Source organism: Denitratimonas tolerans (assembly GCF_037203605.1).
Taxonomy (GTDB): Bacteria; Pseudomonadota; Gammaproteobacteria; order Xanthomonadales; family Xanthomonadaceae; genus Denitratimonas; species Denitratimonas tolerans.
This window is the reverse complement of sequence record NZ_JBBDHC010000012.1, coordinates 1-57671: the sequence shown is the minus strand read 5'-3', so window position 1 is coordinate 57671 and position 57671 is coordinate 1. Positions and strand designations below refer to the sequence as shown.

Annotated in this window: 43 protein-coding genes, 1 tRNA gene and 1 pseudogene; 27 read left to right on the top strand and 18 right to left on the bottom strand. The window is 68.0% G+C overall.

The features are described 5' to 3' along the window. Nucleotides 1-174 precede the first annotated feature (174 nt). The 6 genes from WB794_RS09205 (at nt 175) to WB794_RS09180 (ending at nt 7458) form a co-directional block, all read left to right on the top strand. A complete protein-coding gene (locus WB794_RS09205) occupies nt 175-1650 on the top strand; it encodes a leucyl aminopeptidase (RefSeq protein WP_337335561.1) in 1476 nt (491 codons plus the stop codon). Between the two features lies 1 nt (nt 1651). Continuing rightward, the gene (locus WB794_RS09200; protein ID WP_337335560.1) at nt 1652-2077 is read left to right on the top strand and encodes a DNA polymerase III subunit chi; all 426 of its coding nucleotides are present in this window, start codon (nt 1652-1654) and stop codon (nt 2075-2077) included. Nucleotides 2078-2171: 94 nt separating this feature from the next. Beyond that, nucleotides 2172-3779, top strand: coding sequence for a type I restriction-modification system subunit M (locus tag WB794_RS09195; protein WP_337335559.1), 1608 nt, complete (start codon nt 2172-2174; stop codon nt 3777-3779). After that, nucleotides 3776-4594: a KilA-N domain-containing protein gene (locus WB794_RS09190; RefSeq protein WP_337335558.1), complete on the top strand. Its 819-nt coding sequence runs from the start codon at nt 3776-3778 to the stop codon at nt 4592-4594. Before WB794_RS09195 ends, WB794_RS09190 begins: the two co-directional genes overlap by 4 nt. Before the next feature lie 96 nt (nt 4595-4690). Further along, nucleotides 4691-6004 carry a restriction endonuclease subunit S gene (locus WB794_RS09185; protein WP_337335557.1) on the top strand — a complete coding sequence of 438 codons (1314 nt, stop codon included), beginning with the start codon at nt 4691-4693 and terminating at the stop codon, nt 6002-6004. A 116-nt stretch (nt 6005-6120) separates the two neighbouring features. After that, on the top strand, nt 6121-7458 hold the full coding sequence (locus WB794_RS09180; RefSeq protein WP_337335556.1) for a hypothetical protein: 1338 nt from the start codon (nt 6121-6123) through the stop codon (nt 7456-7458). Between the two features lie 82 nt (nt 7459-7540). Here the strand turns inward: WB794_RS09180 and WB794_RS09175 are convergent, their stop codons facing one another. The 11 genes and pseudogenes from WB794_RS09175 to WB794_RS09125 form a co-directional block, all read right to left on the bottom strand. Further along, on the bottom strand, nt 7541-8110 hold the full coding sequence (locus tag WB794_RS09175; protein WP_479686624.1) for a helix-turn-helix transcriptional regulator: 570 nt from the start codon (nt 8108-8110) through the stop codon (nt 7541-7543). Between the two features lie 36 nt (nt 8111-8146). After that, the gene (locus WB794_RS09170) at nt 8147-8371 is read right to left on the bottom strand and encodes a hypothetical protein (protein ID WP_337335555.1); all 225 of its coding nucleotides are present in this window, start codon (nt 8369-8371) and stop codon (nt 8147-8149) included. Nucleotides 8372-8519: 148 nt separating this feature from the next. Beyond that, nucleotides 8520-8813, bottom strand: coding sequence for a GIY-YIG nuclease family protein (locus WB794_RS09165; protein ID WP_337335608.1), 294 nt, complete (start codon nt 8811-8813; stop codon nt 8520-8522). Between the two features lie 60 nt (nt 8814-8873). Next, nucleotides 8874-12002: a type I restriction endonuclease subunit R gene (locus tag WB794_RS09160; protein WP_337335554.1), complete on the bottom strand. Its 3129-nt coding sequence runs from the start codon at nt 12000-12002 to the stop codon at nt 8874-8876. Between the two features lie 235 nt (nt 12003-12237). After that, nucleotides 12238-13422, bottom strand: a complete 1185-nt coding sequence (locus tag WB794_RS09155; RefSeq protein ID WP_337335553.1) for a pyridoxal phosphate-dependent aminotransferase — start codon at nt 13420-13422, stop codon at nt 12238-12240. Between the two features lie 117 nt (nt 13423-13539). Then, nucleotides 13540-14073, bottom strand: a complete 534-nt coding sequence (locus WB794_RS09150) for a response regulator transcription factor (RefSeq protein WP_337335552.1) — start codon at nt 14071-14073, stop codon at nt 13540-13542. Next, a complete protein-coding gene (locus WB794_RS09145; protein ID WP_337335551.1) occupies nt 14073-15320 on the bottom strand; it encodes an ATP-binding protein in 1248 nt (415 codons plus the stop codon). Before WB794_RS09145 ends, WB794_RS09150 begins: the two co-directional genes overlap by 1 nt. A gap of 4 nt (nt 15321-15324) precedes the next feature. After that, nucleotides 15325-16132: pseudogene (locus WB794_RS09140) on the bottom strand (ABC transporter ATP-binding protein). 25 nt (nt 16133-16157) lie between these two features. Continuing rightward, on the bottom strand, nt 16158-17408 hold the full coding sequence (locus WB794_RS09135; RefSeq protein WP_337335549.1) for an efflux RND transporter periplasmic adaptor subunit: 1251 nt from the start codon (nt 17406-17408) through the stop codon (nt 16158-16160). A gap of 74 nt (nt 17409-17482) precedes the next feature. After that, a complete protein-coding gene (locus WB794_RS09130; RefSeq protein WP_337335548.1) occupies nt 17483-19912 on the bottom strand; it encodes a hypothetical protein in 2430 nt (809 codons plus the stop codon). Between the two features lie 16 nt (nt 19913-19928). Next, nucleotides 19929-20417, bottom strand: a complete 489-nt coding sequence (locus tag WB794_RS09125; protein WP_337335547.1) for a hypothetical protein — start codon at nt 20415-20417, stop codon at nt 19929-19931. 869 nt (nt 20418-21286) lie between these two features. Between WB794_RS09125 and WB794_RS09120 the strand changes: the two genes are divergently transcribed. Next, nucleotides 21287-22432 carry an NAD(P)/FAD-dependent oxidoreductase gene (locus WB794_RS09120; RefSeq protein WP_337335546.1) on the top strand — a complete coding sequence of 382 codons (1146 nt, stop codon included), beginning with the start codon at nt 21287-21289 and terminating at the stop codon, nt 22430-22432. Nucleotides 22433-22447: 15 nt separating this feature from the next. Here WB794_RS09120 and WB794_RS09115 read toward each other — a convergent pair whose 3' ends face one another. From WB794_RS09115 to WB794_RS09105, 3 genes are all read right to left on the bottom strand, one after another. Then, on the bottom strand, nt 22448-24514 hold the full coding sequence (locus tag WB794_RS09115; RefSeq protein WP_415926672.1) for a TonB-dependent copper receptor: 2067 nt from the start codon (nt 24512-24514) through the stop codon (nt 22448-22450). A gap of 104 nt (nt 24515-24618) precedes the next feature. Further along, nucleotides 24619-25575, bottom strand: coding sequence for a DMT family transporter (locus WB794_RS09110; RefSeq protein WP_337335545.1), 957 nt, complete (start codon nt 25573-25575; stop codon nt 24619-24621). 148 nt (nt 25576-25723) lie between these two features. After that, nucleotides 25724-26617, bottom strand: coding sequence for an OmpA family protein (locus WB794_RS09105; protein WP_337335544.1), 894 nt, complete (start codon nt 26615-26617; stop codon nt 25724-25726). A 171-nt stretch (nt 26618-26788) separates the two neighbouring features. On the opposite strand from WB794_RS09105, the gene WB794_RS09100 reads away from it, so the two are divergent. The 11 genes from WB794_RS09100 to WB794_RS09050 all read left to right on the top strand — a co-directional run bounded on the left by WB794_RS09100 (nt 26789) and on the right by WB794_RS09050 (nt 42926). Further along, nucleotides 26789-27103 carry a DUF2388 domain-containing protein gene (locus tag WB794_RS09100; RefSeq protein ID WP_337335543.1) on the top strand — a complete coding sequence of 105 codons (315 nt, stop codon included), beginning with the start codon at nt 26789-26791 and terminating at the stop codon, nt 27101-27103. 7 nt (nt 27104-27110) lie between these two features. Then, nucleotides 27111-28880, top strand: a complete 1770-nt coding sequence (locus tag WB794_RS09095; protein WP_337335542.1) for a DUF7844 domain-containing protein — start codon at nt 27111-27113, stop codon at nt 28878-28880. Nucleotides 28881-29183: 303 nt separating this feature from the next. After that, nucleotides 29184-32009, top strand: coding sequence for a valine--tRNA ligase (locus tag WB794_RS09090; protein ID WP_337335541.1), 2826 nt, complete (start codon nt 29184-29186; stop codon nt 32007-32009). Nucleotides 32010-32161: 152 nt separating this feature from the next. Further along, nucleotides 32162-32341, top strand: a complete 180-nt coding sequence (locus WB794_RS09085) for a hypothetical protein (protein ID WP_337335540.1) — start codon at nt 32162-32164, stop codon at nt 32339-32341. Between the two features lie 197 nt (nt 32342-32538). Further along, on the top strand, nt 32539-32814 hold the full coding sequence (locus tag WB794_RS09080) for a hypothetical protein (RefSeq protein WP_337335539.1): 276 nt from the start codon (nt 32539-32541) through the stop codon (nt 32812-32814). A gap of 43 nt (nt 32815-32857) precedes the next feature. After that, nucleotides 32858-34225 carry a thymidine phosphorylase gene (locus tag WB794_RS09075; protein ID WP_337335538.1) on the top strand — a complete coding sequence of 456 codons (1368 nt, stop codon included), beginning with the start codon at nt 32858-32860 and terminating at the stop codon, nt 34223-34225. Between the two features lie 304 nt (nt 34226-34529). Further along, entirely contained in the window at nt 34530-37562 is a 3033-nt protein-coding gene (locus tag WB794_RS09070) for a S8 family serine peptidase (protein ID WP_337335537.1), read from the top strand. Nucleotides 37563-37720: 158 nt separating this feature from the next. Then, nucleotides 37721-41149 (top strand): DEAD/DEAH box helicase, encoded by a 3429-nt coding sequence (locus WB794_RS09065; RefSeq protein WP_337335536.1) that lies wholly within the window; start codon nt 37721-37723, stop codon nt 41147-41149. Nucleotides 41150-41284: 135 nt separating this feature from the next. Then, nucleotides 41285-41479, top strand: a complete 195-nt coding sequence (locus tag WB794_RS09060) for a (2Fe-2S)-binding protein (RefSeq protein ID WP_337335535.1) — start codon at nt 41285-41287, stop codon at nt 41477-41479. Nucleotides 41480-41560: 81 nt separating this feature from the next. Beyond that, entirely contained in the window at nt 41561-42031 is a 471-nt protein-coding gene (gene bfr / locus WB794_RS09055; RefSeq protein ID WP_337335534.1) for a bacterioferritin, read from the top strand. 118 nt (nt 42032-42149) lie between these two features. Continuing rightward, nucleotides 42150-42926 carry a ferredoxin--NADP reductase gene (locus WB794_RS09050; RefSeq protein ID WP_337335533.1) on the top strand — a complete coding sequence of 259 codons (777 nt, stop codon included), beginning with the start codon at nt 42150-42152 and terminating at the stop codon, nt 42924-42926. A gap of 2 nt (nt 42927-42928) precedes the next feature. Here WB794_RS09050 and WB794_RS09045 read toward each other — a convergent pair whose 3' ends face one another. Next, on the bottom strand, nt 42929-43390 hold the full coding sequence (locus tag WB794_RS09045) for a YiiD C-terminal domain-containing protein (RefSeq protein WP_337335532.1): 462 nt from the start codon (nt 43388-43390) through the stop codon (nt 42929-42931). A 56-nt stretch (nt 43391-43446) separates the two neighbouring features. Here WB794_RS09045 and WB794_RS09040 point away from each other — a divergent pair, with 56 nt between their 5' ends. Genes WB794_RS09040 through WB794_RS09030 form a run of 3 tightly spaced genes read left to right on the top strand, consistent with a single transcriptional unit; the run spans nt 43447 to nt 46703 of the window. Further along, on the top strand, nt 43447-44217 hold the full coding sequence (locus WB794_RS09040) for a uroporphyrinogen-III synthase (protein WP_337335531.1): 771 nt from the start codon (nt 43447-43449) through the stop codon (nt 44215-44217). A 33-nt stretch (nt 44218-44250) separates the two neighbouring features. Then, a complete protein-coding gene (locus WB794_RS09035) occupies nt 44251-45417 on the top strand; it encodes a uroporphyrinogen-III C-methyltransferase (protein ID WP_337335530.1) in 1167 nt (388 codons plus the stop codon). After that, nucleotides 45414-46703 carry a heme biosynthesis HemY N-terminal domain-containing protein gene (locus WB794_RS09030; protein WP_337335529.1) on the top strand — a complete coding sequence of 430 codons (1290 nt, stop codon included), beginning with the start codon at nt 45414-45416 and terminating at the stop codon, nt 46701-46703. The genes WB794_RS09035 and WB794_RS09030 overlap by 4 nt, the downstream gene beginning before the upstream one ends. 41 nt (nt 46704-46744) lie before the next feature. Here the strand turns inward: WB794_RS09030 and WB794_RS09025 are convergent, their stop codons facing one another. Beyond that, entirely contained in the window at nt 46745-47713 is a 969-nt protein-coding gene (locus tag WB794_RS09025; RefSeq protein ID WP_337335528.1) for a pyridoxal-phosphate dependent enzyme, read from the bottom strand. A 181-nt stretch (nt 47714-47894) separates the two neighbouring features. On the opposite strand from WB794_RS09025, the gene WB794_RS09020 reads away from it, so the two are divergent. The 4 genes from WB794_RS09020 (at nt 47895) to mnmG (ending at nt 55153) form a co-directional block, all read left to right on the top strand. Continuing rightward, entirely contained in the window at nt 47895-48266 is a 372-nt protein-coding gene (locus tag WB794_RS09020) for a hypothetical protein (protein ID WP_337335527.1), read from the top strand. Between the two features lie 217 nt (nt 48267-48483). Beyond that, nucleotides 48484-51087: an aminopeptidase N gene (gene pepN / locus WB794_RS09015; RefSeq protein ID WP_337335526.1), complete on the top strand. Its 2604-nt coding sequence runs from the start codon at nt 48484-48486 to the stop codon at nt 51085-51087. A 124-nt stretch (nt 51088-51211) separates the two neighbouring features. Further along, a complete protein-coding gene (locus tag WB794_RS09010; protein WP_337335525.1) occupies nt 51212-52708 on the top strand; it encodes a hypothetical protein in 1497 nt (498 codons plus the stop codon). Between the two features lie 546 nt (nt 52709-53254). Further along, a complete protein-coding gene (gene mnmG / locus WB794_RS09005) occupies nt 53255-55153 on the top strand; it encodes a tRNA uridine-5-carboxymethylaminomethyl(34) synthesis enzyme MnmG (RefSeq protein WP_337335524.1) in 1899 nt (632 codons plus the stop codon). Nucleotides 55154-55161: 8 nt separating this feature from the next. Here mnmG and WB794_RS09000 read toward each other — a convergent pair whose 3' ends face one another. After that, entirely contained in the window at nt 55162-56097 is a 936-nt protein-coding gene (locus WB794_RS09000; protein ID WP_337335523.1) for a UbiA family prenyltransferase, read from the bottom strand. Nucleotides 56098-56234: 137 nt separating this feature from the next. On the opposite strand from WB794_RS09000, the gene WB794_RS08995 reads away from it, so the two are divergent. Together WB794_RS08995 and WB794_RS08990 are read left to right on the top strand one after the other, a co-directional pair. Further along, nucleotides 56235-56468, top strand: a complete 234-nt coding sequence (locus WB794_RS08995) for a hypothetical protein (protein ID WP_337335522.1) — start codon at nt 56235-56237, stop codon at nt 56466-56468. A gap of 195 nt (nt 56469-56663) precedes the next feature. Continuing rightward, nucleotides 56664-56740 (top strand) — tRNA-Arg (locus WB794_RS08990). Between the two features lie 353 nt (nt 56741-57093). Here the strand turns inward: WB794_RS08990 and WB794_RS08985 are convergent. Continuing rightward, nucleotides 57094-57671: IS256 family transposase (locus tag WB794_RS08985; RefSeq protein WP_337335521.1), on the bottom strand; the 578-nt coding region annotated here is incomplete at its 5' end.

Sequence of the window (57671 nt, the reverse complement as noted above, 5' to 3'; positions counted from 1 at the left end):
CGCCCGGCTCCGACGCACGAACGCCTGCCGCGCTGTTCGGCATGCTGGCGGGGTGGCTGGTGGGGTCGGGATGGGTATGCACTAGAATGCTTCGTGGTCGCGGTTGCGCCGCGACATGGTACCGGCGCCGGCAGCGTGTCGAAGTATCGCCCGTCTCCCCACAGCAGGAAAACCATGAGCCTGAACACGAGTGTGCTGCGCACCGATCCCGCGCAAATCGATACCGACGCCGTCATTGCCGCCGTTTTCGAAGACCGGGGACTTTCCCCCGCCGCCCACCAGCTCGACCAGGCCTGCGGCGGCCGCATCGCCGCCCTGCTCAAGAGTGGCGACGTTTCGGGCAAGGCGGGGCGCTGCGCGCTGCTGCTCGCGCTCGACGGCATCCGCGCCACGCGCGTGCTGCTGGTCGGCGTGGGCGAAGCGGCCAAGCTCGACGCCGGTCGCTATCTCACCGCCTGCACCGACGCCATCCGCACCCTGCGCGGCGGCCCGGCCGCGCGCGTCCACAGCACCCTGCCCGAGCTCGACGTGGCCGGCCGCGACGCCGCCTGGAAGATTCGCCAGGCCGCACTGGCCGCCTTCCACGTCAGCTACACCTATTCCGCCACCCGCAAGTCCGCCAAGGCCACGCCGCTCGCCGCACTCAGCCTTTCGGGCGATGCCGATTTCGCCGACGAGCTGCGCATCGCCCAGGGCATCGCCGATGGCGTCACCCTGGCGCGCGAGCTGGGCAACCTGCCGCCCAACATCTGCACCCCGGTCTATCTCGCCGAGCAGGCCGCCAAGATCGCCGAGGTGAGCGAAAAGGTGTCGCTCGAGGTTCTGGATACCGAACAGATGAAGGCGCTGGGCATGGGCGCGCTGCTGGGCGTGGCGCAGGGCAGCGCCAACCCGCCGCGCCTCATCGTGCTGCGCTACCGCGGCGCGCCGGAGAGTGAAAAACCGCACGTGCTGGTCGGCAAAGGCATCACCTTCGACACCGGCGGCATCTCGATCAAGCCCGGCCCGTCGATGGACGAGATGAAGTTCGACATGTGCGGTGCCGCGAGCGTGCTGGGCACCTTCCTTGCCGCGGCCACGCTGGGCCTGCGCATCAACCTGGTCGCCATCGCGGCGGCCGCGGAAAACATGCCCGACGGCACCTCGTACCGCCCCGGCGACATCCTCACCTCGATGTCCGGCAAGACCATCGAGGTGCTCAACACCGATGCCGAAGGCCGCCTGATCCTGTGCGACGCGCTCACCTACGCGCAGCGCTTCGAACCGGCCACCCTGATCGACGTGGCCACCCTCACCGGTGCCTGCGTCATCGCGCTGGGCAAGCACGCGCACGGCCTGATGAGCCGCGACGAGGCGCTGGCCGACGAGCTTCTCGCCGCCGGCCAGATCAGCCACGACCGCGCCTGGCGCATGCCGCTGTGGGACGACTACCAGCCCCAGCTCGATTCGGTCTGCGCCGACATGGCCAACATCGGCGGCAAGTCCGCCGGCTCCATCACCGCCGCCTGCTTCCTGGCCCGCTTCACCGAGGGCCAGCAGCGCTGGGCGCACCTGGACATCGCCGGCACCGCCTGGGACGAAGGCCGCAAGGGCCTGGCCACCGGCCGCCCGGTGAACCTCCTGGTCGAGTGGCTGATCGGCCGCCAGTGACATGCCGCGCGCGGACTTCTACCTGATCGGCAAGCCGCGCTTCGAAAGCGATCCGCTGCTGCTGGTCTGCGAACTGGCGAAGCGCTGTTTCCGCGCCGACAAGTCCACCCTGATCCTGGTCCGCGACCAGGATCAGGCGGATCTGCTCGACGGGCGGCTGTGGGATTTCGAGGAAGACGCCTTCATCCCGCACCAGATCGCCGGTGCCGACGAGGACGACGAGAACACGCCGGTCCTCATCGTTGCGCCCGACATCGACGTGCCCGACCGCCCCTACATCATCAACCTGCGCGACGCCGCCTTCCGCGGCACCTGCGAGCGGGTGCTGGAAGTCGTCCCGGCCGATCCGGCCGCGCGCGAGCCGCAGCGCGAACGCTGGCGCGACTACAAGGCGCGCGGCTTCGAGTTGAACAAGTACGACATGTAGGTCGCCGCCCCGCCTTCCGGACCGGGTCCGCACACCCCGCCCCTGCAGCCACGCCGCCGATCTGCGAAGATCGCCGTGATCGGCAGGGGCTGAAATGACCAACGAAGAATTCAAGAAAACGCTCTGGGAAGCGGCCGACAAGCTGCGCGGCTCGGTGGCGGCGGCGACGTACAAGTACCCGGTGCTGGGGCTGGTGTTCCTGAAGTACGTGTCGGACATGTTCGACGCCCAAGGGCGGGTGATCGGAAAGAGCCTGGCCGAGCCGACGTCCGAGTACTACATCGAGGACGAGGACGCCCGCGCCGCGGCAGCCGAGCAATTCACTGCCGACAAGACCTTCTACGACGCCGACAACGTGTTCTGGGTGCCGCCCAACGCCCACTTCAAAACGTTGCTGACGCAGGCAGCGGCGCCGGACCTGGCGCAGCGCCTGGACAAGGCGCTGGGCGAGATCGAAGCCGAGAACCCCAGCCTGAAGGGCGTGCTGTACCGCGAGTTCTCGCGGCTTGAGCTCGAGCCCGGCAAGCTCGGCGAGCTGGTGCAGCTGCTGGCCAGGCTCAGCTTCGACCCCGACCGGCACGGCAGCCGCGACGTGTTCGGCGAGGTCTACGAGTACTTCCTCGGCCAGTTCGCGCTCAAGGAAGGCGCCCGGGCCGGCGAGTTCTACACGCCCAAGAGCGTGGTCAACCTGCTGGTGGAGATCCTGGCCCCGTTCAAGGGCACCATCTACGACCCGGCCTGCGGCTCGGGCGGCATGTTCGTGCAGTCGGCGAAGTTCAAGGACGCCCACGCCGCCAAGCTGAAGAAGAAGGGCGACCTGGCCATCTACGGGCAGGAAATGATGGCCGCCACCCGCCGCCTGGCGCTGATGAACCTGGCCGTACACGGCCTGCACGGCGACCTCGGCAACACCTACGGCGACACCTTCGCCAACGACCAGCACAAGACCCTGCGCGCCGACTACGTGCTGGCCAACCCGCCGTTCAACATCTCCGACTGGGGCGGCGACAAGCTCGCCGACGACCCGCGCTGGGTGTATGGCATCCCGCCCAAGGGCAACGCCAACTTCGCCTGGCTGCAGCACATGCTGGCGCGCCTTTCATCGCGCGGCCGCGCCGGCATCGTGCTGGCCAACGGCTCCATGAGCTCGCAGCAGAGCGGCGAGGGCGAGATCCGCCGCGGCATGGTCCAGGACGACGTGGTCGAGTGCATGGTGGCCCTGCCGGGCCAGCTGTTCTCCAACACCCAGATCCCGGCCTGCCTCTGGTTCCTCAGCCGCGACAAGGCCACCGGCGACAACGGCCGCATCGACCGGCGCGGGCAAATCCTCTTCATCGACGCCCGCAAAGCCGCCAGCGGACGCATCAGCCGCACGCAGATCGAATTCACCGAAGGGGACATGCAGCGCATCGCGCAGGCCTACCATTGCTGGCGCGGCACCGATTTCAGCAATGGCGAGGAATACGCCGATGAGCCTGGATTTTGCTTCAGCGCCTCACTGGAAGAAGTAGAGAAGCATGGCTTCGTGCTCACGCCCGGCCGCTACGTCGGCGCTCAGGTGGAAGAGGACGACGACGAAGCGTTCAACGAGAAGATGGAGCGGTTGACTGCGCAATTGGCCGAGCAGATGGAACACGGCGCAGCACTGGATGCCGCCATCCGTGAAAAACTTGCCGCATTGGGATACGAGGTTGCGCGATGAGCAAGATCACCGTACTGAATCAGGAAGTGACCATCTCCTCCATCGACGAGGAGGATTACATCTCCCTGACCGACATCGCAAAGCACCGAAACGCGGATGATCCCAGGTTCATCATCCAGAACTGGATGCGCACCCGCGCCACGATTGAGTTCCTTGGCATATGGGAGTGCCTGAACAACCCGGGCTTCAACCGTGTCGATTTCGAGGCGGTTAGAAGCGAGGCGGGCAGCAATGCTTTCGTCCTGACCCCTACCAAGTGGGTTGAGTTGACCGGCGCCATCGGCATCACCGCCAAGGCGGGCCGCTACGGCGGCACCTACGCCCACAAGGACATCGCCTTCGAGTTCGCCTCATGGGTATCGGTGGAGTTCAAGCTCTACCTCATCAAGGAGTTCCAGCGCCTCAAGGAAGACGAGCGCGAAACCCTGGGGTGGGACATACGCCGCAACCTGGCCAAGATCAATTACCGCATCCATACCGATGCCATCCAGCGGCACCTGATTCCATCGGCGCTCAGCGCCAAGCAAACCTCTCAGGTCTATGCCAGCGAAGCGGACGTGCTGAACCTGGCCTTATTCGGCCAGACGGCAGCGCAGTGGCGGCAGGCACACCCGGAACACAAGGGCAACATGCGCGACGAGGCCGACGTGACCCAGTTGGTCTGCCTGTCCAATCTGGAAAATCTCAATGCCTTGTTCATCGCCGAAGGTCTGCCGCAGTCGCTGCGGCTGGAGCGGCTGAACCGCATTGCCATCCAGCAGATGACCCTGTTGGCCAGCAATGATCGGATGAAGCTGCCGGGGGAGAAGAAGTGACTTGCGATGAGGCTGCTGCCACGCGTGAGACGCAGGGAGTGGTTCGGGACCGCACCTGCGATGCGGTGAGCCGGAAGAGGTTGGGGGCGTTGGGCTATGGTGTCTGATTGGGACTCGGTGCCGCTATCGGAGTTGACTGCAACACCCGTTACCTACGGCATCGTGCAGCCGGGCCGGCATACGCCCGGCGGCATTCCAATGCTTCGCGTCAACAACTTCCAGCAAAACTCCCTGAGCCTGTCTGAAGTTCTTTGCGTCTCACCCCTTGTGGAATCAAAGTACGGGCGAACCCGACTCCAGGAAGGAGACGTTTTGCTGACGATTGTCGGCTCAGTGGGACAGGTGGCCATCGTTCCAAAGCACCTTGCAGGGTGGAACATCGCCCGCGCGATAGCCCTGATTCGCCTGGCCAAGCCGGAATACTCCCGCTGGATTGCGTTCGTACTGCGGTCGCCGAGTATCCAGCATCAATTGGGAGTGGCAGCTAACACTACCGTGCAGACCACGATCAACCTCAAGGATCTGCGTGACCTTCGGGTGCCGCTCCCTCCGAAAAATGTGCGTGACGGTATCTGTCAAATCCTTGGTGCGCTGGACGATCGCATCGACAACCTGCGCCAAACCAACGCCACCCTCGAAGCCATCGCCCAAGCCCTGTTCAAGTCCTGGTTCGTGGACTTCGACCCCGTACACGCCAAAGCCGAAGGCCGCGAGCCCGAAGGCATGGACGCCGCCACCGCCGCCCTGTTCCCCAGCGAATTCGAGGACTCCGAACTCGGCCTGATTCCGAAGGGTTGGCGCGCGGGCGGCAGCGATGAGTTGCTGGAGATCGTTGGAGGCGGCACCCCGAAGACATCTGTGGACGAATACTGGGGCGGTGATATCCCTTGGTTCTCGGTGGTCGATGCTCCTGCTAGCGGGCAGGTCTTTACTCTCGACACTGCGAAGAAGATCACCGCTCTGGGACTGGCAAACTGCTCTGCAAAATTGCTGCCTCCAACGACAACAATCATTTCCGCGCGGGGTACCGTCGGAAAGGTCGCGATGGCAGGCGTGCCGATGGCAATGAACCAGTCCTGCTACGCCTTGCGCCCAAGAGTTGAAGGCGGCGAAGCCTTCATCTATTTCTCGACCCTGCGCTTCGTCGAGCAGTTGCAGCAGATCGCACACGGAGCAGTGTTCGACACCGTCACTCGCGATAGCTTCAAGCGAATCATGACGTGTCTGCCCCCTGAACAAACCATCGTTTCCTTTGGGCTGATGGCGAACCCGCTACTCGAACGCATCCGCACCAACGGCCTCCAGGCAGCAAGCCTCGCCGCACTGCGAGACACCCTGCTTCCCCGCCTGATTTCCGGCAGGCTCCGTCTCACGGAAGCGGAGGCTGTCATTGAAGACCTTTTCGCATGAAGACCGAAATCCATCCGCCCAAGGGCTGTTTTCAGCCAAGAGCTGGCGTTCATGCCTAAGAATATTGGTCACCCCAGTGTTGCCACTCCCTTGGAACCACAAGAACTTGGTCTTCTGTGTCTATGGAACTAGATAATCGCGAGATTGCATTTCTGACATGGTTTGCGCTTATCGCTGGCACCATCGTCTGGAAGACCCGACGCAGTGATGCGTTGCGAAACTTGCTGTGTGTACTTATCAAGCCGCCGATTCTCTATCTGCTCTGTGTACTTGCCTGTTACGTAGCAGTATGTATTTGGCTGCTGTCCATTCCTGGGTGGTGGCAATGGTCTAACCTGAAAACCTCTCTATTGTGGGTAGGCGGATTTGCGCTGGTCGCGGCATTCAACTACGAGAAGGCGGGGGCTGGGAAAGCGTATTTCTGCGCCACGATGCTCGAAGCGATCGGCCTCACTGTTCTACTTTCCTTCATTGCGTCAAGCCATACTTATGGCCTGCTTGCCGAATTGTTGATTGCCTTTCTGCTGATCGTGCTGGTGGCCGCCGCTGCCGTTAGTGAACGCGATGCCAGACTGAAATCGGTACATACTTTGGCAACCGTCCTGCTGGCGCTGCTTGCTTTGCTGATGCTTGGTAATTCCATCTACCACATCATTACCAGCTTCGGCCATTTCGCCACATCGCATACGGCCAGAGAATTCGCCCTGCCCATGTTGCTGACGGCAATGTTTCTGCCGTTTCTGTATGGGCTGTACGTCTACATCACCTACCATAGTATCTTCAACAGCTTCAACTCCTCGATCAAGAGCCCGACCCTGCACAGTTACGCGCGGCTGCGTCTCATCACAGGATTCGGGCTGGACACCGCAGGCTTGGAAAAGTGGCGACGTTACGTTGTGATATTCGAACCCAAGGACAAGGGCGACATTGATGCCTCCATCCGCGAGATCAAGCAAGTCCGACGACGCGAAAGGCACCCGCACCGGGTTCCACCGCCACTGGGCTGGCTGCCGAATCATGCGACGCAGTTCTTGGTTTCGGCCGGCTTGCCGACCAATGACTATCACCGCACCCATGAAGGGTGGTGGGCGAGTTCGAGGTATCTCAATATTGGAAATGCAATTCCGTCCTGCAATATCGCGTACTACGTGGAGGGCGAGGAGTTCGTCGTCACCAAGCTCAAGCTGGTGCTAAGCATCAGCGCGCCGGACGAAGCTAATCGTGCATACGAGCATTTTTCCCAGATTATCTCGGCACTCGCCAACGCCGCGATCCCCGGTGCGCTGCGCAACAACAAGGAGCTGGAGCTTCGCAGTGATGATGCTCCGCTGCTCGTCAATGGGTATGCGCTTGCCCTACGACGCATTGAGTGGCCTAACGGCATCCCAGGCGGACACGAACTCGCCTTCACTATCGAGGTTTACGATGCGCTGGCATCCACCACGAATAGTTGAAGGAGAGGGCTAAGCATCCTATTGATCCGGGCCACAAAGACTGCGAACCAGTGTGGCCCCGACCTGCTGTTTTCGGGTGGCATCAAGCGAACAGCGTTTCAAGCTCTTTCGGAAGCCCTGCACCGGGAAGGCGGCGCGTTTCCTTCGCGATGTTCAGGTTCATGGTCACCTCGGATACCTCGATCAGCGCGCGATCAATGGCGCGCTTCTGGGTCTCGGAGAACCAGAGCAGTACCGGGCGCAGGTGCCAGAACGCCTGTGAGCCCTCGTGGACTGCGGCCGGGAAGGTCGCTGAGTGGGTGATCATCAACTTGCGGATGTTCTGGCGGCTACAGCCAACAAGGTCGGCCACATCGGTCAGCCCAACGAAGTCCGGTGACGCTTCCACCAGTTCCGCGCCTGGAATCGCGCCCCTGACTTCCTGCACGGCGGAAACGATGGCTTCTGATGCGCTGGTGGCCTCACGAGTGAAGGCCAGGGCGATGCGCCCCTGCTGACCGACACCCACTGCCGCGTCATCACATCCGGCCTCGGCCAGTGCGTCGATGAACTGCTCCGGATCGGCGTTGGCGTCCGGCAGTCGGAACTTCAGGGTGAACTCATACTCATGCATGGTTGAATCCTGCCGCCCCACAAATGCAAAGCCCCGCACGCGGCGGGGCTTCAAGGCGCGGCGGTTGACTGGAGACTATCCCTTCGGTGCATTGACGGTGAAACGGCGATTGTCGGTCCGGGTCACGGCATACTTCCGACCGATGGCAGCCACGCCGCTACTGGCGAAGTCGCGCAAGGATTTCTTCTCGGACACGGTCAGCATCCGAGCGTGGGATGAGGTACCGGGCTTCCGATTCGGTGAGGTGCTCGAATCCAAAGCCGAAAACCTGCCGCCACCAATCTTCAAGGTCTTTTCCATGGGTCTGTCTCAATTCGGCCAGAGTCGTCGGCCGCAACGCAAGGATAGCTGAAGCAGCCTTTCCTGCATCTGATGAACCGCAGCTCCGGCTCGGATGCGTCATGCCCGCGAAGGCGGGCATCCAGCGACTTTTGTTTTTTCGGCGGCCTTATCCGCTTGTGATGTTGTTCCACAGGTCTAGCCAGTACGGGTTGCTTTCCTCGATCAGGCGCAATTTCCACTCACGACGCCATTTCTTGATCTGTTTTTCGCGCCGGATGGCGTCTTCCATGGAGCTGTGCAGTTCGTAGTACACCAGTTGTGTGATGTTGTGTTTGTCGGTGAAACCGGCGGCCAGGTGTTCGCGGTGCTGCCATACGCGCTGCACCAGATCGCTTGTGACGCCGACGTACAAGGTGCCAATTCGGTTGCTGGCGAGGATGTAGACCGCAGGTAGCTTCATTGGCACGGAGAAAGTCGCTGGGCACCCGCCTGCGCGGGTGCGACGGGCGGATTCATGCCACTACCCCGCCCACGCATCCGCCAACAACTCCGCCTGCGCAATCACCTTCTCAATCGCCTCGGGCTGCTTGTCGGGCGGATATTTGTGGGTCGCCAGCAACACCTTGACCATCGCCACCATCCGCGCCCTTGAATCCTTCCGGTTCTGCCAGTTGATCGTTGCCGACTTGCGCAGCTTGTCGGTCAGCTCCTGCGCCAGCGCGCGCAGCACGGGATGGCCCAGCTCCCGCACCGCGGATTCGTTCTCGGCCAGCGCCTGGTAGAAGGCGAACTCCTCCTCGCTCATCCCATCCGGCGGGCGCGCCTCGTTGATCTCCTTCGCCAGCCGGATCAGCTCCTCGATCACCTCGACCGTGGTCAGGCCGCGGTTCTGGTAGCGGTTGATCGCTTCTTCCAGCCGGGTGGCGAATTCCTTGCCCTGCAGCGCGTTCTTCTGGCCGCGCGAACGGATCTGGTCGGCCAGCAGGCGTTCCAGCAGTTCGGCGGCCAGGTTCTTCGTCGGCATCTCGCGGATCTGGGCCAGGAACCGCTCGTCCAGCAGGCTGATGTCCGGCTTTTCGAGGCCCAGCGTGCTGTAGAGGTCGCTGACGCCTTCGACCAGCACGCCCTTGGCCACCAGCTGGCGCAGCGCGGCCTCCTTCTCAAGTCGGGTCTTGCCACCGGCCGAACGGGTCAGCTTGATCAGGCTCACGCGCACGGCCTGGAAGAAGGCGATCTCCTCGCGCACCGCCATGGCATCGGGCCGGGTGCCGGCCAGGGCCTGGGCCTTGGTCAGCTTGGCCACCTGGTCCAGGTAGGCGCGCACGCCGCGGTTGCGGCCCTTGTCGTCGGGTTCGGGATCCAGCTTGAGGATGTGCTCCATCGCCGGCGCCAGCAGTGCCAAAGCCCGTTTCGGATCCTCAAAGCCGCTGTAGTCGAAGCCTGCGAAGAACTCTTTGCGGATGACGTCCAGCGTATCCAGCAGGACGCCCAGTGCAGCGCCGGAGGTGTCCACCGGCTCGCGCTCCGCGCCGCTGTCGCGGGTGTACTGGCGGATCGCCTTCTTCAGCTCCTCGCCGATGCCGATGTAGTCCACCACCAGGCCGCCGGGCTTGTCCTTCCAGATGCGGTTGGTGCGGGCGATGGCCTGCATGAGGCCGTGGCCCTGCATGGGCTTGTCCACGTACAGGGTGTGTACGGGCGGGGCGTCGAAGCCGGTCAGCCACATGTCGCGCACGATCACCAGCTCCAACGGCACCTCGTTCGGCTTCAGCTCGTCGGGGGACTGCTTGAAGCGCTTCTCCAGCAGCTTGCGGTCGGCCTTGTCGGTGCGGTGCGGCCGGAAGTGCGGCGGGTCGGCCGAGGTGCCGGTCATCACCACCTTGATCCGGCCGGCGTTGATGTCGTCCGAGTGCCAGTCCGGGCGCAGCTTCACGATCTCGTTGTACAGGCGCACGGCGGCCTCGCGTGAGACGGCCACGATCATGGCCTTGCCGGCCACTGATTCCTTGCGCGCTTCCCAGTGCGCCACCAGATCTTTGGCCAAGGTCGCCAGGCGGCCATCGGCCATCGCCAAGGCTTCCAGCCGGGTATAGCGGCTGGCGGTGCGGTCCTGCTCGGCCTCGTCTTCGTCGCCGGTGGCGTCGAGGAACTCGTCCATCAGCGCCTGCTTCTCGGCCTCGTTGAAGCGCAGCTCGATGATCCGCGACTCGTAGTGCACCGGCACCACAGCCCCGTCCTCCTGCGCGGCGATCATGTCGTAGACATCGACATAGGTGCCGAACACGGCCTCGGTGTCGCGGTCGTCCAGGCTCACGGGCGTGCCGGTCATGCCCAGGTAGATGGCGTTGGGCAAGGCGTCGCGCATGTACTTGGCCAGGCCGTACTTGGTCTTGCCGGTCCTGGTGTCCATGTCGGCGCGGAAGCCGTACTGGGTGCGGTGCGCCTCGTCGGCGATCACCACCACGTTGTCGCGCTCGCACAGCACCGGTACCGAGGTCTGGCCGGGTTCCGGCGCGAACTTGTTGATGGTGGTGAAGAACACGCCGCCGGCCTGCACCTCGGACAGCATCCGCCGCAGGTCTTCGCGGCTGTCGGCCTGCACCGGCGTGGCGCGCAGCGACCAGGCGCTGTCGGCGAAGGTCTCGTAGAGCTGGCCGTCCAGGTCGTTGCGGTCGGTGACCATCACCACGGTCGGGTTGCGCAACTCCGGCCGGTCGCGCAGCGCCATCACGTAGAACAGCGCCAGCAGCGACTTGCCCGAGCCCTGGGTGAACCAGATCACGCCGCCCTTGCCGTCCTTGCGCTGCGTGAGCGCCTCCACCGCGCGCGCCACGGCCTTCTTGACGCCGTGGTACTGGTGCCATTGGGCGATGATCTTGAAGCTGGCGCCCCCGTCGGCCCCGCCGTAGGCGACGAAACCACGGAAGAAATCCAGCAGCGTCGCGGGCTGGAGCAGGCCGCGCATCAGCACTTCGAGTTCGAGCTGCTCCTTGCCGACCTTCTTTCCATCGAGCAGCCGCCAGCGCGAGTAGCGCGACAGGTCCGCGCTCAGCGAGCCGTAGCGCGCCACCGTACCGTCGGACACCACGTTGAGCAGGTTGAACCAGAACAGCTGCGGGATCTCGGCCTTGTAGTTCTGGATCTGGTTCCAGGCGGCCTCGTGGTCGGCGTTGGGATCGGCCGGGTTCTTCAGCTCGATCACCACCAGCGGCAGGCCGTTGATGAACAGCACGATGTCCGGCCGGCGCAGCTTCGCGCCCTGCACGGTGAACTGGCGGACGGCCAACAGGTCGTTGTCGCCGCTAAAGTCGATCGCGGGCACCCGCAGTACCTCGCGCCGGCCATCGCTGGCCGTGCGCTCCAGCGGCACGCCGTTGCGCAGCCAGTCGTAGACCTCACGGTTGCCGTCGATCAGCGACTGGTGGCCGTAGCCGGCGACTTTGGCAACGACCGCGTCGACTTCTGCTGGCGAGATATCCGGATTGAGCCGCCTTGCCGCCGCCTGCAGCTGCGGGGCCAGCACTACCTCCGACCAACGCTCGCGCGCCTGCAGCTCACCGCCGGGCGCGACGGCCTCGCCTTCGACGACCTTCCAGCCCACGCTGGCCAGCCAGTCGAGACAGGCGTCTTCGAGGTGGTTCTCCTTCATCGCGCGGCCCCTGCGTACCCGTGGGAGAGTATGCCGCCGAATGGGCTTTGGCGTTGGGCCGCGGCGCATGGCGATGCCCCAATCGCGACCAAGGTCGCTCCTGCAGCGCACCATCCGGGCGGTCGCGAGCTTTTGTGGAGCGGACTCGCCCCCATGCGGCCCACTCGAATCGCCGTTCACCCCACCGAAGACGGCCAGCCGTCATCGGAACGACGGCGTTGCAGGATGCGGGCGGTCAGCCTCGCAGCGCCTCCAGCCGCGCCACCGCTTCGCGCAGGTTGTCCATCGAGTTGGCGGTGGAGAAGCGCACGAAGCGGGCGGTTTCCGCGTGGCCGAAGTCGCGCCCCGGGGTCAGGGCCAGGTGGCTGCGGCGCAGCACTTCGAACACGAAATCCCAGCTGTTGTCGACACCCAGCCGCGCGAACCACGACGACGCGTCGGCCCAGGCGTAGAACGCGCCGTCGGGCTTCACCGGTACGCGCAAGCCGAGGCGCTCCAACGCGGGAATGAAGTAGTCGCGCCGCGCGCGGAACTGCGCGCGGCGGCGCTCGTATTCGGCCAGGCTCTCGGGTTCGAAACAGGCCAGCGCGGCGTGCTGGGCGATGACGCTGGGGCAGATGAAGAGGTTCTGCGCCAGCCGCTCCAGCGCCGGCACCAGGGCCTCGGGCACCACCAGCCAGCCCAGCCGCCAGCCGGTCATGCTGAAGTACTTGGAGAAGCTGTTGATGCTGATGAGGTCGTCGCCCAGCGCCAGCCCGGTGCGGCCAAAGGCGGCGTCGTGGCTCAGGCCCAGGTAGATCTCGTCGAGCAGGGTGATGCCGCCGCGCTCGCGCACGAGGTCGTGGATGCGGCGCAGTTCGTCCGGTTCGATCGAGGTGCCGGTGGGGTTGGATGGCGAGGCCAGCAGCACGCCGCGGGTGGCCTTTCCCCAGTGCGACCGCACCTTGTCGGCGCTGAGCTGGTAGCGCTCCTGCGCGCTGGCCGGGATCAGCACCGGCCGGCCCTCGGCGGCCCGCACGAAGTGGCGGTTGCACGGGTAGCCCGGATCGGCCATCAGCACCTCGTCGCCCGGATCGATCAGGGCCAGGCAGATCAGGTGCAGCGCGGCCGAGGCGCCGGCAGTGACCACGATGCGCGCAGCCGGCACGTCCACGCCGAAGCGATCCCGATACCAGCCGCCGATGCGCTCGCGCAGCGCCGGCAGGCCGAGGGCGGGGCTGTACTGGGTGGCACCGTCGCGGATGGCGCGCGCGGCGGCTTCGCGCACCAGCGGCGGCGCGGTGAAGTCCGGCTCGCCGATGTTGAGCGCGATCACCGGGCGGTCGCTGCCGGCCGCTTCGCGCGCGAGCTGCGCCGCAGCCTTGCCCACTTCCATCACGTAGAAGGGCTCGATCTGCCGGGCGCGGGTGGAAATCTTCATGCGGACGCTCCTTGCGGCGGCAATGACTGGGTGTGGTCGCCCCGAGGCGTGCGGCACCCGGGTTGGCGCGAGCCGAGCGGGTGGCACGCATTGTGGCATGCGCGCCGCGCGCGTCCGTCAGTGGCCCTCGCGCGGCGGACGCTTGGCGAGCTTGCGCTGCAGCGAGCGCCGGTGCATGCCGAGCAGGCGCGCGGCGGCGGAAACATTGCCGCCCGATTCCACCATGGCCTGCTGGATGTGCTCCCACTCGATCCGCGCCAGCGGCGTCATCGCCACCGGCTCGGAAGATTCGATCGCCGCTTCGCCGCGAACCGCGCGCAGGATCGCTTCCGCCGAGGCCGGCTTGGGCAGGTAATCATCGGCACCGCGCTTGATCGCCTCGACCGCCGTGGCCACGCTGGCGTAGCCGGTCACCAGCACGATGCGCATCGCGGGTACCGCCTCGCGCAGCGGCGCGATCAGCTCCAGCCCGGTGCCGTCGCCGTCGGCAAGGCGCAAATCCAGCAGCGCGAAGTCGGGTGCGTGCAGGCGCGCGAGGCGCAGCGCCGCGGCCGCTTCGGCGGTGGCGTAGACGGTGATGCCGCGCCGCTCCAACGCGCGCGACAGCACACGGCGGTAGGACTCGTCGTCATCCAGCACGATCCCGCGCATCAGGCCGCGTCCGTGGCGGCGAGCGGCACGCGAAAGTGCACGCAGGTACCCTCGCCCGCAGCGGTTTCCACACGCAGCTCGCCACCCAACCGCTCCAGCGCCGCGCGCGACAGGGCCAGGCCCACGCCGAGGCCCTCCGGCTTGCTGCTGTCGCGCAAGCCCGTGGAAAACGCCTGCTGCGGCGAGAGGCCCGGCCCGCGGTCGCGTACCCAGCCGACAAGCCACGCCTCCTCGCGCCGCAAGCCGAGCCTCACGCGCGCATCGCCGGCGGCGGCACCCGCATCGGCCGTCGCATCGGCGGCATTGTCGAGCAGCACGCGCAGCAGATGCCCGACCGCCGCATCCACGCGCACGCCATCGGTCAGTGTCGCCTCGCGCTCCAGCGCCACCGCCGGGCGCAGCAGGTGCCAGCGCGACACGACCGCCTCGAGATCCACCTCCTCGCCCCGACGCGCGGCGCGCGCCAACTCGCGCACGCGGTCGCGACAGGTTTCGGCCAGCGTGCGCAGCAGCGCGACGTCCTCGCCGAACCCGGGCGGAAGTTCGCTCGCCTCCAGTTCGTCGAGCACCAGCAGCATCGTGGCCAGCGGGGTATTGAGCTCATGCGCCACCGAGGCGGCGTGGGTGGCCAGCGCGAGGATGCCCTCGTCGCGCGCGAAGCGTTCGCGCAGCCGCGCCAGCTCCGCCTCGCGCTCGCGCCGCTGCCGCGCCATGCGGGCGAGGAATCCGGCGAACACCGCGGCGGAAATGACGAAGTTGACCGCCATGCCCCACAGGTGCAGGTCGAAGCTGTCCAGCGCCAGCCCGTGGACGTGCGGCAGCGGCCGGCCAAAGCTGGCCGCCAGGGCATAGCCCAGGCCGCACAGCGCGGCGGTGGCGAGAATCCAGCGGCGCGGCAGCGCCAGCGCGGCAAACGCGATCGGCACCAGGAACAGCGAGGTGAAGGGATTGGCCGGGCCGCCGCTGCAGCCGATCAGGAACGCCAGCACCGCGACATCGGCGGCGATATGCGCAAATACTTCGACCGCCGCAGGTTCGCTCTCGCGCCGCGCGCGCCGCGTCGCGTACACGTTGAACACCGCCAGCGCGGCAATGGCCACCGCCATCGGCCAAAGCGGCAGCGGCACGCCGAACCCGAACGCCACGATGGCCACCGCCACCGCCTGCGCCGCCACCGAAAACCAGCGCAGCGCCGCCAGCGTGGCAAGGATCGAGCCCGGCTCGCGTTCGGTGAAAGACTCCGCCATGGGCTCAACCCGCATCGTTCGTTGTCGCCAGTGTTGCAGACCCGAGCCGGGGGCGTCTGCGTGCGCGAAGCGCGCCGCGCGACCGGACACGCCTGCCCGGGTCAGTTCGATGGCAGGGAATGCAGCGCCGCCTCATCCACCACGCGCCCATCCAGCATGAACACCCGCCGCTGGGCCAGATTCGCGTAGCGCGGGTCATGGGTCACCATGCAAATCGTGGCTCCCGCCGCGTGCAACTCCTGCAGCAACGCCATCACCGCATCACCATTCCTCGAATCCAGGTTTCCCGTCGGCTCGTCCGCCAGCAGGATCGAAGGCGTGCCCACAAGCGCGCGGGCGACCGCCACACGTTGTTGCTGCCCCCCGGACAATTGCGCCGGAACGTGGCGCGCGCGAGCGGTCATGCCGACGCGCGCGAGCGCATCATCCACCCGCTCGCGACGTTCGGCCCTGGAAAGCCCGCTGCGGTAGGTGAGCGGCAACTCGACGTTGTCGAACACCGTGAGATCACCGATCAGATTGAAGGCCTGGAAGATGAAACCGATCTCCCGGTTGCGGATGCGCGCGCGTTCACGCGAGTCGATCTCCTGCACCGCCACGCCTGCAAGCGCATAGGTTCCGCTGGTCGGGCTGTCGAGCAGGCCGAGGATCGACAGCAAGGTCGACTTTCCGCACCCCGACGGCCCCGAGATGGCCACGTACTGGCCCCGCTCAAGGGTGAAATCCACGCCGGAGAGCGCGTGTGTTTCGACTTCCTCGGTATGGAATATCCTGGAAATTCCGTTCATTGCGACAAGAGGAGGCGCAGTCATTGCAGATCTCATTGGAAGGTTGAGCTCACTCGATGCGCAAGCGGTCGTGGTTTGCCCACGCGGACAGGTCGGAGAGCACCACCACGTCTCCAGCCTGCAAGCCCTGGCGAACCTCCACCCGGTTCGCCGAGGCACGCCCGAGCCGTACCGGCACGCGGCGCGCGATGTTGGAGTCCGGCTCGAGCTTGAACAGGTGCGCCTCGGTTTCAGGCTGGCTGTAGGCAGGGCGGCCGACCTGGAGCACATCGGCAAGATGTTCGACGCGGATGATTCCATCCACGCCGAGGTCCGGCCGCACGCCGGACGGCAATTCACCGTCGAATCCCACATCCACCAGAACCGTACCGCCCTGCACCGCCGGATCAATCCGCACCACGTGACCTTGCACAACACCGTTGCGCGTGTCCACGGCGACTTCCTGACCCAGATGCACATCCTTCATCCGGGTTTCGGGAATGCGCAGTTGCGCCATCAGCTGATCCGTTTGCGCCACGCGCGCAAGGTTGGTGCCCGCCGCCACCTGCTGGCCTTCTTCCACCGGCACCTGCTGCAGCACGCCGGCAATGGCAGCACGAACCTTCAAGCCTTCCCGCTGACCGGCACGCAGCTCGGCGGTACCGCGCAACTGCGCGACGCGCGCACTCTGCGCGGCGAGCTGCGCCGTGATGGTCTGCGCGAACGCCACGCTCCGCTGGCGTTCGATGTCCAAGCGCACCTTCAGTTGATCCAGCATCAGCTGACTGCGGCGGTACTGGATCTTCGAAATGATCCCGCGTGCGGCCAACTCGCCATCGGCCTCGGTTTGCAGTCGCGCGGATTCGTATTCGGCTTCGACGCTCGCCAAACTGGCCTTCTGATCGAGCCGCTGGCTTTCCAGGGCCATGCGCTGGGCGACCAGTTCGGCTTCCGCCGCAGCGAGCGCCGATTGCGCCGCAAGCTCTGCCTCCACGACCTCCGGATTGGTCAATTCCAGAATGACGCTGTCGGCCTCCACCGGGGCCCCGGGCTTGAGCAGGATGCGATCCACCCACGCGGTGGTTTCCGCCGCAATCCAGCGGGCCTGACTCGGCAGCAACAGTCCGGGTCCACGAACCTCGAGCAGCAGATCGCCTCGCTCCACCGTTCCGAGCCACAGACTGTCCCGCTCCACGCGGGGAATCCCGGGATCCTTCGCGAAGGCGAAAACCAGCACCCCGAGCGCAAGCGTCACCGCACCGCCGACAAACCACCGCAGTCGCCGTTTCTTCTTCGTGAAATCAGTCCGTTGAATATCCATGTGCCGTTTTCAGTCCAAGGAATGGTCCGTGCCTGGCGCGGTGGATGGTTTGCTCCGGGTTGCCATCCTGCCGATCACACATCCGAAACCAGGTGCTGGGCAATGGCCCGATCGTCGATCTGCATCGCCAGCGCGAGCCCCAGCAGCGCGGAAAAGAGGCCGAGCACGGCCAGTGACATGACCCAGATACCCGCCAGCTCCGCCACGCGCAACTCCGGCCACACGCTTTGCACCACCACGGCCATGATGAGCAGCGAACCGAACACCGCCGCGAGCAAGCCCGCCCCGAGTTTTCTTCGCACCAAATCCGCGACTGTCCGCACCCGGGACGCCCCCAGCGCACGCATGATTGCCACCTCGCGGCGGTGCTCTGCCAGCAGATGGCCGCCGGTATTCAGGAGGATCAGCGCGGCCAGCGGCAGCGCCGCCAGCAGGACGGCCGCAAGTACCAGATTACGCACCCGGCTTTCACGCAGCATGAATCCGATCAGGCCCTTGCCGTCACCGTGATCGAGCAGGTGCCAATGCGGCTCGATGCGCTGCAGCGCATCGTTCAGCCTCACCGCGAGATCGTTGCCGGATGCTCCGAAGACGGTGACGCTGCTCAGGCCGGACTTGCTCTGCAGCGGTCGGTAGATCATCGGAATCGGCCCGCCGCGGGGATCAATGTAGTGCGCATCGGCCACCACCCCGGCCACGCGATAACGCTGCGCCATCCCGTCGATCGTGGCACCGAGCAGCTCAAGGTGCTCTCCGATCGGATTTTCACTCGCGAAGAACTGCCGCGCCATCGTTTGATTGATCACGATCTCGTCACGCGCCACCGGATCGAACATCCCGCCGGCGAGCAGGCGGATCCGGAAGCGCTGGAAATAGTTGCTGCTCACATCGTTCAGCCAGCCCATGACCGGGAGACTGGCACCGCGTCCCGGCACCACCACTTGCACCACCTGCCTCACACCGAATGGCGGCGACGAGGAAAACACGATGTCCTCCGCGTCAACCCTGCCGGCAAGGACTTCACGGAACATGTCGGCCTCGGGCGCGGCCGGCTCGCGCGAGAGCGTACGCTCCAACCCGGCATCGGCGTCATCGCTTGCATAGGAAAAAAGCCGCGCGCCTTCGAGGGAAAAGCCAAGATCGGCGCGCGACCAATGATCGATTTGCGCGCGGCCACCCAGGCTCAAACTGACCGCCATCAAGGCCAACATCACGCCCACCCCGGCGGCCACGCTGCGCACCCTGCGCTGGCGGCTTGCGACTGCGGCCCGCAGGTTCACCTGCCACTGGCGCAATTCCGGCGCGAACAGCAAAGGCACTGCGATCAAACCCATCAGGCCCATGAGGCTGCCAAGGATCAGGCCCGAATCCGGTTGCAGGGGCGGGATATCCTCGGGCGGAACCGAGAGCACGGCGGAGGCCAGTGCTTCGTAGTGCGACATCCAGGCCCACGCCAAGGCAGCAGCGCCCGTGGCGGCGATGGCAAGATCGATGGCAGCCCCCAGGGCAGCGCGTCCAACCGACCGCCCAGGGGATTCCCCGAGGCAGCGTCGGATCGACAGTTCGTAGCGCTGCCGCGACCACACCAGCCAGCGATCCAAGCCGAACGCGCAGGCCACCAGGATCACCAGCACCAGCGTGCCGAGCCGGAGTGCCTCGGCCGTCGCGAGCAATTCGCGTCGGGCGCGCACCGGCACCGCCGCCGCGGGTTCGAGCACCAGCGTGCCTTCCTGCTGCGGCAACGCCCCGCTCGTCATGCCGAGGTGGTCGAGCTCGGCCTGCAGTGCGGCCCGACTCATTCCCCGACCATCGATGGCGACGAAATTGAGGGTCTGCGCACTGGCATCGGTGCGCGAATAGGTCTCGGGGTAAACCACTCCGGGCCATTCGTCCCACGCCAGCCAGGCCTGCTGTGCAGAGCGCAACTGCGGGCCGGCAAAGCCGGGCGGAGCCACGCCCGCCACGCGGAGCAGGGGAAACGCCTTGGCATCCGATGAAAAACTCACCGCCTCGATGGTCGAGCCGATCTCTGGCGCTCCCATGCTCCGCCAAAGATCGTGCCCGAGGACGATTTCCCGCTTCGGCGATGCTGCCTGCCCAAAGCCCGAGGCCGCAGGAAGCACGCCCATGGCCGGCACCACCCCGAGCGTCCGGAAGAAGTCGCCGTTGTACAGGCCGACGCGAACGCCATCCATCCGCTTGCCCTGGTAGCGGAAACCGGCCTGTGCCGGGCTGCTTCCAATGACCCGTCGCGCAAGCGGGCTGCCGTCGAGAAGCTCACCAAGGAACCGGCGATCGCGCCCATCGTCCTGCAGCGGCGACGGCGGTGTCCGCTGCAACTCCAGGGAATAGAGCCCGGGAATGCCGGTCGAACCCGGCAGCGCCGGGTTGGCCAATCCTCCACGCATCGTGCTGGCTGCAAAGCCACCGAACAGGCCCAGCCCCAGAGCCACGATGGTGATCAGCCGGGTAAGTTTCGGAATCCAGAGACCACGCCGGCCCATGGGGAGATTACCGCGCTTACGGCCGCACAAAAACGATATCCACCTCCACCACCGCGGCTTCAATCTTCTGCTCGCTCAGCAGGCTTTCCAGCGTCGCGCGCGCGGTTCGGCAAGGCTCGCAAAAGATGCGCGCCTGCGGTGGAAAAATCATCACGAAGACCGGTTTGGCGGGATCGCGCTCGAGGCCCGGAATATTCTCCGCCAGGCTGGAAAAATCGAGATATCCGGATGCTCTGGCATGGTCGGTGAGGCGATCCGTGAGAAGGCTCTCCGCAGAAATTTCGCGCATTGCACTCACGTGCAGCAGCGTGCCCGCGGCGGAATATGCGAACACCGTCGGCGCGGCGATCGATGGCCGCCCGCCGTCGGGCGAGGGCTTGTAGCCATCGACCTGATCGAAAAGCGCTTTGGCCTTGGTCTGATCCATTTTCAGCGGCGCATCGGCGGCATGGCTTGCGCCATGCATGGCCAGGCCAATCAGAACGGCAAACATGATCCGCAGCATTCCGTACCTTCCCCGAATTATCCGAAACAAGCCGCGCGCCACGGCAGATGAAACCGAAGCGACGCGGAAAGTACCACGCCGATCAACCGGCGTGGCGAGAGGGATGCTTGATTACCACACCTGCTTGAAGCAGCAGCCGAACCAATCGCAACAATAGTCGCCGATGTAATAGCAACCAAAGGGGTCGCACTGGTACACCGGCCTGCAGGTTGTCGCATTCGCACTCCCCATGGCCGTGATGGATCCCAAGGCGAGAAACGCGATCATAGCGAGCTTCTTCATCATCGTGAAAGCCGCATTGACACAGGCGGGTGGCGTGCCGCCCATTGCACGGCCCGGGCAAGCCCGGGCGCGCCGCACGCTACCCCCCCCCCCACCAACGGAAGTCAAGCGCGGCCGCAGCCACGGCGTCAACAGCTGTAATCCAGCTTCAGTCAGAGGTTGCGGCCCGGTTCGAGGATCCGCACCGGATCGGCGGGAAGGCCGAAGTCGGCGCTACCGGCCAGGTTGAGGTGCTCGCTGCAGGCCCGGTGGCGCCGAACTCGAGGTGATCGATCGCGCGGCACTCCAGCTCGGCCCTGGATCGGTCCTGCCGCAGCCCGCCGATTCAGCGCGACGAGGCGCTGGCGGCACAGGCGGCCCCGACGAAAGCACCGCGCTGGCGCAGGTCGGCATCCTGGGTGCGCGGCAGCCACAGGTATGCATCCCGTCCCATCGCGTTGCGGCGGCGGTGGCAAGGATCGAGCCGCCCCCGCACTTCATGGGGAAATGCCGTCAGGCGGTCAACCTGTCCTGTTCGTTCGCGCGCAGTGTTGCAGATACCATGCCGCCATGACTCGCGCCGCGCGCGTCGACTACGGAACCCCGCCATGACGAACCCGATGCCTACGCGCAACATCACCGTGCTCGGTGCCGGATTCGCCGGCCTTTCCCTCATCCGCGAGCTGCGCCGGCGCGATGCCGCGGTCGGCATCACCCTGGTCGCCCCGCGCGCCGAGCTTCACTATCTTCCCGGCATCATCTGGATCCCGAGCGGCCTGCGCCGGCGCGAGGACCTGGTGGTGCCGCTGGGCAATTTCCTCGCGCGCCAGCGGGTGGACTTCATTGCCGCCGAGGTGACCGGCCTTTCCGACGACGGCCGCACCGTCCGCACCACGCGGGGCGATGTGCCCAACGACGCCCTCGCCATCGCCACCGGCGCGCGCTTCATCAAGAAGCTGCCGGGCATCGAGCACGCCATCACGCCCTGCGAGGGCATCGACGCGGCCGAGCGCATCCGCGACCGGCTGCGCGGGATGCAGGGCGGGCGCATCGCGATCGGCTTCGGCGGCAACCCGAAGGAGCCGGTCGCCATGCGCGGCGGTCCGATGTTCGAGTTCCTGTTCGGCATCGACCAGCAGCTGCGCCGCGAGGGCCGGCGCGAACGCTTCGAGCTGACCTTCTTCAGCCCCTCGACCTCGCCCGGCAGCCGGCTGGGCGAAAAGACCGTGGCGTACCTGCTGAAGGAGATGGCCCGCCGCGGCATCTCGACCCGTCTGGGACACAAGATGGTGCGCTTCGACGCCGACCGGGTGGTGACCGAAGGCGGCGAATTCCCCGCCGACTTCATCCTCTTCATGCCCGGCCTGACCGGCAGCACCTGGTTCGACCAGACGGCCCTGCCGCGCTCGCCCGGCGGCCTCATCCTGGCCGACGCGCACTGCCGCGTTCCCGGCATCGAGCGCGTGGTGGTGGCGGGCGATGCGGGCAGCTTTCCCGGACCGGACTGGATGCCCAAGCAGGCGCACATGGCCGATCTTCAGGCGAAAGCCGCCGCCGCGAACCTGCTGGCCGACCTCGACGGCCGCCCTTCCGGCGAAACCTTCGCCACCGAGCTGATGTGCATCATCGACTCCACCGACCGCGGCGCGCTGGTCTGGCGCACGCCCAAGCGCTGCGTGCTGCTGCCATCCAGCCGCGTGTTCCACTGGCTCAAGCGCGGTTTCGAGACGCGCTACCTGCGCCAGTACCGCTGATCGCATCGGGCGGCGTCAGTAGCTGTAATCCAGCTTCAGCCAGAGGTTGCGGCCCGGCTCGTAAATCCGCACCGGATCGGCGGGAAAGCCGAAGTCGGCGCTGCCGGCCAGGTTGAGGTGCTCGCTGTAGGCCCGGTCGAACAGGTTGTCGATGCCGGCGGACAGGCGCCAGAACTGGCCGATGCGCGCGCTGGCGTTGAGCGCCAGGGTGCCGAAACCCCGGCTTTCGCCGATGTCCTGGCCCACCACGCTGCCCTGCCCCGGCGCCACGCGATCCTGCGCCGCGACCACGCGCCACAGGAGACCGGCCGACCAGCTGGTCGCGTCCCAGGTCGCGCTCATGCGTGCTTCCAGCGGCGGCATCTGCGGCAGCGGCGTGCCGGCGTCGCGGTTCTCGCCCCGGGCGTAGGCCACGGTGGTGCCGAGCTTGAGGCGATCGATCGCGCGGTACTCCAGCCCGGCCTCGGCACCACGAATGCGTGCGGCCACATTGTCGGCGCGCGTCATCGTGCCCATCATCCCGCCGGTGTGATAGGTGAACAGGATGTAGTCGCTGATGCGCCCGGCGTAGGCGCTCACCCAGGCATCGAGCCGCTGCGAGCGGAAGTTCAGGCCGGCATCGAGCTGGGTGGTGCGCTCGGGGCGCACGCCGGCGAAGGCGTTGGGCGACCCCATCGGCCCCATGTTGGGCGAGAACAGCTCCCAGTAGTCGGGCATGCGCCGCACCTGGCCGAGGCCGGCGAAGGCGCTGAAACCCTCGCCCCTGCGCCATTCGTGGCGCAGGAAGCCGCTTCCCAGGGTTTCATCGCGGGTTTCCCCGGACGTGGGCTGCGGCGGCATGCCGGGGGCGGCGATGCGATGGTCGGTGGCGCTGGCGCGGTCCAGGCGCAGCCCGCCGATCCAGCGCGACGAGGCGCTGGCGGCATAGGCGGCCTCGACGAAAGCACCGCGCTGGCGCAGGTCGGCATCCTGGGTGCGCGGCAGCAGCAGGTAGGCATCGCGTCCCATCGCGCTGCGGCGGCGGTGGCGGCTGTTCTGTGCATCCACGCCGGGCGTCAGCTCCCAGCGCCCGATGTCGAAGGTGGCGGCGGCGCGCCCGCCGTAGGTGAGGCGATCCACGTTCGAGGCCATCGGCATCGGCATCGGACCCATGGGATTGGGCTCGCGCAGGGTGTAGTTGTCCATGAGGTGATCGACCTCGTTGCGGTAGGCGCTGGCTTCGATCGCCTTGAGCGCACCGTCGAAGCCGGATTTCTCGAAGCGGATCGACTGCGCGTCGCGGTCGAACATCGTCCCGTCCATGCGACGGCCGGCGTAGCGCGCCTCGCCGTCGCCGCGCCCCAGGCCGATTTCCAGCAGGGTGTCGGCGTCCGGCGTCCAGCCGAGCATGACGTCGGCGTTCCACTTCTCCCAGCGCGAGGGCACGCGCGAGCCGTCGCCGGCGCGGTAGTCGTCGGCCTCGGAGTGGTTGCCGGTGACGCGGACGTAGCCCTGCGACAGGCCCGCGCTGGCGTCGATGAGGGCATCGCGCCGGCTGTTGGATCCGACCAGAGCGCTGGCGTTGACGCGCGCGCCGGGCATGTCGAAGCGGGCACCGTCGCGCTCGAACCGCACCGTTCCGGCCGAGGCACCCGGCCCCCAGAGCACCGTCTGCGGACCCTTCACCACCACCAGCCGGTCAAAGGTTTCGGGAGCCACGTAGGACATCGGGTTGTCCATGCGCGAGGGGCATGCACCCGGCATGCTGCCCTCGTTGGACAATAGATTCAGGCGCGAGCCGAACATGCCGCGCAGCACCGGATCACCGTTGCTGCCGCCGTTGCGGATCGCGGTGAAACCCGGGATCGTCTTGAGGTAGTCGGCGCCGTCGCTGGCCGGCACCGGCTGGCGCGGCAGCTTGGGATCGGTCTCCCAGGCCACGCCGTCCTGCGGGGCCTGCGCGGTCACCACGATGGCATCCAGCGCGCGCTGGCGCGTATCGCCCGCCGCCTCCGCCGCCTCCGCCGCAGCGACCGAGGCGGCGGCCATGGCCGACATCAGCAGGGCCGCGCCCGCGACTCGACCCGCATTCCATTGCACCATCATTGCGATCCCTCATTGCCTCGTTGGGTAAAAGGCAATGGTAGGAAGCCGCACCGCGCGCGGGGATGCGACCAAGTGTCGCACCGCCGCGTCCGCTTCATCCTTCAGTGCGGCATCGGTGCCGCGCCGGGCGGCTGCGCGTGGCGTCGCGCCGACATCACCACGCCCGCCACCAGGAGGCCCACGGCGACCAGTTCCAGGATGGTCGGCCAGCGCTGCGCCCAGGTGAATCCGTACAGCAGGGCGAACAGGGTCTCGAACACCAGCATCTGCCCGCTGAGCGTCAGCGGCAGGCGGCGCGCGGCGGCATTCCACATCCAGTTGCCGAACCAGGAACAGGCGATGGCGAGGAACAGGTTGAGCGCCCAGAAGCGCGTCCAATCGGCCGAAGTCGTGTCCGCCCCGGGCAGGAAGGCATCGCCCGGCAGGGCGAGCACGGCGAGCCAGACCAGCCCGCCCAGCGCGCCGGTGACCATGCCCCACAAGAGCGACCACTGGTTGCCGTCGAAGCGCGACTGCGACTGCAGGAAGCGCGCGTTGCGCGCCGCGTACCAGGCCCAGCTCAGCACCGCGCCCACGGCCAGCGCCATGCCGAACACGCGTTCGCCCAGCGGGCGCGCCTGCGCGTGGGCGGACAGCAGCACGTCCAGGTTGATGCAGGCCACGCCCGCCAGCACCATGCCCAGCGGCACGACCAGCCGCCGCAGCGAGACCGCGCCGGCGTCGCGCCGCCCCAGCAGGGTGATCACCACCGGCGTCGCGCCGATGATGAGCGAGGTGGAGGCCACGCCGGCCATCTGCACCGCGCCGGCGAGGAGCACGTAGTAGATGAGGTTCCCCGTGAGCGCCAGCTCCACCAACAGGCGCAGCTCGCCCTTCTCCAACCGCCGCCAGAGCCGCGGCAGCGCACGCCCGACCAACAGCAGCGAGACCGCGCCGTAAAGCAGATAGCGCCCGCTGGCGAGCAGCAGCGGTGAAAACTGCGGCAGCAGCGCCGGGACGAGGAACACCGCCCCCCAGGCCGCACCCGACAGCACGCCAAAGACGATTCCCGCACGCATCCTGCCGTCACCCTGCAACGCGAAGCAGCGCAGCATACGCGCCCATGCGGTACCGTAGTAACGGCGCGGAAAGGAACCTTCGTGCCGCAGTCATGTCGCGCCCACCTGTTCCGCGGCGCGCCGCGCCACGACGCCGGCACCCGCCGCCTCAGCGTTTCACCAGCTCCACTCGGCGGTTCTGCGCGCGGCCCGCCTCGCTGCGGTTGTCGGCCACCGGCGCGGTTGCGCCATAGCCCTTCGCCGTCAGCCGCTCGGCCGCGATGCCGCGTTCGATCAGCGCCTGGCGCACGCTGGCGGCGCGCTGCTCGGACAGCGCCAGATTGGCCGCGGCATCCCCGACGTTGTCGGTATGGCCGCCGATCTCGGCTTTCATCGAGGCCGCCTCGCGCAGCATCGACGCGGCCTGGTCGAGCACGCCCGCCGACTCCGGCCGGATCGTCGCCTTGGCGGTGTCGAAATGCACCTCCAGCGCCAGGAACCCATCCTTGTCCAGCTGCGCCAGCAGCTCGTTGACCGACACCACCTGCGCCATCGGCTCGGCCGAAATGCTGGCGATGGCGTAGTAGTCGCCATCATTCACCGAACCCAGGTGCACCCAGTATTCGCGTCCGCCCTGCTCCATCTTCAGCGTCGCGCTGCGCTGCTGGATGTCGGACCATTCACCGGCCATCAGATACGAATCCGAACCTTCTTCCCACACCACGGTCGCCCCCTTGGCGCTGGCCGCGGCCAGATGGTTGCGAAGGATCTTCAGCGGCGAGGCCGGCTGCGGGTTCTCGTCGATGTCGTCGACCACGTAGACGACCAGCTCGTAGATGCCCTCGACGGTCTTGAGCTTCACCGAACCCTCCTCGTCGAGGCCGATCGGAATGCCCTTGGCATCGAAGTCGGAGTGTTCGCAGCTGTGGACGTGGTAGCCGGGCATCGGCGTGAACAGCGAGTGCGGTTTGCAGTCGTCGGACGCGAACGCCGCCAGCGGAGCCAGCAGGCCCAGGGCGGCCAGAAGCCGAGGCAGGATTCGCAGGATCGAAATCACGGGCATGAGCGGCTCCTTGGTGGTGACTGGCGCTTGGATCCGGAGTCTAGCGCCACCCCGTGCCCTCCAGACCCGCCGATCGATCTGCGCCGGACGGCAGGCACCTGCCGCCCGGTTCCCGAGGACGGCGACAGGCACTGCGATATCCTGTCCTGCATCGCATCTGCGGACAAATCCATGGCACGCCCCTTCTTCCCCGTACTCGCGCTGTTGCTCTTCTTCCTCGTTCCGGCATCGGGTGCCGGCGCATCCAGCTTTGCAGGCACCTCGGCAGGCGCAAGTTCAGGTGGCACCTCGGGCACGACCGGCAGTTCCTCGGACGATGACAAGCTGATCGTGGAAGCCCGCCGCGACGCCGCCGCCTTCGTCGCCAGCGCAGGCCGCATCCGCAGTCTGCGATTGGAGGCCGCGTTGCGCCATCTGCGCGCGCAGCCGGATACCGATGCGCAGGCCAGCGACCTGGTTCTGGCAAAGGCGATCCTCGGACGGTAAGTCCGCAATGTCTGCGGCGCGGCGACGACGATGGCAAGGCATCGCTGCTGCGCTGCTTGTCGGCATCGCGTGGCCGGCGCGGGCCTGGCAGCCGACTCTGGATGCCGACACGCTCACGGCCGAAGAACGCGCCGCCGCGCAGCACCTGATCGAACGCACCTCGCAACTGCTGCCCCCACCGATGGCCGAAGGCCTGCCGTCGCTGAGGCTTTCCTTCCGCGACGACCTGCCCGATGCCGTCCACGGACGCATCCGGGGCCAGCGCATCCGCCTCGCCCGTCACCTCCTGCACGACGATGACGACGGGCCGGCCATCGACGCCCTGCTGCACGAACTGGCGCACGCCTACGACCGCCGCACCGAAATCTCGCGCGATCCCCGCCTGCTCGACCTGGCCGGCTGGCAGATTCGCCCGCGCCGCTTCGGCCTTCGCAGCCGCAACCGCACCCGGGACCGCTCGCCGGATCCTTACGAACTGCGCTCGCCGCGCGAGTTTTTCGCGGTCAACGTCGAATATTTCCTGCGCGATCCCACCTACGCCTGTCGCCGCCCGGCGCTGTTCGCCTTCCTCGCCGAACGCCTTGGCACGCCGCACCATGCCGAACCGGCGGACTGCGCGCCCGCCCTGCCCTTCGTCGTGCCCGCCAACGATCCCGCGCTGGAAGCGCTCGATCCTTCCCGCGTGTACGGCATCGAATACCTCTTCGCCGAGCCCACCGGTGCGGCGATGAGCCGCTGGGGCCACAGCATGCTGCGGCTGGTGCTCTGCGCGCCGGACCGCCCGCCCGGACCGGATTGCCGCTTCGATCTTCAGCACCATCGCGTGCTCTCGTTTCGCGCCTTCGTCGACGACGTGCAGATTTCAGGCTGGCGCGGCCTCACCGGCCGCTACCCCTCGCGCCTGTTCGTGCTGCCGCTGACCCAGGTCATCGAGGAGTACACCGCCATCGAACTGCGCGGCCTGCGCTCGGTGCCGCTGCGGTTGTCCGACGAGGAAATATCCGGCCTGATCCAGCGCGCCGCGCAGCTGCACTGGGGCTACGACGGCCGCTACACCTTCCTGGGCAACAACTGCGCCAGCGAAACCTTCAAGCTGCTGCACGACGGCGTGCCGCGCCTTGCCCGCGAACCCATCGCCGCCATCGCGCCGAACGCCCTGCTGCGCCGGCTCGAACGCGCCGGCATCGCTGATCCTTCCCCGCTGCAGGGCGAAGATGCGGTTCGCCTCGGCTACCGCTTCCCGCCCGCCGACCGGCACTACGCGGAATTGTTCGACATCGCCCGCGCCGCGCTCGCGCTGCCCGCGCGTGACGTGCGCGCCTGGCTCGATCTTGCCCCGGATAAACGCGCACCCTGGGTGACCCGCGGCGGCCTGCGCGCCAGCGCCGCCCTGCTGGTGCTGGAAGAAGCCGCCCTGCGCCGCGCCGAACTGCGCGCCCGCGACGCGCTCAAACGCCGTCTCGCCGCCCATCACGGCGACCCCATGCGCGAATTGCTCGATGACGCCCTCGCACTGGAAGGTGCCCTCGCCCGCCCCGCCGGCCTGCTCGACGGCGTACCCGGCTACGGCCTGCCGCAAACCGACGAACGCCGCCACGCCATCACCCGCGCCGGCACCCTGCGCGAGGACTGGCAGACCCGCAGCCAGCGCCTCCGCGACCTCGCCCTGGACGTCCTTCCGCCAAACCAGCGCAACGCCCTCAACGGCACGCGCCGGAACCTCGAACGCCTCGCCGCCCACCTGCGCACCCTGGCCGCGCAGGGTGAGGCGCGCTGATCCAGACGTTGCGGCTACAGCTCGAGACGCCCCTGCTGCCCGCTGTTCACCGCGCCACGCACCCGCGCATAGTCCAGAAGATCGGCCAATCACTCCTTGCTCCGTCATCCCGGCGAAGATCGGGGCCCATGGTGACCCTTGCCGACAGAAAATGGATCCCGGCCTTCGCCGGGATGACCCTGTGGGACAACCGCGGCCCCACGATCCCGGCGCGCCATCGCTCCCGCCCCGCCTCACCCCTGCATCACGCTACAATTCCCGGCTTTCCTCAACGAACCCGAGGTCCGCAGGGGCCGGCACACGATGGACAAGAGCTTCGAACCCGGTACTTTCGAAACCCGCTGGTACGCCCGCTGGGAGGCCGATGGGCGCTTTGCGCCGAGCGGTGAGGGTGCGCCCTACACCATCCTGCTGCCGCCGCCCAACGTCACCGGCACCTTGCACATGGGCCACGCCTTCCAGCACACGCTGATGGACGCGCTCACCCGCTACCAGCGCATGAAGGGCCGCGACACGCTGTGGCAGATGGGCTCGGACCATGCCGGCATCGCCACGGAAATGGTCGTTTCGCGCAACCTGGCGCGCGAGGGCCGGGGTGAAACGCGCGATTCACTGGGCCGCGAGGGTTTCATTGAGAAAGTATGGGAGTGGAAGCAGGAATCGGGCGACACCATCGAGCGCCAGATGCGCCGCATGGGCACTTCGGGCGACTGGTCGCGCAGCGTGTTCACCATGGACGAGATGCCGTCGAAGGCGGTGATCGAGGCCTTCGTGCGCCTGCATGAGGAAGGGCTGATCTACCGCGGCCAGCGCCTGGTGAACTGGGACCCGGTGCTGAAAACCGCGATCTCCGATCTGGAGGTGGTCAGCGAGGAGGAGGACGGCCACCTGTGGTCGATCCGCTACCCGCTGGCGGGCGGACTGACCTACGAGCACGTCGAGCGCGACGCGGACGGCAACGAACTCTCACGCGAAACCCGCGACCACCTGATCGTCGCCACCACGCGCCCGGAAACCCTGCTGGGTGACGTCGCGGTGATGGTGCACCCGGACGATCCGCGCTACGCCGGTCTGGTCGGCAAATCCGTGGTGCTGCCGCTGACCGGACGCGAGATCCCGGTCATCGTCGACGGCTACGTCGAGCGCGATTTCGGCACCGGCGTGGTGAAGGTGACCCCGGCGCACGACTTCAACGACTACGCGGTGGGCCAGCGCCACGGGCTGCCGCTGATCAACCTGTTCACGCCCGAAGCCGCGCTCAACGACAGCGCGCCGGAGAAGTACCGCGGACAGGACCGCTACGAGGCGCGCAAGGCGGTGCTGGCCGACCTGGAAGCCGCCGAGCTCCTGGCCGAAGACAAGCCGCACAAACTGATGGTGCCGCGCGGAGACCGCACCGGGCAGGTGGTCGAGCCGTACCTCACCGACCAGTGGTTCGTGAAGATGGACACCCTGGGCGCGCGCGGCCTGGAGCTGGTCGAGAACGGTTCGATCCGCTTCGTGCCGCCCAACTGGATCAACACCTACCGTCACTGGATGGAAAACATCCAGGACTGGTGCATCAGTCGCCAGCTGTGGTGGGGACACCGCATCCCCGCCTGGTACGACGAGGCGGGCGGTATCCACGTCGGTCGCGACGAGGCCGAAGCTCGGACGAAAAACGGCCTCGCTGCCGACGTGAAGCTGACCCAGGACACCGACGTGCTGGAAACCTGGTTCTCTTCCGCGCTGTGGCCGTTTTCCACCATGGGCTGGCCGGACAAGGCCGCGATGGACGCGCGCGGATTTGACCGCTATCTGCCCTCCAGCGTGCTGGTGACGGGCTTCGACATCATCTTCTTCTGGGTCGCCCGGATGGTGATGATGACCGACCACTTCACCGGCGAAGTGCCCTTCCGCGACGTCTACATCACCGGACTGGTGCGCGACAAGGACGGGCAGAAGATGTCCAAGTCCAAGGGCAACGTGCTCGATCCGATCGATCTGATCGACGGCATCAGCACTGACGCGCTGGTGGAAAAGCGCACCTCGGGCCTGATGCAGCCGAAGATGGCCGAGCGCATCGAGAAGGCCACACGCAAGGAATTCCCCGACGGCATCCCGGCGTTCGGCGCCGACGCGCTGCGCTTCACCTTCGCCTCGCTCGCCACCCACGGGCGCGACATCAAGTTCGACCTCAACCGCTGCGAGGGCTACAAGAACTTCTGCAACAAGCTCTGGAACGCGGCGCGCTTCGTGCTCGGCACCCTGCCGGAAGGCGCAACGATCCAGCGCCCGGCGCAGTGGCCGCAGCTGGCCTTCGAGCGTGCCCTGCTGGCGCGCTTCGATGCGCTGCTCACCGAGATCGACGCGCAGTTCGCCGCATATCGTTTTGATCTCGTCTCGCAGGCGCTGTACGAGTTCGTCTGGAACGAGTTCTGCGACTGGTCGATCGAGTTCGCCAAGCCGTACCTCAACCCGGAAGCGGGCGAGGAAAGCGCCGCGGCGGCCTCGGTGCGCCACACCCTTCTCGCCGTGCTGGAAGCCACGCTGCGCCTGGCGCACCCGCTGATTCCCTTCGTCACCGAGGAAATCTGGCAGCACGTCGCCCCGCGCCTGGGCCTGGCCGAGGGCAGCATCATGGCCCAGCCCTGGCCCGCACCCTTCGCCACCGAAAGCCGGACCGGCGATCTGACCGATATCGACTGGCTCAAGGAGGCGATCGCCAAGCTGCGTTCGGTGCGCTCGACCCTGGGCATCCCGCCCTCGCGCCGGGTGCCGCTGCTGGTCGACGGCGGCGATGCGGACGATGCCGCGCGCATCGCGCGCTTCGCCGACGCCCTGCGCGCGCTGGCGCGGCTGGAGTCCATCGATTCACTCCGCGGCGATGCCCCGCCCAGCGCCTCGGCGATGCTGGGCGAGCTGCGCCTCCTGATCCCGCTGGAAGGCCTGATCGACCTCGACGCCGAACGCGCGCGTCTGGCCAAGGAAGTCGCCCGCGTCGCCGCCGAGAAGGAAAAGAGCGAAGCCAAGCTCGCCAGGTTCAGCGACAAGGTCCCCGCCGCCGTGGTCGAACAGGAGCGCCAGCGCCTGGCGGAATGGTCGGTGCAGCTCGACGGGCTGAAGGAGCAGCAGGCGCGGCTGGGATAAATGTTCGTCAGCCGCATGATTTGAATGCACGTCGAACACCCAAGCCAAGCACCACCGGTGACTTCTTTTGCACCATGTCGTGGGACACAACCCCGCGAATTTCGGCGAACATGGAGCAAGTGCCGGCCCTGGGCCGATGCAAGGAGAATCGCATGACTCAAAACAGCTGGTTGTTGCTGGCAATTTTGCTGCTGGTGCCCTCACTGATCGTGGGTTTCCTTCGCCTGGTGCTGAAGAAGGAGGCCTCCGCAGTCAGCGGCATCGGTGGCGTCGTGTTCGCCCTGATGACTTTCGCGCTTTCGATGTGGATCATCCTGGACAAGGTGTCCTGAGGCCGGACAGGGCGCACTTGGCGAACGGGCGACGCAGGTCGCGTTTCCGCGGACCGCAGGCACCCGCTGATCCGGTCGGAACCCGCCACTGCCCACGAAACAGACCCGTGAGCCAGGGCGCAGGCTGATCTGGCGAATTCCGATCCATCAGCCAGGACGTCCTGGGCAATGCCCAGCTCAAGGGCTGGACTGCGGGCGTGAACACCCGCATCGACATCACCCCGGACTGGCACCTTGCGGCGCGCGGCGGATACTTCCGCGGCGACATGCGCGGCGACGCGATGTTCATCCCGGGCAGCGCAGGCGGAATACCGCGTCTGATCCCGGGCATGCCGCAGCGGCGGCAGCGGTTCTCCGAAACAGGGGCCGGCCTTCTGGTCGGGCCCTGTTTTTTTGTGCCCAAGGCATCGGTGTCCCGCGTCCACGATCCGATGGAGACGACCGACCGCTCCGTGCAGGAGTTCCTGGCGTAGGATGCAACGCTCCGTCCGACACATCCGCCGAAGAGGGTTTCCGATGGATTCCTTTCCTGCCGCAACGCTCATCCGCCGCAAGCGCAACGGCGAATCGCTGAGTGCGCAACAGTGCGCGGCACTGGCTCACGGCATCGCCGCCGGGCAGTGGAGCGAGGGCCAGATCGCGGCGTTCTGCATGGCGGTGGCCTGGCGCGGCATGACGGCGGAAGAATGCCGCGACTTCACCTTCGCGCTGCGCGACTCGGGCCGGTGCCTGGACTGGAGCGACCTGCCCGGCCCGGTGCTGGACAAGCATTCCACCGGCGGCGTGGGCGATGCGGTGAGCCTGGCGCTGGCACCGCTGGTGGCAGCCTGCGGCGGCTTCGTGCCGATGATCTCCGGGCGCGGCCTGGGCCATACCGGCGGCACGCTGGACAAGCTGGAAAGCCTGGCAGGTTACGACGTCAATCCGTCACCCGATCGCCTGCACCGGATCGTGCGCGAGATCGGCTGCGCCATCGTCGGGCAGAGCGCGGATCTGGTGCCCGCCGACCGACGCCTTTACGCAGTGCGCGACGTGACCGCGACGGTGGACGTGCCCGACCTGATCGTGGCCTCGATCCTGTCCAAGAAGCTCGCCGGCGGCGCGCAGGCGCTGGTGCTGGACATCAAGACCGGCAGCGGTGCGCAGACGCCGGATCTGGCCGGTTCCGAGGCGCTGGCGCGGCGGATGCTCGCGGTTGCCGAGGGCAGCGGACTGGCGCTCGACGCCGTTCTCACCGACATGGGCCAGGTGCTCGGACGCGAGGCCGGCAATGCGCTGGAACTGCGCGCCATCCTCGACCTCTTGACGGGCGGGCCGGGCTGCCCGCGCCTGCGCGCGCTCACGCTCGAACTTTCCGCGAGGCTGCTGTGCCTGGGCCGGCTTGCGGCGGACCGCGAATCCGCGCTGGCCCGCCTGCAGCAGGCGCTCGGCTCGGGTGCCGCCGCCGAGCGCTTCGCGCGCATGGTGGCCGCGCTGGGCGGCCCCAGCGACCTGCTGGAACATCCGGCGCGCCGCCTGCCGACCGCGCCGGTGGTTCGTCCCGTGCTGGCCGAGGGCGAAGGCTACGTTTCCGCCATCGACGTGCGCGCCCTGGGCGAATGCGTGGTGGACCTGGGCGGCGGGCGGCGCACACCCGGCGCGGCCATCGATCACGCCGTTGGGCTGGCGCAGGTGCGCGGCCGCGGCGAGTGCGTCGCGCCCGGGGAAACGCTGGCGCTCGTGCACGCGCGCAGCGAGACGGCGGCGGCCGCTGCGGCCACGCGGGTAAAGGCGGCGTTTCGCCTGTCGCCGGACGCGCCCGATGCGGTTCCGCCCTGGCGCTGGCTTGCGCCCGGCGGGAACGCCCCGGCGCGCGGTTTCGAGGGCATCGACGCGCAAGCCTGAGGGCTCGCTGCGGGCGCGGCATCCGGGAATCCGGTGCGCTGAGCGCGCGCCCGAGTTCCAGGCGCGGCCCGTGCTGCACCGCGCATTGTCTGGCTCCGCGTCTGCTGTGATACTCGGCCGTTGCTGCCCGCTCCGTCACTCGACCGGCGGAACCGGGCGGTCTGGCGGCACCGCGACCGGCCGGCGATGCATTGCCGGCACGACGCCACCTGAAATTCCCCGTCGACACGACGCCCCCGGGCCCGGCCTCCGCAAGAGGCCGGGTGTGCACACCGCAGCAACCTCGAAACTCCTGGAGTAATGCATGAGCTTCATCAAACCGACCCTCGTGGCATCAGCCATCGGCCTTGCCATCGCCGGCATCGGTGCGCCGGCCACGCTTCACGCGGCACCCACCTCATTCGACGCCCAGTTCGTCCAGGCTCCGATGGCAACCCTCGAGGAGAGCGAAACCGGGCGATACATCGTCACCTTCGTCGAGCCGGGCCTGGTCCAGTACCGCGGCGGCATCGCAGGATTGGCGCGCACCGCGCCGGGCGTGGACGGCATCTCGCTCAACAGCTCCAAAAAGTTCGTGATGGACTCGGTGGCGGCGAAGGAATACCAGAACTATCTCGTGGAGCAGCGCAAGCTGCACCTGGACGCGATCCAGCGCGCGCTGGGCCACAGCCTGGACATCCACTACACCTATGACGTCACCCGCAGCGGCATTTCCGTTTCCCTCAGCCACGCCGAGGCGCTGCAGGTTGCCGGGCTTCCCGGCGTCCTGTCGGTCGCACCGGTGCAGCTCTACGAGACCCAGACCACGCGCGGCCCTTCGTTCATCGGCGCGGATACCATCTGGAACGGCACGGCCATCCCGAACTGGGCGACGGCCACCCGCGGACAGGGTGTGAAGGTCGGCATCATCGACACCGGCACCTTCATCGGCCACCCGTCATTCACCGATGACCCGGCCTGCGGCTTCAGCGCGGCCAATCCCAAGCTGTTCCCGCGCGACTGCGTGACCAACAACGGCACCCAGTGCACCGGCACCCTGTTCGACGCCGACATGAGCAGCCACGGCGTGCATACGTCCAGCACCGCCGCCGGCAACACCCTCAGCAACGCGTCCGCACCGCCGGCCCCGCCGCTGCCTGCCGGCGTGACGATGTCGGGCGTCGCTCCCTGCGCCTCGATCTATTCCTACAACGTCGCCAACCACACCACCGGCGCGCTGTCCGAGGATTCGCTGGAATCGGCCATCCAGCACGCGATCGTCGATCAGGTCGACGTGGTGAACTATTCCATCGGCCGCACCTGCGGCGGTGGCAACCCCTGGACCGACCAGCGGATGCAGTCCTTCCTCAACGCCTCCGACGCCGACGTCTTCGTCGCGGCCTCGGCGGGCAATACCCGCGACACCTGCACCAACCCGGTCGGTCTGGTGGGCAACAACGGCCCGTGGATCCTGACGGTCGCCAACTCGACCCAGGACGAAGTCGTCACCCCGACGCTCACCGTCGTCGCGCCCGGCCCCGTGCCCGCCATGCTTGAGCAGATCCCGCTCACGCCCGGCAGCACCACGCTCAGCCCCTCGGTCACCCTGCCGATGTTCGATGCCCGCATCAAGGTCTCTCCGAACCTGGAAGCCTGCACCGCCGGTGGCGGCATCCCCGCGGGCACGTTCACCAGCGCCGATGTCGCCATCGTTCGCCGCGGCTCGTGCAACTTCGCCGAGAAGATCACCAACGCCTACAACGCCGGCGCGCGCACGGTGATCGTCGCCAACAACCAGCCCGGCACCATTTCCATGGACACCACCGGTGCGCCCGGTGACGCGGCCTCGTTCAGCATCGGCTCCCAGGCCATCGGCGACGCGCTCATCGCCTTCATCGGCAATCCGCCATCCGATCACGTTTTCAGCGATGGATTCGAGGACAGCGCGCCGGCACCGACCGTCGATCCGGTGTTCGGCGACTACCTGCCGGTGGAAATCCTGTCCCGCCAGGGCGACGTGATCAACGGCAGCAGTCTGCGCGGTCCGACCCAGGCCCCCTACGACAATCTGACCAAGCCCGACATCACCGGCCCGGGCACCGACATCTACGCCGCCTACATGGCCGTCGAGGGCAACTACGGCCTGATGACCGGCACCTCGATGTCCTCGCCGCACCTGGCCGGCGCGGCGGCGCTGGTGCGTGCGGTGCATCCGACCTGGACCCCGTACGAGGTCAAATCGGCGATCCAGACCACCGCCAGTCGCACCGGCTTCATGGAGGACGGCACCACGCCGTGGACCCCCGATGCCGTCGGCAGCGGCCGCGTCGACCTGAGTCGCGCCACGCTGGCGGGCCTGACCCTGGACGAGACCAAGGCCAACTTCCTGGCGGCCAACCCGAACGGCGGCAGCATCAGCCAGACCCAGCTCAACCTGGCTTCGCTGCGCAACGTGGCCTGCGGCACTTCGTGCAGCTGGACGCGCACCGTGACCAATCGACTGGACGTCTCGGGTTCGTGGAACTCCACCGTCGAGAATCCGGCGGGCTACACGCTCTCGGTCTCGCCGGCGACCTTCACCCTGGCCCCGGATGCCTCCCAGACGGTTACCGTCACCGCCACCGCGGTCGGCGCGGCCACGCAGTCCCTGTCGTTTGGCGCAGTCATCCTGCAGGAGACCGGCAGCGCCTCGCCGGACCAGCACTTCACCGTGGCGATCAAGGGCGAAACGCCCATGGCCCCGCCGGGCTACTGCGACGGCGGCACCTGCGTGCTGAAGATCGACACCATGCCCGACGCCGGCGGCAGCTTCTCGGCCGTGGGGTGTTCGACCTACTGCGGATTCGTGTGGCTGAACCAGTTCTCCCCGCCCGCCGAGGAGTATCCGATCACCCTTACCGCCGTGCAGTCCCTCTTTGCAGCCAGTTCGAACCCGCAGGGCGACAAGATCCACATCTATATCTACCTGGATGACGACGCGGACCCGACCAACGGCGCAACCCTGCTGGGCCAGCACACCTACACGCTGCCGGCACCGCTCAACGCGTGGCGCAACATCACCTTGCCAACGCCCATCGTGGTTAGCGGTCCGGGCCACATCCTCATCGCCATGACCAACCCGACCGGAAACGCGGGCACGCGTCCCGCCTCGGGCGACCCCGGCCCCTTCAACGGCCACGGCTGGATCGGCGACTACGTGGATACCGCTGCCGGCGTCGCTCCGGACCTCAGCAGCCCCAGCGTCGACCTGCTCCCCAACGACCAGGCCATCACCGGCTTCGACCGCAACTGGCTGATCCGCGCCACCGGCACCAACGGCGGCGGTCGGCCGATCTCGCTGGAGCCGGTCACGCGCTGACCGCGCGTTCCGCTCGACGACTTCAACCGGCGCGGGAAACCGCGCCGGTTTTTTTTCAGCGCGATGACACAGCGGCCTGCCGTGAGCCTCCGGGCTGGTCCGCAGCGCGGTGATGCCGCACAATGCCCTGTTCGCCGTGCAGAACCTGGAGCGTGTGCGTGAATGCCGAAGAGGTGCGCGATTACCTGGCGGGGATCGACTGGACGCGCCAGTTCGATCAGGCGACCCTGCGCCGGGCCAACACCTATCTGGCCAACGATCACCTCCTGAGCCTGGCGCTGGAACGCGACCGGCGCGGAGTGATCCGGCTGCGGGCGTTGGTGCGCGGCAGCGGCGAGGCGATCTACGAACCCTGGGTCGAGTTCCGCGAGCAGGGTCGCGGGCAGCTGGCGCTGTTCGGCTCCTGCGACTGCCCGGTCAACGGGCCGTGCAAGCACCAGGCGCTGCTGCTGCTCTACGCCCAGCGGTTCCCGTCCGCGCAGTGGCCCAAGGATGAGCCCATCGCGCCGCCACCGCCCAGCGGCACGCTGCCGGCAGAGCAGATGGAGACCCTGCCCGAATGGCTGCGCAGCGCCCTCGCCGGTCAGATGGCGGCCCAGACCGCGAGCAACCTGCCGGCGTGGGACTTCTGGTTCTCGCGGCTGGCGCAACTGGAGCCGCGAGCGACGCTGCCCGAAGCCGTGGATCGCCGCTTCGGCCTGATTTTGCGCGAAGACATGGGCCGGCTCGCAGTGCTTCCCGCCTTCCTTCGCGCCGGGCGGGGCCGCATGGGCGGCCTGGTCGACCCCAAGCCGCTGGAGCTGACGGCCGAAGGCCCGAGCCCGGCACCGGCCGGCGGCTGGAGCACGGAGGACGCCATCGCGCTCGGCACCCTTCTTGGTTCCGCCAGCCGCGGCATGCGGCGCACCGATCCGGTCGTGATCGATTCGACCCACACCGAGGCCGCGCTGGTCCATCTGATGCGCCACCACCCGGTGTTCTGGGAACGCGGCAGCACGCCTCTCGAAGCCGCGCCGGCGCAATCCCTCCACCTGCGCTGGGACGACCAGCCCGACGGCACCCAGATCCTGGCGCTGGTCCTGGATGATCCCGAACCGTCGGTGCTGCTTCTGGGCCACGGGCTCTGGTACGTGCAGCCGGCGGCGCGGCGCTACGGCCGGGTCGAAGGCGACCCGGCGCTGGTGCACGCCGTGGCGGCGGCACCGCCGCTCCAGCCCGAGGACGTGGCCGAAGTGCAGCTGCGGCTCAAGCGCCAGAGCGCACTGCCGGTGGCGATGCCGCAGCCGCGCCGCGTGCGGCAAGTGAAGGCGACGCCCGTGGCGGTACTCTCGATGCAGGTGGTGAGTGTGGAAATGGAGGCACGCCACGCGCAGCGCGCGCCCTTGCGCGTGGGCGTGGCCACGCTGGGCTTCGACTACGATGGCCACCGCCTCGCGCCGGGCGTGTACAACGAGCGCCGCCAGGATGCCGACGGGCAGGAAGTCACCGAGATCATTCGCGACGCCGTGCGGGAGCGGCGCGCGGAGCAGCGCCTGACCGATGCCGGGCTGCGCGATGCGCTCATCTGGGCACACGACATGGCGCTGCGGCGCAATCGCTTCGAACCCGACCAGTGGCTGCTCCAGACCGGGAGCTATCGCACGCCGGCAAGCCCCGAGGCATGGGCTTCGGTGCTGGCGGAACTGGCGGCGGCAGGTTTCCGGATCGAATATGCCGCGGACTTCCCGCGTGACGATGTGGTCGAGATCGGCGAATGGCACGCCGATCTTGCCGAACTGGACGAGTCCGGCAGCCGCTGGTTCGACGTCTCGCTGGGCATCGACGTCGAGGGCCAGCGCATCGACCTGCTGCCGATCCTGCGCCGGGTGCTGGCCGATCCCGATTTTCCGCTTGAGCGCCCCGCCGACGAACCGGGCGACGCCGCCTGGCGGGTGCGCATCGACGAGAACCGCAGCGTGCGCCTTCCGCTGGCGCGCCTGCGCGCCGTACTCGAACCGCTGCTCGAATGGATCGCCGGCAGCGAAGACGGGCTGCGGCTGCATCGCACCCAGGCGTCAACGCTGCGCCGGGTGGCGGAAGACGCCGGCCTGCCGTGGCGCGGTGCCGAAAAGTTTCGCGCGCAGATGGATCGGCTGCGCGAACTGCCCGCCACGGCCGAGGTGCCGGAGGGCTTTCGCGCCGAACTGCGCCCCTACCAGCGCGATGGCCTGGCCTGGCTGAATTTCCTGTCCGACGCCGGACTGGGCGGCATCCTCGCCGACGACATGGGGCTGGGCAAGACCGTCCAGGTGCTCGCCCACCTCCTGTCGGAAAAGCAGCGTGGCCGGCTCGACCTGCCGGCACTGGTGGTGGCACCCACGAGCCTGGTCGGCAACTGGCGTGACGAGGCGGCCCGCTTTGCGCCCGACCTGCGGGTGCTGGTGCTGCACGGCAGCGGCCGCGCCGCGCGCTACGAGGCCATTGTGGACTCGGATCTGGTCATCACCACCTATCCGCTCCTGCCGCGCGACCGCGACAGCCTGTGCGAACAGCGCTTTTCGCTGCTGATCGTCGACGAGGCGCAGGCCATCAAGAACGCGCGCAGCCAGGCCGCGCAGGTGGTTCGCGAAATCCCCGCGCGACGGCGGCTGGCGATGACCGGCACGCCGCTGGAAAACCACCTGGGCGAGCTGTGGGCGCAGTTCGATGCGGTGGAACCGGGGCTGCTCGGCAGCGAGACGCGCTTCAACCGCACCTACCGCACCCCGATCGAGAAGCACGGCGACGCGGACCGCCAGGCGCGGCTCAACCGGCGCGTGGCCATGCTGCTGCTGCGCCGGCGCAAGGAGGACGTGCTCGCCGAACTGCCGCCCAAGACCGAGATCGTGCGCTCGCTCGAACTGCAGGGTGCCCAGCGCCAGCTCTACGAAACCCTGCGTCTGGCCCAGCACGAGCGGGTGCGCGAGTCGATCGTCCAGCGCGGGCTGGGGCAATCGGGCATCGTGGTCATCGATGCGCTGCTCAAGCTGCGCCAGGCCTGCTGCGATCCGCGCCTGGTCAAGCTAGAGGCCGCGCGCAAGGTGCGCGAATCGGCCAAGCTCGAAGCCCTGCTCGATCTGCTCGACGGCCTGATCGCCGAAGGCCGGCGGGTGCTGGTGTTTTCCCAATTCACCCAGATGCTCGCGCTGATCGGCCAGGCGCTGGACAAGCGCAGGACGCCCTATCTGAGCCTCACCGGCGACACGCCTGCGGCCACGCGCTCCGACCTGGTGCGCGGCTTCCAGGAAGGCGAGACCCCGGTGTTCCTCATCAGCCTCAAGGCCGGCGGCGTCGGCCTCAACCTGACCGCCGCCGATGCGGTGATCCACTACGATCCGTGGTGGAACCCCGCGGTGGAGTCGCAGGCCACCGACCGCGCCCACCGCATCGGTCAGGACAAGCCGGTCTTCGTCTACAAGCTGATCTGCGCCGGCACCGTGGAGGAGAAAATCCAGGCCATGCAGGAGCGCAAAGCCGAGCTGGCGCGTGCGGTGCTGGAGGGCGGGGGCAGCAACGTCGCCCTGGGCTTCGATGAAGCCGACCTGGCGGAACTGTTCGCGCCGATCTGACGCCCGGTCCGACGCCGTTGCCACACGGCGCGTGCGTTGCAACATACGTTGCCGAACCCGCCGACGATGCGAACGGTATTGACATTCATTCGCATTGGCAGGACGATGCGCCCATCGCCATCATGGGTGTGATTCGTGTACGTGTGCATCTGCAACGGCATTACCGACCGCGACATCCGCGACGCCGTTCGCGCCGGTGCCGACGATCTGTCGGACCTGTCGGCCATCACCGGCTGCGCCACCGTGTGCGGAAGCTGCGGAGAGCTGGCCATGGATATCCTGCGGGAAACCCGCCGCGAGGCCCTGAACCTGCCCCTGCGCGCCGCCTGATCGGACGCGCGCGCCGCCGCAGCGCCATCCCGCCGCGCAATCCCGCTACCCTAGTCGCCTTTCCACGACGGAGTGCCTCCGATGCAAGGCGACCGCAAGGCCATCGCGCACCTCAACAAGGCGCTGTTCAACGCGCTCACCGCCATCAACCAGTTCTTCCTGCATGCACGCATGTTCGGAAACTGGGGCCTGGAAGAACTCGACGAACGCGATTACAAGGAGTCGATCCGCCAGATGAAGCAGGCCGACCGGCTGATCGGGCGCATCCTGTTCCTGGAAGGCCTGCCGAACCTGCAGAACCTGGGCAAGCTGCTGATCGGGGAAACGCCGCAGGAATGCCTCGAATGCGACCAGGCGCTGGTTCGCCAGGAGCTGGCAGACCTGCGCGAGGGCATCGCGTACTGCGAATCGGCTGGCGACTACGTATCGCGCGACCTGCTCACCTCGATCCTGCACGCCGGCGAGGAGCATCTGGACTGGCTGGAAACCCAGGCCGACCTCATCGCGCGGCTTGGCCTGGAAACCTACCTGCAGGCGCAGATCGGCGGCTGAACCCTCCCGGCCCGCGGCACGCGGGATTGATCCGGCTCAAACCGCCTGTTGCAGCGCAGCTAAAATGCCAGGGGCCCGGCGCGACGACTGCCGGGCCCTTTCATTGATGGAGTGCCCCATGTCCACGTTCGACGTCGAACGCGTGCTGTCCGTCCACCACTGGACGCCCGACTACTTCAGCTTCCGCACCACGCGCGGTGCCGGACTGCGCTTCGAGAACGGCCAGTTCGTGATGATCGGCCTGCCGGTGGACGGCAAACCGCTGATGCGCGCCTACTCAGTGGCCAGCGCCAACTGGGAAGAAGAAATGGAGTTCTTCTCCATCAAGGTCCAGCACGGCCCGCTCACCTCGCGCCTGCAGCACCTCCAGCCCGGCGACGAGATCCTGCTCGGGCGCAAGCCGACCGGCACCCTGCTGATTTCCGACCTGCATCCGGGCCGCAACCTGTACCTGCTCTCCACCGGCACCGGCCTTGCGCCCTTCCTGTCGATCATCAAGGACCCCGACACCTACGCGCGCTTCGAGCGGGTGATCCTGACCCACGGCGTGCGCAACGTCGGCGACCTGGCCTATCGCGACCACATCACCCGCGAACTGCCGCGGCACGAATATCTGGGCGAGATGGTTTCCCGCCAGCTGCTCTACTATCCGGCGGTCACGCGCGAGGACTTCGTCCACCGCGGCCGCCTCACCGACCTGCTCGACGCCGGGCAAATCAGCGCCGACCTCGGCATCGCGCCGCTCGATCCGGCGCACGACCGCGCCATGATCTGCGGCAGCCCGCAGATGCTGGCGGACTTCCGCGCCATCCTGGACCGGCGCGGGTTCAAGGCCTCCCCGCGCATCGGCACGCCGGGTGAATACGTGTTCGAGCGCGCGTTCGTGGAGAAATGAGGTCAATCGCGCGGCGCAAGCGCCACGAAGCGACCGCTGAAGGTGCAGCACAGGGTGCCTGCCGGATCGCGGATTTCCGCTTCCATCCGGGCGCGCGACTTGCCCTTCGCCGCGAAGGCGTCGAGCACCTCGTTCCACGTCTGCCCGTCTTCCAGCCATGCGCGCGCATGCAGGTCGCCGTACAGCGGGGCCAGATAGCGCACGCTGGAATCCTGCACGTAGACATCGGCACGGTGGCCGGCATCCTCCAGACGCATCGACAGCAGCGCCCACGCCGCCAGCGTCATCACGCTCGTCAGGCTGCCGCCAAAGGCGCAGCCCTTGTCGTTGACGTTGGCCGCCAGCGGCGCGGCAAGGCACAACGTATCGGCATCGAAGCCGGCAAGGCGCAGCTGCATGGCCTGCACCGGCGGCATGGTCAGGAGGCGCGTGATGACCGGATGGGACGAAGCGGGGGTATCCACGGTTGGGCTTGCGGCAGGAGGGCGCGTAAGCTTGCCCGATGATGCCTGAGCCTGTCTTGAAGCCGCTTGCCGGCTGGTCGGTGGTCTGCCTGCGCCCCAGCGCGCAGCAGGCCGCGGTGCGGCGCGCCGTACAGGCACGCGGTGCCCGCCACCTCGCGCTGCCCGGCCTGCGCCTCGCGCCCGCGCCCGACGAGCACGCCGCGCGCGCGGCGCTGCGCGACGCCCTGGCCTGCCACACGGTGGTGTTCACCAGCCCGGCGGCGGTCATGTTCGCCGCACGCCTCCTGCCGCCGCGCGCCCTGCGCGGGCAGACCGCCATCGCGGTGGGCGAAGGCACCGCGCGGGCGCTGGCCCGACACCGCGTCTCCTCGATTACGCCGCCACCCGATGCGATGCACTCCGACGGCGTGCTCGCCCTGCCGCACTGGCGCGATGCGGCCGGGCCGGTGGGGCTGGTGACCGCCCCCGGCGGGCGCGGCGTGATTGCCGCCGGGCTCGCCGCCCGCGGCATGGAACTGCATCGGGCCGAGGTGTACCGGCGCCTGCCACCGCGCCTGGATGCGCGCCACCTGCGCGCGCTGGATGCCAGCACGCCGCCGCGTGCGGTGCTGGTGTCCAGCGGCGAGGCGCTGGAACGGGTACTGGCAGCGCTTTCCGACGCGCTGCGGACGCGTCTGCTGGACGCCACCGCCGTGGCCAGCAGTCTGCGCCTTGCCGAACTGGCGCGCGATCGCGGCTTTGCCGGCGTGCTGGTCGCCAGCGCTCCCACCGCAACCGCCATGCTCGATGCGCTCGTCGGGCATGTGGGCACTGCCGGCTTCCGGTAGCATGATTGCCGGACTTGTCCGGAAACTGCAGCCTTGGCTGACATCGACTCCACCGACTCTCCCCCCCCGACCGACGCCGGCGCAAGCACGCCCAGGCGCTGGCCGTGGCTGCTGCTCGCAATCGTGCTGGTGCTGGTCGCGGTCGGCGCACGCTGGGCCTTCCTGAGCCTGCGACAAAGCGACGACCAGCGCGCCGAAACCCAGGCGGAAAACGAAACCCTGCGCGCACGCCTGGCCGACATCGATCGCGCTCTCGACCAGCTGCGCGAAGGCCAGCAGCGCCTGTCGCAGCGGCTGGACTCGTCCAGCGCCACCAACCAGGTCCTGCGCGAGGAGCTTCTGGGCATGGGCGAGCGCGCCGGCCTGCTGGAAGACGCCGTGGCCCGCCTCGCCCAGAGCCGGATGAGCGGAGAAAGCCTGCTGCGCCTCAATGAGGCGGAGTTCCTGCTCGCAATGGGGGCCGAACGCCTCTCGCTCTACGCCGACGTCGGGGCGGCGATCCAAGCCTACTCGCTGGCCGAAGGCGCGCTTGCGGAACTGGACGATCCGGCGCTGGCCACGCTGCGCCAGACCCTCGCACAGGAGCTGATCCAGCTGCGCCAGATGCCGCCCGACCCGCGTCCGCCGCTGCGCGCCGAGCTGGCGACGCTGGCCGGTGAACTGCCGCTGCTGCCTTCCTCGCGCAGCGGCGAGGTGTCCCTCGCCAGCCCGGACAGCTCGCGTCTGGCGCAATTGCTCGGCCAGCTGGTCACGGTGCGTCGCGTCGGCACCCAGGCCGATCCGCTCGGCCCGGCCCAGCATCAGGCCGCCCTGGCCGCCATGGCGCTCCAGTTCGAACTGGCCCAGGCCGCGCTGGCGCGACCGGACGCCGCCGCCTTCCAGGCCGCGCTGGATCGCATCGCGCAGTCCGGCCAGGCCCTGTTCGATGAAGGCTCGCCCGCCGTGGTGGATTGGCAGGCGCGCCTTTCCGCCGCGCGGAACACGCCGCTGCTGCCCACGCCGCCGGTGCTCGGTGCCACGCTGCGGGAATTGCGCAGCCTGCGCGCCGCGCGCAGCGTGAGCACCAGCGTGCCGCTGAAGCCGCTCCCACCGCCGCCCGCACCCGCCGGCGACCTGCCGGATGTCGAGCACGCGGTCACGCCTTCGGTTCGACCCGATCCGCTTTCCGCCGACGAAGGCGACGAGGGAGCCGTGCCGTGAAACGCCTCGTCGGCCTGCTCGCGCTGCTGGCGCTCGCGCTCGCGGGTGCCTGGCTGTGGCGCATCGTCGCGGCCGATCCGGGCTACGTCCAGATCGCGCTGCGCGGCTGGAGCATCGAGACCACCCTGGTGGTGGCGACCACCGCGCTGATCCTGGCGCTGGCGGCGCTGTGGCTTGTGGTCAAGCTGCTGCGCATGCCCGGACGATACTGGTCGCGGCGGCGCCGCCACGTCGCGCGCGAGCGGCTTGCCGGCGGTCTGGTGGCCCTGCACGAAGGGCGCTGGCATCGCGCCGAGCGCCTGCTCACCCGCGCCGCGAGCGAACCGCAGCACCGGCTTCCGGCCTTGCTGGGCGCCGCGCGCGCGGCGCAGTCGCGCGGCGACACGCAGCGCGCGGACGAACTCCTGGCGCAGGCGGGCGAGCGCGGCGATGCGCTGGTCGCGGCCCTGGTCGCGGCGCGCCAGCACCAGCGCAGCGGCGATGCGCCCGCGATCACCGCGCTGTTCGACGCCCAGCCGGTGGCGGCCCTGCCGCCGCGCGCGATCGAGCTCTACGTCAAGGCACTGGCCGCAACCGGGCGCGCCGGCGAGGCAGTGGGCCTGCTGCCGGCATTGCGCACCAGCCGCGTGCTGGAAGGCGATGCCCTGACGCAGGAGGAAGACGCCACCATTGCCGCCGCGCTGCAGCAAGCAGCGGACGCCCAGACTTTGGCCTCGACCTGGGGCAACCTGTCGCGCGCGCAGAAGATCCGTGCGCCCATCGTCGCCGCCTATGCAAGGCGCGCCGTGGACCTGGGTGACAGCGACGCCGCCGTGACCGCCGTGGAAGATGCGATGCGCAAGCGCTGGTCGCCCGAACTGGCCGCCATCTACGGCCGCCTGCCGCGCGGCGGCGGGCGCTCCCCGCTGAAGATGGCCGAAAGCTGGCTGACCGCACATCCGGATGATCCCGGGCTCCTGGTCACGCTGGCGAAGCTGTGCCGCAAGGAGCAGATCTGGGGCAAGGCCGAGGATTACCTGCAGCGCGCGCTGGCGCACGGTGCCGGTGCCGCGGCGTGGGAAGAACTCGGCCATGTCCATGCCGCCCAGCACCGCAATGACGCGGCCGCCGACGCCTACGCGAAGGCGCTGGCGGTGCAGCGCGGCGAGCGCGCGCAGACGCGCTCGGATCGCCCGCTGCGCGACGAAATCGCCAAGGTGGCCGTGGCCGAAGTGCGGTCGGACATGGGCGTTCCGCGGCTGCCCTACGAAGAGGCTGACGAGGACGACGCCCAGCCGCCGGCCTGAGGCCACGTGCGCCCGCGCCTCACCGGGCGCGCAGGGAACGCCTACTCCGCGGTACCGAACAGTGCCGTCAGGTCGAGATTGCCGCCGGAAAGCACGATGCCCACGCGTCTTCCGGCGAAACGCGCGCGCGCGCGCAGCAGCGCCGCCAACGCCACCGCACCCGAGGGTTCCACCACCTGCTTCATGCGCTCGAACACCAGGCGCATGGCCTGGCGCACTTCCTCGTCGCTGGCCAGGAGGATGCCGTCGCAGTGGCGCGACAGGATGGTGAAGGTGCGCTCGGACAGATGCGCGCGCAGCCCGTCGCAGATCGTGTCCGGGCGCATGTCGACGATGCGCCGGCCCTGCCGCAGCGAGGCGCAGGCATCGGCCGCGCCCTCCGGCTCCGCACCGAACACCGCGATGCCCGGATTCAACGCCTTGGCCGCGATCAGGGTACCCGACAGCAGTCCGCCGCCCGACACCGGCGCGATGATCGCATCCAGCCCCGGCACCTGATGCATCAGTTCCAGCGTCGCCGTGCCCTGCCCCGCGATCACGCGGGGGTCATCGAAGGGATGGATGAGTTCGCCGCCGGTCTCGGACAACACCTGCGCGGTGACGCGATCACGATCGTGCTGGGACACCTCGCACGGCACGATGCGTGCGCCGAAATCCGCGATGGCGGCAAGCTTCACCTGCGGCGCACCGCGCGGCACCACTACGGTGGCGGGAATGCCGCGCAGGCGACAGGCCAGCGCGATGGCCGCACCGTGGTTGCCCGAAGACTGCGTCACCACGCCGCGCGCCGCAGCGGCGGCATCGAGCGAAAACACCGCGTTGCAGGCACCGCGGAACTTGAAGGCTCCCGCGCGCTGCAGGTGTTCGGCCTTGAAATGCAGGCTCGCGCCGGCGATCCGGTCGATCGACGCGCTTTGCAGCACCGGCGTCACGCGGGCGTGCGCCGCAATGCGCGCGGCCGCCTCGCGCACGGCGTCGATGCTGCAGTTCTCGACAGGGGCAAAAGCCATGCACCGCGTCCGGGTTGCTCGGAGGCGGAAAGCATAGCGCCGCGGATGCCCGATTGGTGGGCACATGCATCCTGCACGAACAGTGTCAAGACCATTCCCACGCGGGCATCTAAAAGGCGAAAATGCCCTGCCGCCGCCGGCGGCGGCTCGCTCCGCAACGTCCAACCCACGGGAATCCTCCATGTCCTCCATGTCCTCCATGCTTCGCATCACCGCTGCACTCGCCCTCGTCCTCTTTGCCACCGGCACCCTGGCCGCCAGCGGCGACTCGGAGATCACCATCCGCAATGATTCCTCCTGGGTGCTGCACGAGCTTTACCTGTCTTCCGTCGATGACGAGGAATGGGGTCCGGACCAGCTTGGCAGCGAGGTGATCGGACAGGGTGACGAGTTCACCCTGACCGATGTGCCGTGCGAGGTGTACGACGTGCGCCTGGTGGACGAGGACGGCGATGTCTGCATCCTCGACGCCGTCGCACTGTGCAACCACGAAGCCAGCTGGGACATCACCAACCGGGAGCTGCTGGGGTGCCAGGCCGACACCGACGAATGATCCGCCCGGCCTGATGCAGTCCGCGCATCGCAGCCGGCACCGCGCCGGCTGCGGCGCGGCGTCGGCGCGAAACGGCGCCTTGCCCACGCGCCCTTGCACGCCGCTCGATTCGCTCTCGCATACCCCGTTTGGGTAACATGCTTTTTCAACGTCGACCGCACGGATCGTGTCCCACCGATCTGCCGCTTCGCCGACGGCACCCCACGCAGAAAGAAGCATGACCACGGATTCCGACACTGTCGTCCGGCTCGCCGATTACCGCGCGCCCGCATGGCGCATCACCCACGTCGCGCTCGAGTTCGAGCTCGGTGCCACCAGCACCCGCGTCACCTCGACCCTGCGGCTCGTGGCCCAGCCCGGCCAGCCGGCACCACCGCTGCGGCTGGACGGCGAGGACCTGGAGCTGCTCGACATCGCGCTCGACGGCCGCACGCTCGGCCCCGGCGAATACACCCTCGACGCGAGCGGCCTCACGCTCACCGCCGCACCGTCCGCGTGCGAACTTCGGACCACGGCACGCATCCACCCGCAGCGCAACACCCGCCTCGAAGGCCTGTACCTGAGCCGCGGCGCGCTGTTCACCCAGTGCGAGGCCGAGGGTTTCCGCCGCATCACCTGGTTCATCGACCGCCCCGACGTGTCCGCCGTCTACGACGTCACCCTGATCGCCGATCGCGCCCGCTTCCCGGTGCTTTTGTCCAACGGCGACCGCGTCGCGGCGGGCGAACTGGACGGCGGCCGCCACTTTGCGCGCTGGCACGACCCACACCCCAAACCCAGCTACCTGTTCGCGCTGGTCGCGGGCGATCTGGCGCGCTTGTCCGCGCCATTCACCACGATGCAGGGACGCACGGTGGAAGTGAACGTCTGGGCCGACCGCGCCGACGTGGCGCGCTGCGAATACGCGCTCGGTGCCGTGCTGCGGGCGATGCAATGGGACGAGCGCCGCTTCGGCCGTGCCTACGACCTCGCCGTATTCAACGTGGTCGCCGCGCAGGACTTCACCATGGGCGCGATGGAAAACAAGGGCCTCAACATCTTCAACGCCCGCTACATCCTCGCCGACGCGGATACCGCCACCGATGACGACTTCATCGCGATCGAATCGGTGATCGGGCATGAGTATTTCCACAACTGGAGCGGCAATCGCGTGACCCTGCGCGACTGGTTCCAGCTCTCGCTCAAGGAAGGGCTCACGGTATTCCGCGACCAGGAGTTCACCGCCGACCTGCACTCGCGCGGGCTCAAGCGCATCGAGGACGCGCGCCTGCTCAGGAGCCGCCAGTTCGTCGAGGACGCCGGCCCGCTTTCGCATCCGGTGCGACCGCCAAGCTACCGCGAGATCAACAATTTCTACACCGCCACGGTCTACGAAAAAGGTGCCGAACTGGTGCGCATGCTGCACACGCTCCTGGGCGAAACCGGCTTCCGCCGCGGGCTGGACCTCTATTTCGAACGCCACGACGGCGGCGCGGCCACGGTCGAAGACCTGGTGGCCGCCATGGACGAATCCTCCGGGCGCGATCTCACCCAGTTCCTGCACTGGTGGGAGCAGCCCGGCACGCCGCGCATCGAGGCGCAGGCGCGCTTCGATGCGGTCAGCGGCGAGTACACGCTCACCTTGCGCCAGCACGGCAGCGACCCCGATCACCCGCTGCACATCCCGCTGGCTCTGGCCTTCTACGACGCCAACGGCCGTCGCATCGACACACACCCGGAAGTGGACGCGGACTACCGCCCCGGCCTCATCGAGCTGCGCCAGCGCGAACACACGCTGCGGCTGCGCGGCCTGACCCAACCGCCGCTGCCAGCCTTCCTGCAGGGCCTGTCGGCACCGGTGCGGTTGGATTTCGACTATGCGCCGGAGCAGCTGGCGCGACTGGTGCAGGTGGAGACCGACCCGCTGACGCGCTGGCAGGCGCTGCAGCAGCTTGCGCGCACCGCGATCCTTCCCGGAGCGCAGCGGCGAGTCGCGCTCGATGCGCTGCTGCGCGCCCAGTCCATCCTGCTGGATGATCCGCGCGCCGACGCCGCCTTCGTGGCCGCGTGCCTGGCCCTGCCCGACTTCTGGGACCTGGGCGCACAGCTCGAGCGCATCGATGTCGACGCGCTGTGGGCGGCGCGTGAAGCCACCCTCGATGCGTTGGCCATCGACCAGACCGAACGCCTGCGCGAGCGCCACCTGCAGCTCACCGCACGCGCCGCGGGCGGACTGGAAGGCGACAGCGCCAGCGCGCGACGCCTGCGCAACCTGTGCCTGGCGCGGCTGGCGCGCGTCGAGCGCGAGGGCGAACGGGCCGTGGCGCAGTACCACGGTGCCAACACCCTCACCGACCGCCTCGCGGCGCTGCAAACCCTGCTGCACGCGGGCTTCGCCCAGGCAGATGAGGTACTCCAGGACTTCGCCGCACGCCACCGCGGCGATGCGCTGGTGGTCGACCGCTGGCTGGGCGCGCTCGTCACCGCGCCGCGTGCCGGCACCCTCGACACCGTCGCCACGATCGTGCGCGGCCCGTTCTGGCAGCCGACCAACCCCAACCGCGTGCGCGCCGTGCTCGGCAGCTTCGTGCGCAGCAACGTGCCGGCTTTCCACCGTGCCGACGGTGCCGGCTACGCGCTCTTCTTCGAACTGCTGCCGGCGCTCGATTCGATCAATCCGCAGGTCGCCTCGCGCCACCTGGCCCTGCTGGAAAACTGGCGACGCCTGGATGACGGGCGTCGCCGCCTGCTGGACGCGCACTTCGACGCGCTGCAAACGCGACTGACCTCGCGCGACAGCCGCGAAACGCTGGCGCGGCTGCGCGGCGCGGATCCAGACTGAACCTGCGCCATCGCAAGCTGAATCCGCGATGCGCGGATCCGTCCGTGCGCGGCAAGTTCAGCACGGATTTACCGCCCGCCCCGGAGACTCACCCTACACGTCGAGAAAGAAGGGGCCGACCGCAATGAAGCGCTGGATCATCGTTCTGCTTGCCGCCGCCATGCTCACCGGCTGCATCACCACCCGCGAGGTGGTCTATCGCGAGCCGTACGCCACCGACGGCTACTACTCCGATGCACCGACCTACTACCGCGACGGCAGCGGCTACTACTCGCCCTCGTACGGCAACCGCGGCGACTACTATTTCGGCGCAAGTTCCTACGGCTACGGCAGCTTCGGGGTCAGCTACTTCGACTACCCGTTCTACTACTCGGTGTTCTGGCCGATCAACCGCTGGTATTACGACCCGTTCGTGTATCCGGGCTACTACTACGGCGTCACCTGGTTCCCGCGCAGCTACTTCAGCCTGGGCTACAGCTACGGCTGGAATTCGCACGGCTGGCTGTCCTATTCGCCCTACCGCTATTCGTATGTGGACAACTATTACGACTGGCGTCGCCCGTACCACCACTACCCGAACTACCGGAACTACTACCCGACCCCGCGCTACGGCGATGCGCGCGTGGAAGCCTCGCGCCTGGCGGACATCCGCCGGCCGTACCCGAGCAACGCCTATCCGCGCAGCGGTTCGTCCAGCGGGTACAACCGCAACCAGGGCGGGCCGGCGGCACCGTCCTACAGCGGCAATCGCGCGGCGATCCCGCGCGGCAGCTACGGCACGACGCGACCCGGTGCCTACGGCAAGACCGCGCCCGCCGCCGACGTGCGGCGCACAGGCGCGGGCGCGCCCCGCTCGGAGCCCTCCACGGGCCTGTTCGGCAACCCCGTGCGCGGCAGCCAGTCCGTCCCGCGCAGCCGCCTGGACGGAACCCGTTCGCTCAACGACAGCCGCCGCGACCAGCTGCGTGACGGCGACAGCAACCTGCCCTCACGCACGTTCGCGCCGGCCGAGCGAGGCACCTCGATTCGCGGCAGCGCGGACGGTTCCAACCGCCCGGCCCTGCCGGTTCGCGGTACGACTCCGGCACCCGTGCGCGGTACGACTCCGATGCCCGTGCGCGGCATGAACCCGGTCCCGGCGCGCGACGCGACGACCGCACCGGTACGCAGCGCACCGAGCCAGGGCATTCCGATCCGCACGGTGCGACCCGTGCAGCGCACGGCACCGGTGACGACACCTTCGCGCGATGACAGCTACGGGCGTACTTACCAGCGCGACAGCGCGCCGGCACCACGCACCGCGCCCTCGCGCGATGTCACTCCGATGCCGGCACGCACCGCACCGCCGCGCAGCAGCGTGCCGCAGGCACCGATCCGAACGATGGATTCCGGCGTCGGGCGCTCCGGCTCCGGCTCCGGCTCCGTCTACGCCCCCGCACGCGCGCAGCCCCTGCCCGCGCGCCCGGTCGAAGCGCCGGTGCGCAGCGCGCCATCGCGTGCAAATCCGCCAACGTATTCGGCACCACCACCGGCTCCCGCATCGCGATCCGAGCCCACGAAGTCGCACTCGGGCAATCGCGACAGCGGTGTGCGGCGCGTGGGCTCGAACCGCGAGGATTGACGATGGCCCGCGCTCCCGGGCCGCTCGTCTTCATGTTCGTGAACGCAGTCACAATTTTTGGCAATCATCGGGCCGAGGCGTCTTGCGTCACTTCCGTACGTCGGTATGATTCGCCACAAGTGACCTCCAGCGTCTGTTTGCGACAGCGTCCGGAAGCCACCTGAAAGCTTCACCGCCTGTTCGGCGCCCGACAATGGTCTGTCCTGGATTCCCCCTGTTCCACTAAAGACCGTCGGGCGCCGACTTCACGAAGAACCCCCGCTTGCGGCGCACTCCGCAAGCGGGGGTTCGGCTTTTCCGTAACCGGGGAAAAGCGGTGAGATGTGCCGGTCGTCGATGTGCTGACGCCGGCGGCGTCCCCGTGACGCGCTGATCGATCCCTGTTCATCTCGATCAACACCGCGGCCGATCAGTCCGGTGCGCGCCTGGCGCTGCTAGCCTTGTGACCTGCCGCGTGCCTGCCGGCACGGGTGCATTCCTGTTGATGCAGGAATCGTTCCAACTACGAAAATCAGTCATTTGCGACAAAGTTCGTCAGGTTCTGTCATGCGCTATCCCGAACAATTCGACGTGATCGTGGTCGGCGGCGGCCACGCCGGCACCGAGGCGGCGCTGGCCTCGGCACGCAGCGGCGCGCGCACGCTGCTGCTCTCGCACAACATCGACACCATCGGCCAGATGAGCTGCAATCCGGCGATCGGCGGGATCGGCAAGGGCCATCTGGTGAAGGAAATCGACGCGCTCGGCGGCGTCATGGCACGCGCCGCCGACCGCGCCGGCATCCAGTGGCGCACCCTCAACGCCTCCAAGGGCCCGGCGGTGCGCGCCACGCGCTGCCAGGCCGATCGGCAGCTCTACAGGGCCGCGATCCGCGGCGCGGTGGAAACCCAGCCCAACCTCACCGTGTTCCAGCAGGCGGTCGAGGATCTGGCGCTCGAAGGTGACCAGGTGCGCGGCGTGGTGACGCAAATGGGCCTGCGCTTCGATGCGCCCCGCGTCGTGCTCACCGTCGGCACCTTCCTGGCCGGCAAGATCCACATCGGGCTTTCCAACTACGCCGGCGGCCGCGCCGGCGACGCCCCCGCCACGCCGCTGGCGCTGCGCCTGCGCGAACTGCCGCTGGGTGCCGACCGCCTCAAGACCGGCACGCCGCCGCGCATCGACGGGCGCAGCATCGACTGGTCGAGGGTGGAAGAGCAGCCCGGCGACACGCCACGCCCGGTCTTTTCCTACCTCGGATCGCCGGCCGATCATCCGCGCCAGGTGAGCTGCTGGATCACCCACACCAGCGCCCGCACCCACGACATCATCCGCGGCGCACTCGACCGTTCGCCGCTCTACACCGGCGTGATCGAAGGCACCGGCGTGCGCTATTGCCCCTCGATCGAGGACAAGGTGGTGCGCTTCGCCGAAAAGGATTCGCACCAGGTCTTCATCGAGCCCGAGGGCCTCACCACCCACGAGATCTACCCCAACGGCGTCTCCACCTCGCTGCCCTTCGACGTGCAGCTGGCGCTGGTGCGCAGCATCCGCGGTTTCGAGAACGCCGTCATCACCCGCCCCGGCTACGCCATCGAGTACGACTACTTCGATCCGCGCGGCCTCAAAACCTCGCTCGAAACCCGCGCCATTGCCGGCCTCTACTTCGCCGGCCAGATCAACGGCACCACCGGCTACGAGGAGGCCGCGGCCCAGGGCCTGGTCGCCGGCATCAACGCGGCGCGCGCGACGCGTGGCGAAGCGCCGTGGACCCCGCGCCGCGACGAGGCCTACATCGGCGTCCTGATCGACGATCTCACCACCAACGGCGTGCTCGAGCCCTACCGCATGTTCACCTCGCGCGCCGAATACCGGCTGCAGCTGCGCGAAGACAACGCCGACCTGCGCCTCACCGAACGCGGCCGCGAACTCGGGCTGGTGGACGACGCGCGCTGGCGGCACTTTTCGGAAAAACGCGAGGCCATCGAACGCGAATCCAGCCGGCTCAAGGCACTGTGGGCCGCGCCCGGCAACGCGCTTGGCCGCGAAGTGGAGGAAACCCTGGGCGTGGCGGTGAGCCGCGAGACATCCGCGCACGACCTCCTGCGTCGCCCGGAAATGGACTACGCGCGCCTCACCCGCGTCGCCTCGATCGGCCCGGGCGTGGACGATCCGCGCGTCGCCGAGCAGGTCGAAGTGCAGGCCAAGTACGCCGGCTATCTCGACCGCCAGGCCGAGGAAATCGAGCGCCAGCGCCGCAGCGAGGAAACCGCGATCCCGCCGGACTTTTCCTACGACGGCATTTCCGGGCTTTCGGTCGAAGTGCGCACCCGCCTGGAGCGTGCGCGTCCGGAAACCATCGGCCAGGCGATGCGCGTCTCGGGCGTCACCCCCGCCGCGATCTCGCTGCTGCTGGTGCACATCAAGCGCTGGCGCGGGATGCAGGCGGCGGCGTCAACCGGCTGACGCGACGGTCACTTCAACGCCAGCCCCAGCACAATGCCGGCAAACACCGCCGCGCCCACCCACGCACCGAGCGCGAACGCACACAGGCAGGCCCCAGGCTCGCGCCGCCGCGCGATCCAGAACTGCGCGCCGATCAGCAGCGCCGGCACGCCCAGCGCCGCGAAATACGCCGCACCCAGCTCCGCACGCTGGCCCACCAGCACCAGCGCCACCAGCATGCCGCCGGAAACTAGCGCCTGCGCCAGGAGATCCAACTCGCCCAGAAGGATCGCCACCGACCGTACGCCGCGACGAAGATCCTCCTCGCGCTGCGCCATCGCCTGCCAGATCCAGCCACCGCTCGCCCACAGCGTGCCGGCACACAGCAGCAGCCAGCCCAGCGGCGGCACGCCGCCCTGCACCGCGGCAAATGCCATCGGAATACCCCAGGCACATGCGACGCCCAGAGCCGCCTGCGACAGGTAGCTGACGCGCTGCACGAGCGGGACGCCCAGCGCCATCACCAGCGCCGCCGCGCCCAGATACAGCGTCAGTCGATTGCCCAGGAACTCCAGCGCCAATGCCAGCAGCAGCGCGCCCGCAAGCGCCAGCAGCGCATCGCGCCCACGCGAGGCGTCGCGCGTGGGCGAAGGCTGATCGTCCGCCTGCCCGCGCCGGTCGAGCCAGGCACCGGCAAGATTCCCGGAAACGCGTGCAACGCCATACGCCAGCCACGGCACCAACGCGAACAACAGCAGCGCGTTCCACGGCGGGAACCCGTCCGCGGCCAGCCACAGCGCCCACCACGCCGGCCACAGCAGCAGGAACATACCGCCCCGCCACGCCCCACGCATCCACGCCCACGCCCACGCCCACGCCAGGCGCACGCGCGCACCTGCCGCACCCATGCGGGTGACGGAGGCATCGGAACGCTCATCGGGGCGCAGCGATCGAGGAGTTGGCATGAAGATATCGGGCACATGAACGCCGAGGCTGGCATTCTCGCCCATTCGACCCGATATCGCAGCGGTGGCGGTCACGTCCGGCGCATCGCCCCGTCACCATCACGCAGCATCGCCCACCACACCCAAGGAGCACGCCCATGAGTTCCACCGGACAAGGCAGCACCGGCAACGTCATCGCCGCCATCTGCAGCCTGTTCATCCCGGGCCTCGGCCAACTCGTCCAGGGCCGCCTGATCTCGGCGATCCTGTGGTTCCTCACCGCCTGCGTCGCCTTCGCCATCACCTGGCTGGTGACGCTGAGCCTGCTGCCGTTCGGCTGGTTCATCGTCAGCATCTTTTCCTGCCTCAACGCCGCGCTCTACCGGCGCTGACGCAACGGCACCGCTGCTGGCCCACCCCGCGGCCAGCAGCGCTGGCGACCGATTCCCGGCCCCCACGCTCCGGACATCGCGCCGCGCCGCGCATCCATGGCACAATACGCGGCCCCGCCCCGCGCGCCACCCACCGGCACGCAGCACGGCCACCCCGCACCACCCGTGGCCCGCAGCGGAAAAGTTCTGCATCACGCGCCTGTAGCTCAGCCGGATAGAGTAGTGGCTTCCGAAGCCATTGGTCGGGGGTTCGAATCCCTCCAGGCGCGCCATCTCAAGCCTTTGTCTCAAAAGGCAATCTGACAAAATGCCGCACTGCAGCACTCACGGGAAACCCGTCGTGTGACAGTTCTGTGACGGTCTCTGTGACAAGTTCTGCAGACGCCGATTGGTCGGATGACCAGAAGCTGGTGTGACAGGCCCGCGCCCGCTGACCAGAAGCCTCGGCGGCTAGTTGATGCCTCAGGACCAGAAGCCTCTGTGACGCTCTCAACGTTGTTCACACGGCTTGAACCATCCCGACGCCCCCAGAGCCTCCCCCTCCTTGAGCAGGCAAAGGCGATCTGACCCAACCCGGGCGTGTCCGATTTTTTGTGTGTGAGGCGGTTTAGTTCGTGGCCTTCCTTCAGCGGGCCAGCGTGAACCGGTCTTCGTAGAGTATCGCGAACTGGTTCATCGCCGCCTTCCATTCGCGGGTCGCCCGGCTCCACTCGGAGGTGATGTTGCGCAAGGCCAGCCAGATCAGCTTGGTGGCCGCCTCGTCGCTCGGGAAGTGGCCACGGGTCTTGATGATCTTGCGCAGGCGCGCGTGCACGCTCTCGATCGCGTTGGTCGTGTAGATCACCCGCCGCACGTCGGGCGGGAACGCGAAGAACGGAATCACGCGCGACCAGGCGCGCCGCCAGGCAGCGGCTACGGTCGGGAAGCGTTCGCCCCAGGGACCGGCCTCGAACGCGTCCAACTCGGCCTGGGCGGCCTCGGCCGTCGGCGCGGTGTAGATCGGCCGGATCGCCGCTGCCAGCGCCTTGCGCTCCTTCCAGCTCGCGTAGTCCAGGCTGTTGCGGATCAGGTGCACGATGCAGGTCTGCAGCGTGGTCGCCGGGAACACCGCCTCCAGCGCCTCGGGGAAGCCCTTCAGGCCATCGGCCACGCCGATCAGGATGTCGTCCACGCCGCGGGTCTTCAGGTCGTTGAACACCCGCA

Bases quoted from the DNA above. Each gene is read 5' to 3' on its own strand.
- WB794_RS09205 (WP_337335561.1), top strand. From the start codon at position 175: ATGAGCCTGAACACGAGTGTGCTGCGCACCGATCCCGCGCAAATCGAT.
- WB794_RS09200 (WP_337335560.1), top strand. From the start codon at position 1,652: ATGCCGCGCGCGGACTTCTACCTGATCGGCAAGCCGCGCTTCGAAAGC.
- WB794_RS09195 (WP_337335559.1), top strand. From the start codon at position 2,172: ATGACCAACGAAGAATTCAAGAAAACGCTCTGGGAAGCGGCCGACAAG.
- WB794_RS09190 (WP_337335558.1), top strand. From the start codon at position 3,776: ATGAGCAAGATCACCGTACTGAATCAGGAAGTGACCATCTCCTCCATC.
- WB794_RS09185 (WP_337335557.1), top strand. From the start codon at position 4,691: ATGGTGTCTGATTGGGACTCGGTGCCGCTATCGGAGTTGACTGCAACA.
- WB794_RS09170 (WP_337335555.1), bottom strand. From the start codon at position 8,371: ATGGAAAAGACCTTGAAGATTGGTGGCGGCAGGTTTTCGGCTTTGGAT.
- WB794_RS09165 (WP_337335608.1), bottom strand. From the start codon at position 8,813: ATGAAGCTACCTGCGGTCTACATCCTCGCCAGCAACCGAATTGGCACC.
- WB794_RS09160 (WP_337335554.1), bottom strand. From the start codon at position 12,002: ATGAAGGAGAACCACCTCGAAGACGCCTGTCTCGACTGGCTGGCCAGC.
- WB794_RS09155 (WP_337335553.1), bottom strand. From the start codon at position 13,422: ATGAAGATTTCCACCCGCGCCCGGCAGATCGAGCCCTTCTACGTGATG.
- WB794_RS09150 (WP_337335552.1), bottom strand. From the start codon at position 14,073: ATGCGCGGGATCGTGCTGGATGACGACGAGTCCTACCGCCGTGTGCTG.
- WB794_RS09145 (WP_337335551.1), bottom strand. From the start codon at position 15,320: ATGGCGGAGTCTTTCACCGAACGCGAGCCGGGCTCGATCCTTGCCACG.
- WB794_RS09135 (WP_337335549.1), bottom strand. From the start codon at position 17,408: ATGGATATTCAACGGACTGATTTCACGAAGAAGAAACGGCGACTGCGG.
- WB794_RS09130 (WP_337335548.1), bottom strand. From the start codon at position 19,912: ATGGGCCGGCGTGGTCTCTGGATTCCGAAACTTACCCGGCTGATCACC.
- WB794_RS09125 (WP_337335547.1), bottom strand. From the start codon at position 20,417: ATGCTGCGGATCATGTTTGCCGTTCTGATTGGCCTGGCCATGCATGGC.
- WB794_RS09120 (WP_337335546.1), top strand. From the start codon at position 21,287: ATGACGAACCCGATGCCTACGCGCAACATCACCGTGCTCGGTGCCGGA.
- WB794_RS09115 (WP_415926672.1), bottom strand. From the start codon at position 24,514: ATGGTGCAATGGAATGCGGGTCGAGTCGCGGGCGCGGCCCTGCTGATG.
- WB794_RS09110 (WP_337335545.1), bottom strand. From the start codon at position 25,575: ATGCGTGCGGGAATCGTCTTTGGCGTGCTGTCGGGTGCGGCCTGGGGG.
- WB794_RS09105 (WP_337335544.1), bottom strand. From the start codon at position 26,617: ATGCCCGTGATTTCGATCCTGCGAATCCTGCCTCGGCTTCTGGCCGCC.
- WB794_RS09100 (WP_337335543.1), top strand. From the start codon at position 26,789: ATGGCACGCCCCTTCTTCCCCGTACTCGCGCTGTTGCTCTTCTTCCTC.
- WB794_RS09095 (WP_337335542.1), top strand. From the start codon at position 27,111: ATGTCTGCGGCGCGGCGACGACGATGGCAAGGCATCGCTGCTGCGCTG.
- WB794_RS09090 (WP_337335541.1), top strand. From the start codon at position 29,184: ATGGACAAGAGCTTCGAACCCGGTACTTTCGAAACCCGCTGGTACGCC.
- WB794_RS09085 (WP_337335540.1), top strand. From the start codon at position 32,162: ATGACTCAAAACAGCTGGTTGTTGCTGGCAATTTTGCTGCTGGTGCCC.
- WB794_RS09075 (WP_337335538.1), top strand. From the start codon at position 32,858: ATGGATTCCTTTCCTGCCGCAACGCTCATCCGCCGCAAGCGCAACGGC.
- WB794_RS09070 (WP_337335537.1), top strand. From the start codon at position 34,530: ATGAGCTTCATCAAACCGACCCTCGTGGCATCAGCCATCGGCCTTGCC.
- bfr (WP_337335534.1), top strand. From the start codon at position 41,561: ATGCAAGGCGACCGCAAGGCCATCGCGCACCTCAACAAGGCGCTGTTC.
- WB794_RS09050 (WP_337335533.1), top strand. From the start codon at position 42,150: ATGTCCACGTTCGACGTCGAACGCGTGCTGTCCGTCCACCACTGGACG.
- WB794_RS09025 (WP_337335528.1), bottom strand. From the start codon at position 47,713: ATGGCTTTTGCCCCTGTCGAGAACTGCAGCATCGACGCCGTGCGCGAG.
- WB794_RS09020 (WP_337335527.1), top strand. From the start codon at position 47,895: ATGTCCTCCATGTCCTCCATGCTTCGCATCACCGCTGCACTCGCCCTC.
- pepN (WP_337335526.1), top strand. From the start codon at position 48,484: ATGACCACGGATTCCGACACTGTCGTCCGGCTCGCCGATTACCGCGCG.
- WB794_RS09010 (WP_337335525.1), top strand. From the start codon at position 51,212: ATGAAGCGCTGGATCATCGTTCTGCTTGCCGCCGCCATGCTCACCGGC.
- mnmG (WP_337335524.1), top strand. From the start codon at position 53,255: ATGCGCTATCCCGAACAATTCGACGTGATCGTGGTCGGCGGCGGCCAC.
- WB794_RS09000 (WP_337335523.1), bottom strand. From the start codon at position 56,097: ATGCCAACTCCTCGATCGCTGCGCCCCGATGAGCGTTCCGATGCCTCC.
- WB794_RS08995 (WP_337335522.1), top strand. From the start codon at position 56,235: ATGAGTTCCACCGGACAAGGCAGCACCGGCAACGTCATCGCCGCCATC.